The 44,654-nt window shown below is 70.7% G+C and carries 44 protein-coding genes and 2 pseudogenes (1 of these 46 only partly in view); 21 read left to right on the top strand and 25 right to left on the bottom strand.

The window, feature by feature from the left end; translation table 11 throughout:
• Positions 1-381 (top strand): electron transfer flavoprotein subunit alpha/FixB family protein (locus ACIRPT_RS21715; RefSeq protein WP_403829402.1); only part of this gene is annotated, 381 nt, incomplete at its 5' end.
• A 72-nt stretch (positions 382-453) separates the two neighbouring features.
• Here ACIRPT_RS21715 and ACIRPT_RS21710 read toward each other — a convergent pair.
• A complete protein-coding gene (locus ACIRPT_RS21710) occupies positions 454-975 on the bottom strand; it encodes a DinB family protein (protein ID WP_403829400.1) in 522 nt (173 codons plus the stop codon).
• Between the two features lie 199 nt (positions 976-1,174).
• Here ACIRPT_RS21710 and ACIRPT_RS21705 point away from each other — a divergent pair, with 199 nt between their 5' ends.
• Positions 1,175-2,458 (top strand): DUF6986 family protein, encoded by a 1,284-nt coding sequence (locus ACIRPT_RS21705; protein ID WP_403829397.1) that lies wholly within the window; start codon positions 1,175-1,177, stop codon positions 2,456-2,458.
• A gap of 574 nt (positions 2,459-3,032) precedes the next feature.
• On the opposite strand, the gene ACIRPT_RS21700 is transcribed toward ACIRPT_RS21705, so the two are convergent.
• Positions 3,033-4,073: a LacI family DNA-binding transcriptional regulator gene (locus ACIRPT_RS21700; RefSeq protein WP_403829395.1), complete on the bottom strand. Its 1,041-nt coding sequence runs from the start codon at positions 4,071-4,073 to the stop codon at positions 3,033-3,035.
• 155 nt (positions 4,074-4,228) lie between these two features.
• Between ACIRPT_RS21700 and ACIRPT_RS21695 the strand changes: the two genes are divergently transcribed.
• Positions 4,229-5,185: an ROK family protein gene (locus ACIRPT_RS21695; RefSeq protein ID WP_403829392.1), complete on the top strand. Its 957-nt coding sequence runs from the start codon at positions 4,229-4,231 to the stop codon at positions 5,183-5,185.
• A gap of 108 nt (positions 5,186-5,293) precedes the next feature.
• Complete coding sequence (locus ACIRPT_RS21690; protein WP_403829390.1) at positions 5,294-7,420, top strand: serine/threonine-protein kinase; 2,127 nt, start codon at positions 5,294-5,296, stop codon at positions 7,418-7,420.
• A gap of 39 nt (positions 7,421-7,459) precedes the next feature.
• Here the strand turns inward: ACIRPT_RS21690 and ACIRPT_RS21685 are convergent.
• Positions 7,460-8,704 (bottom strand): annotated as a pseudogene (locus tag ACIRPT_RS21685) (glycoside hydrolase family 27 protein); the annotation flags it as partial.
• A gap of 1,244 nt (positions 8,705-9,948) precedes the next feature.
• On the opposite strand from ACIRPT_RS21685, the gene ACIRPT_RS21680 reads away from it, so the two are divergent.
• Positions 9,949-10,983 (top strand): NUDIX domain-containing protein, encoded by a 1,035-nt coding sequence (locus tag ACIRPT_RS21680; RefSeq protein WP_403829388.1) that lies wholly within the window; start codon positions 9,949-9,951, stop codon positions 10,981-10,983.
• Positions 10,984-11,107: 124 nt separating this feature from the next.
• Here the strand turns inward: ACIRPT_RS21680 and ACIRPT_RS21675 are convergent, their stop codons facing one another.
• Positions 11,108-12,496, bottom strand: coding sequence for a dipeptidase (locus tag ACIRPT_RS21675; protein WP_403829386.1), 1,389 nt, complete (start codon positions 12,494-12,496; stop codon positions 11,108-11,110).
• 177 nt (positions 12,497-12,673) lie between these two features.
• On the opposite strand from ACIRPT_RS21675, the gene ACIRPT_RS21670 reads away from it, so the two are divergent.
• Positions 12,674-13,897 carry a geranylgeranyl reductase family protein gene (locus ACIRPT_RS21670; RefSeq protein ID WP_403829384.1) on the top strand — a complete coding sequence of 408 codons (1,224 nt, stop codon included), beginning with the start codon at positions 12,674-12,676 and terminating at the stop codon, positions 13,895-13,897.
• 229 nt (positions 13,898-14,126) lie between these two features.
• Here the strand turns inward: ACIRPT_RS21670 and ACIRPT_RS21665 are convergent, their stop codons facing one another.
• Positions 14,127-14,567 carry a nitroreductase family deazaflavin-dependent oxidoreductase gene (locus ACIRPT_RS21665; protein WP_403829381.1) on the bottom strand — a complete coding sequence of 147 codons (441 nt, stop codon included), beginning with the start codon at positions 14,565-14,567 and terminating at the stop codon, positions 14,127-14,129.
• A 259-nt stretch (positions 14,568-14,826) separates the two neighbouring features.
• Between ACIRPT_RS21665 and ACIRPT_RS21660 the strand changes: the two genes are divergently transcribed.
• From ACIRPT_RS21660 to ACIRPT_RS21650, 3 genes are all read left to right on the top strand, one after another.
• Positions 14,827-15,537 (top strand): TetR/AcrR family transcriptional regulator, encoded by a 711-nt coding sequence (locus ACIRPT_RS21660; protein ID WP_403829378.1) that lies wholly within the window; start codon positions 14,827-14,829, stop codon positions 15,535-15,537.
• Positions 15,538-15,617: 80 nt separating this feature from the next.
• Entirely contained in the window at positions 15,618-16,901 is a 1,284-nt protein-coding gene (locus tag ACIRPT_RS21655) for a sensor histidine kinase (RefSeq protein ID WP_403829376.1), read from the top strand.
• The gene (locus ACIRPT_RS21650; protein WP_403829374.1) at positions 16,898-17,563 is read left to right on the top strand and encodes a response regulator; all 666 of its coding nucleotides are present in this window, start codon (positions 16,898-16,900) and stop codon (positions 17,561-17,563) included. Before ACIRPT_RS21655 ends, ACIRPT_RS21650 begins: the two co-directional genes overlap by 4 nt.
• On the opposite strand, the gene ACIRPT_RS21645 is transcribed toward ACIRPT_RS21650, so the two are convergent.
• Complete coding sequence (locus ACIRPT_RS21645; RefSeq protein ID WP_403829372.1) at positions 17,524-17,787, bottom strand: DUF6332 family protein; 264 nt, start codon at positions 17,785-17,787, stop codon at positions 17,524-17,526. The two genes, ACIRPT_RS21650 and ACIRPT_RS21645, sit on opposite strands and share 40 nt — an antisense overlap.
• A gap of 70 nt (positions 17,788-17,857) precedes the next feature.
• On the opposite strand from ACIRPT_RS21645, the gene ACIRPT_RS21640 reads away from it, so the two are divergent.
• A complete protein-coding gene (locus ACIRPT_RS21640) occupies positions 17,858-18,343 on the top strand; it encodes a hypothetical protein (RefSeq protein ID WP_403829369.1) in 486 nt (161 codons plus the stop codon).
• Here ACIRPT_RS21640 and ACIRPT_RS21635 read toward each other — a convergent pair.
• The 3 genes from ACIRPT_RS21635 to ACIRPT_RS21625 form a co-directional block, all read right to left on the bottom strand.
• A complete protein-coding gene (locus tag ACIRPT_RS21635; protein WP_403829367.1) occupies positions 18,291-19,064 on the bottom strand; it encodes a maleylpyruvate isomerase family mycothiol-dependent enzyme in 774 nt (257 codons plus the stop codon). The two genes, ACIRPT_RS21640 and ACIRPT_RS21635, sit on opposite strands and share 53 nt — an antisense overlap.
• Positions 19,065-19,281: 217 nt before the next feature.
• Positions 19,282-19,494, bottom strand: a complete 213-nt coding sequence (locus tag ACIRPT_RS21630; protein ID WP_403829364.1) for an SCO4225 family membrane protein — start codon at positions 19,492-19,494, stop codon at positions 19,282-19,284.
• A 28-nt stretch (positions 19,495-19,522) separates the two neighbouring features.
• Entirely contained in the window at positions 19,523-20,764 is a 1,242-nt protein-coding gene (locus ACIRPT_RS21625; RefSeq protein WP_403829361.1) for an MFS transporter, read from the bottom strand.
• Positions 20,765-20,781: 17 nt separating this feature from the next.
• Between ACIRPT_RS21625 and ACIRPT_RS21620 the strand changes: the two genes are divergently transcribed.
• Both ACIRPT_RS21620 and ACIRPT_RS21615 read left to right on the top strand, forming a co-directional pair.
• The gene (locus ACIRPT_RS21620; protein WP_403508268.1) at positions 20,782-22,002 is read left to right on the top strand and encodes an ROK family protein; all 1,221 of its coding nucleotides are present in this window, start codon (positions 20,782-20,784) and stop codon (positions 22,000-22,002) included.
• A 196-nt stretch (positions 22,003-22,198) separates the two neighbouring features.
• A complete protein-coding gene (locus ACIRPT_RS21615) occupies positions 22,199-22,582 on the top strand; it encodes a PPOX class F420-dependent oxidoreductase (RefSeq protein ID WP_403829359.1) in 384 nt (127 codons plus the stop codon).
• Positions 22,583-22,623: 41 nt separating this feature from the next.
• Here ACIRPT_RS21615 and ACIRPT_RS21610 read toward each other — a convergent pair whose 3' ends face one another.
• The 5 genes from ACIRPT_RS21610 to ACIRPT_RS21590 all read right to left on the bottom strand — a co-directional run bounded on the left by ACIRPT_RS21610 (position 22,624) and on the right by ACIRPT_RS21590 (position 26,949).
• Complete coding sequence (locus ACIRPT_RS21610) at positions 22,624-23,583, bottom strand: phosphotriesterase (protein ID WP_403829356.1); 960 nt, start codon at positions 23,581-23,583, stop codon at positions 22,624-22,626.
• A complete protein-coding gene (locus ACIRPT_RS21605; RefSeq protein ID WP_403829430.1) occupies positions 23,580-24,164 on the bottom strand; it encodes a DUF4865 family protein in 585 nt (194 codons plus the stop codon). The genes ACIRPT_RS21610 and ACIRPT_RS21605 overlap by 4 nt, the downstream gene beginning before the upstream one ends.
• Positions 24,165-24,782: 618 nt before the next feature.
• Positions 24,783-26,054, bottom strand: a complete 1,272-nt coding sequence (locus tag ACIRPT_RS21600; RefSeq protein WP_403829354.1) for a tyrosine-type recombinase/integrase — start codon at positions 26,052-26,054, stop codon at positions 24,783-24,785.
• Positions 26,055-26,220: 166 nt separating this feature from the next.
• Positions 26,221-26,352 carry a hypothetical protein gene (locus tag ACIRPT_RS21595; protein ID WP_393126368.1) on the bottom strand — a complete coding sequence of 44 codons (132 nt, stop codon included), beginning with the start codon at positions 26,350-26,352 and terminating at the stop codon, positions 26,221-26,223.
• A 363-nt stretch (positions 26,353-26,715) separates the two neighbouring features.
• Complete coding sequence (locus tag ACIRPT_RS21590) at positions 26,716-26,949, bottom strand: hypothetical protein (RefSeq protein ID WP_403829351.1); 234 nt, start codon at positions 26,947-26,949, stop codon at positions 26,716-26,718.
• 234 nt (positions 26,950-27,183) lie between these two features.
• On the opposite strand from ACIRPT_RS21590, the gene ACIRPT_RS21585 reads away from it, so the two are divergent.
• Genes ACIRPT_RS21585 through ACIRPT_RS21575 form a run of 3 tightly spaced genes read left to right on the top strand, consistent with a single transcriptional unit; the run spans position 27,184 to position 29,829 of the window.
• The gene (locus tag ACIRPT_RS21585) at positions 27,184-27,852 is read left to right on the top strand and encodes an RNA polymerase sigma factor (RefSeq protein WP_393126372.1); all 669 of its coding nucleotides are present in this window, start codon (positions 27,184-27,186) and stop codon (positions 27,850-27,852) included.
• Entirely contained in the window at positions 27,836-28,225 is a 390-nt protein-coding gene (locus ACIRPT_RS21580) for a hypothetical protein (protein WP_403829348.1), read from the top strand. The genes ACIRPT_RS21585 and ACIRPT_RS21580 overlap by 17 nt, the downstream gene beginning before the upstream one ends.
• Positions 28,222-29,829, top strand: coding sequence for a hypothetical protein (locus ACIRPT_RS21575; protein WP_403829346.1), 1,608 nt, complete (start codon positions 28,222-28,224; stop codon positions 29,827-29,829). Before ACIRPT_RS21580 ends, ACIRPT_RS21575 begins: the two co-directional genes overlap by 4 nt.
• Before the next feature lie 65 nt (positions 29,830-29,894).
• Here ACIRPT_RS21575 and ACIRPT_RS21570 read toward each other — a convergent pair whose 3' ends face one another.
• From ACIRPT_RS21570 to ACIRPT_RS21550, 5 genes and pseudogenes are all read right to left on the bottom strand, one after another.
• Positions 29,895-30,146, bottom strand: a complete 252-nt coding sequence (locus ACIRPT_RS21570) for a hypothetical protein (protein ID WP_403829344.1) — start codon at positions 30,144-30,146, stop codon at positions 29,895-29,897.
• 200 nt (positions 30,147-30,346) lie between these two features.
• Positions 30,347-30,715 (bottom strand): annotated as a pseudogene (locus ACIRPT_RS21565) (single-stranded DNA-binding protein); the annotation flags it as partial.
• A gap of 64 nt (positions 30,716-30,779) precedes the next feature.
• Positions 30,780-31,700 carry a peptidoglycan-binding protein gene (locus ACIRPT_RS21560; protein ID WP_403829342.1) on the bottom strand — a complete coding sequence of 307 codons (921 nt, stop codon included), beginning with the start codon at positions 31,698-31,700 and terminating at the stop codon, positions 30,780-30,782.
• A gap of 109 nt (positions 31,701-31,809) precedes the next feature.
• On the bottom strand, positions 31,810-32,451 hold the full coding sequence (locus tag ACIRPT_RS21555) for a hypothetical protein (RefSeq protein ID WP_403829340.1): 642 nt from the start codon (positions 32,449-32,451) through the stop codon (positions 31,810-31,812).
• An 11-nt stretch (positions 32,452-32,462) separates the two neighbouring features.
• Positions 32,463-33,104 carry a ParB N-terminal domain-containing protein gene (locus ACIRPT_RS21550; RefSeq protein ID WP_403829338.1) on the bottom strand — a complete coding sequence of 214 codons (642 nt, stop codon included), beginning with the start codon at positions 33,102-33,104 and terminating at the stop codon, positions 32,463-32,465.
• A gap of 525 nt (positions 33,105-33,629) precedes the next feature.
• Here ACIRPT_RS21550 and ACIRPT_RS21545 point away from each other — a divergent pair.
• The 6 genes from ACIRPT_RS21545 to ACIRPT_RS21520 all read left to right on the top strand — a co-directional run bounded on the left by ACIRPT_RS21545 (position 33,630) and on the right by ACIRPT_RS21520 (position 39,365).
• Entirely contained in the window at positions 33,630-34,211 is a 582-nt protein-coding gene (locus ACIRPT_RS21545; protein ID WP_403829335.1) for a hypothetical protein, read from the top strand.
• A 71-nt stretch (positions 34,212-34,282) separates the two neighbouring features.
• Positions 34,283-34,570, top strand: coding sequence for a FaeA/PapI family transcriptional regulator (locus ACIRPT_RS21540; RefSeq protein ID WP_403829333.1), 288 nt, complete (start codon positions 34,283-34,285; stop codon positions 34,568-34,570).
• Positions 34,567-35,565 (top strand): hypothetical protein, encoded by a 999-nt coding sequence (locus ACIRPT_RS21535; RefSeq protein ID WP_403829330.1) that lies wholly within the window; start codon positions 34,567-34,569, stop codon positions 35,563-35,565. The genes ACIRPT_RS21540 and ACIRPT_RS21535 overlap by 4 nt, the downstream gene beginning before the upstream one ends.
• Before the next feature lie 19 nt (positions 35,566-35,584).
• Positions 35,585-36,382 carry a hypothetical protein gene (locus ACIRPT_RS21530; RefSeq protein WP_403829328.1) on the top strand — a complete coding sequence of 266 codons (798 nt, stop codon included), beginning with the start codon at positions 35,585-35,587 and terminating at the stop codon, positions 36,380-36,382.
• Between the two features lie 131 nt (positions 36,383-36,513).
• Positions 36,514-37,509 (top strand): hypothetical protein, encoded by a 996-nt coding sequence (locus ACIRPT_RS21525; protein WP_403829325.1) that lies wholly within the window; start codon positions 36,514-36,516, stop codon positions 37,507-37,509.
• Positions 37,510-37,760: 251 nt separating this feature from the next.
• Entirely contained in the window at positions 37,761-39,365 is a 1,605-nt protein-coding gene (locus ACIRPT_RS21520; protein WP_403829322.1) for a hypothetical protein, read from the top strand.
• A gap of 560 nt (positions 39,366-39,925) precedes the next feature.
• Here the strand turns inward: ACIRPT_RS21520 and ACIRPT_RS21515 are convergent.
• The 6 genes from ACIRPT_RS21515 to ACIRPT_RS21490 all read right to left on the bottom strand — a co-directional run.
• Positions 39,926-40,759, bottom strand: a complete 834-nt coding sequence (locus ACIRPT_RS21515) for a hypothetical protein (protein ID WP_403829320.1) — start codon at positions 40,757-40,759, stop codon at positions 39,926-39,928.
• Between the two features lie 319 nt (positions 40,760-41,078).
• Complete coding sequence (locus ACIRPT_RS21510) at positions 41,079-41,399, bottom strand: hypothetical protein (protein WP_403829317.1); 321 nt, start codon at positions 41,397-41,399, stop codon at positions 41,079-41,081.
• 76 nt (positions 41,400-41,475) lie between these two features.
• Positions 41,476-41,886: a hypothetical protein gene (locus ACIRPT_RS21505; RefSeq protein WP_403829314.1), complete on the bottom strand. Its 411-nt coding sequence runs from the start codon at positions 41,884-41,886 to the stop codon at positions 41,476-41,478.
• A 128-nt stretch (positions 41,887-42,014) separates the two neighbouring features.
• On the bottom strand, positions 42,015-42,215 hold the full coding sequence (locus tag ACIRPT_RS21500) for a hypothetical protein (protein WP_403829312.1): 201 nt from the start codon (positions 42,213-42,215) through the stop codon (positions 42,015-42,017).
• 1 nt (position 42,216) lies between these two features.
• Positions 42,217-43,716, bottom strand: coding sequence for a hypothetical protein (locus ACIRPT_RS21495; protein ID WP_403829309.1), 1,500 nt, complete (start codon positions 43,714-43,716; stop codon positions 42,217-42,219).
• 53 nt (positions 43,717-43,769) lie between these two features.
• Positions 43,770-44,654, bottom strand: partial view of a hypothetical protein gene (locus tag ACIRPT_RS21490; protein ID WP_403829306.1) — the 3' portion only. Its footprint extends 315 nt past the window's final position; 885 of the gene's 1,200 nt are visible here — the last part of the coding sequence; the start codon falls outside the window, past its right edge; it ends in the stop codon at positions 43,770-43,772.

Genomic DNA, 44,654 nt, shown 5'->3' with positions numbered 1-44,654 from the left:
CCGGAGCTGACCGAGGCCGCGATCGTGGTCTCCGGTGGCCGCGGCGTCAACGGCGCCGAGAACTTCCCGGTCATCGAGGCGCTCGCCGACTCCCTCGGCGCGGCCGTCGGCGCCTCCCGTGCCGCGGTGGACGCCGGCTGGTACCCGCACACCAACCAGGTCGGCCAGACCGGCAAGAGCGTGTCGCCGCAGCTGTACATCGCGGCGGGCATCTCCGGCGCGATCCAGCACCGCGCCGGTATGCAGACCTCGAAGACCATCGTCGCCATCAACAAGGACGCCGAGGCCCCGATCTTCGACCTCGTCGACTACGGCGTCGTCGGCGACCTCTTCGACGTCGTCCCGGCCCTCACCGAAGAGGTCAAGACCCGCAAGGGCTGAGGCTTCACCGGCACTCGCCGCAGCACCGCACAGGCCCCGTACGCACCGCGCGTACGGGGCCTCGGCGCGGTGTCAGTCGCCCGTCGCCCCGTCGATCCGCTCGCGCAGCAGGTCGGCGTGGCCGTTGTGGCGCGCGTACTCCTCGATCATGTGGACATAGACCCAGCGCAGGTTCAGCTCCTGGCCGCTGCGGTCATGGATGAAGGTCTCGTCCAGCCCGCGGCCCGCCATCGCGGCGTTGCAGGCCGCGATCTCGGCGACGAGCGTGGCGTGGTCCGCCTCGGCCCCGGACGCCTCGGCGTCGTCGAAGTCGGCGTCGATGTTCCGCTCGAGGTCGTAGAGATCCTCGACCTTTTCGCCGGCGAAGCGCTGGCGGAACCACGTGCGCTCGACCAGCGCCATATGGCGGACCAGCCCGAGCAGGGTGAGCGTGGAGGGCGGGGTGCTCGCCTCGACCAGCTGGTCCGGGGTGAGCCCGGTGCACTTGGCGAGGAGGGTTTCGCGGTGCCAGTCGAGCCAGCTCTGGAGCATCTCCCGTTCGCCGGCGGCGGCAGGCAGTTCGCGGCGGGTTATCTGTGGTGCTGTCCAAGTCATGGGGTGAGTCTGGCGGGGGCGGAGCCGCCGTGCCACGGAGTTACGGGAAGCGGGCGCGGGCGTGACGCGCGTCGCCTCGGGCCGGGGGGTGTTGACCTCGCTACCCGACACAGTTAACTTCGCTATACGGATTGTTGATTCCGTGAAGCGGAAAAAGAGCCCCGGCGTTGTCGGGCGCAAGAACCGGGAGGGTGCCGAAATGGGGCAGCAGGAGACCGTGGCGACGAGCCTTGCGGACACCGTACGCGAGGGAATCGGCGCCGCTCTCGCCGCGGTGGACGCCGATCTGGCGCGGCGCTACCCGGGCGACCCCGGTACCCGCCAGCCGGTCCACACGGTCTACGTCCCCGGCGACGCCTTCGCCGCCGACACCATCCGCTCCTGGGGCGACCAGGCGCTCGCCGCGCTCGATGAGCACGCCCCCGACGCCGCCGCGCTCGCCGCCGTCCTCGGCATCCCGGACGAGCTCGCCGGGCCGGTGTACGACCGGGTCCGCGCCAAGCTGGAGCGCGAGCCCGTCGAGGACCTGCGCATCGACTTCGAGGACGGCTACGGCATCCGCCCGGACGCCGAGGAGGACGCGCACGCCGCCCGCGCCGCCGCCCTCGTCGCCGCCGCCTACCGGGACGGCACCGCCGCCCCGTACATGGGCATCCGCATGAAGTGCATGGAAGCCGCCGTCCGCGACCGCGGCATCCGCACCCTGGACATCTTCCTCACCGGCCTGATGGAGGCCGGCGGCCTGCCCGACGGCCTGGTGCTGACGCTGCCCAAGGTGACCTACGCCGAGCAGGTCACCGCCATGGTCCGGCTGCTGGAGGCCTTCGAGAAGGCCCGCGGCCTGGAACGCGGCCGGATCGGCTTCGAGATCCAGGTGGAGACCACCCAGTCGATCATGGGCCCCGACGGCCGCGCCACCGTCGCCCGCATGATCGAGGCTGCCAAGGGCCGCGCCACCTCCCTGCACTACGGCACCTACGACTACAGCGCCTCCTGCGGCATCAGTGCCGCCCACCAGTCGCTGGACCACCCCGCCGCCGACTACGCCAAGACCGTGATGCAGGTCGCCGCCGCGGGCACCGGTGTCCGGCTCTCCGACGGCTCGACGAACATCCTGCCGGTCGGCACCACGGACCGGGTCCACGAGGTCTGGCGGCTGCACCACGGCCTCGTCCGCCGCTCGCTGGCCCGCGCCTACTACCAGGGCTGGGACATGCACCCCGGCCACCTGCCGACCCGTTACGCCGCGGTCTACGCCTTCTACCTCGAGGGCCTCGAGCAGGCCGCGGCCCGGCTCACGGCGTACGTCTCGAAGGCCGGCGGCGATGTCGCGGACGAGCCCGCCACGGCCAAGGCCCTCGCCGGCTACCTGCTGCGCGGTCTGGACTGCGGTGCGGTCGACACCGGCGAGGTCGCCCGGCTCACCGGTCTGACCCGCGCCGACCTCGACGCGCTCGCGGGGCGCACGGTGCGCTCGGCCTGAGCCGCTCCGCTGCGCTTTGCCTGGGCCGATGTGTTCGGCTTGCCCGCCGTGGGGGTTTGCCGCCGTGGCGCCTGCGGCGGGCCGGTTCGCTGCGCTTTGCTTGAGCCGATGTTTTGGCTTGCCCGCCGTGGGGGTTGTTCGCCGTGGCGCCTGCGGCGGGCCGGTTCGCTGCGCTTTGCCTGAGCCGTTGTTTTTGACTGTCCCGCCGTGGGGGTTTGCCGCCGTTGCGCCTGCGGCGGGCTGGTGCCGCTTGCGCGGGGCTGTTCGGCTGCGGGACCGGGCCTCCGGACTCCGTCCTGCGGCCCGCCCCCTCCCCGTTGAGAGTGGGAGAAAACCAGTGGGGCGTACGTCAGCGGTCAGATGCCTGTTGTGGACACAATCAGCGGTACCGGACACACAACGCTCGCCCCCACGAGAATCCCCCCACCCACGGGAGGGGGCGGACCGTAGCGGCGGAGCCGTGTAGGGCCGTCACCGCACCCGACAACACCACGCCCGCCGCAGGCGCCACGGCGACAAACCACCCACGGCGGGCAAGCCAAAACATCGGCCCAGGCAAAGCGCAGCGGACCGGCTACCCCTCGGAAGGGGGAATCTCCCCCGAGCCCCGAGCGATCAGGCGGGTCGGTAGGACGAGCCGCCGCGGCGGCTCGGCGGCCCCCTCCAGGCGGCGGAACAGCAGTCCGGCCGCCGTCCGGCCCAGCCGCGCCGCGTCCTGGGCGACGACCGTGATCGCGGGCCGGACGAGGTCGGCCAGCTCGAAGTCGTCGAAGCCCACCAGGGCGGTGGGGCGCGGCCGTTCGCCCAGGACGCGTACGGCCGTGACGGTGACGCGGTTGTTGCCCGCGAACAGTGCGGTGACCGGCTCGGGGGCGTCCAGCATGGCGGTGGCCGCGGCCCGGACCCGCTCGGGGGCGGTGGAGCCCAGCGCCACCCAGGACTCGTCGACCGGCAGCCCGGCGTCGGCCATCGCGGTGCGGTAGCCGCGCAGCCGCTCCTTCGCGGTGTGGATGCGTGGCTGGTCACCGATGAAGCCGATCCGGCGGTGGCCGTGCGCGATGAGGTGAGCGACCGCGTCCCGGGAGCCGCCGAAGCTGTCGGAGAGCACGACATCGGCGTCGATCTTGCCGGCCGGCCGGTCCACGAAGACGGTCGCGATGCCCGCCGCGATCTCCGGCTCCAGATAGCGGTGGTCGTCACCGGCCGGGATGACGACCAGCCCGTCCACCCGCCGTGCGCACAGCGCGAGCACCAACTCCTGTTCCCGGCCCGGGTCCTCGGCGCTGGAGCCGTTGATCAGCAGCGCGCCGTGGTCGCGCGCGACCTCCTCGACGGCGCGGTTGAGGGGGCCGTAGAAGGGGTCGGCGAGGTCTTCCAGGACCAGGCCGATGCTGGCCGTACGGCCCTTGCGCAGGATGCGGGCGGAGTCGTTGCGGCGGAATCCCAGGGCCGTGATGGCCTCCTGGACCCGTCGCTCCGTGTCCGGCGTGACGCCCGCCTCGCCGTTGACCACGCGGGACACCGTCTTGAGGCCGACCCCGGCGCGCGCCGCGACATCCTTCATCGTGGGCCGGGTGCCGTAGCGACGAGAGGTGCCCTGCGCGGTGTCCGTCACGGTGTGCGGTCCTGATTCTTTAGGAGGCTGCTGGAGGTGTCGGGGGGTGCCGTCGAGCATAGCCCCTGGACAACGTTGTCAACTGCGGTAAGACTGGCGTTCTCGCGCCGGTACGATCCACCCCGGCCCCGGGCCCACCAGGAGATTCCACACCGATGCAGACGGACCTCAGCGCAGCGCTCGACATTGGCGGCACCAAGATCGCCGGTGCTCTGGTGGACGGTCGCGGCAGGCTGATCGTACGGGCCGCCCGGCCCACCCCCGCCGACGAGGACGGGGCGAGCGTGATGCGCGCGGTGGCCGAGGTGGTCCAGGAGCTGGCCGCGGGGCCCGACTGGGCGCGGGTGGCGGCCGTGGGGATCGGCAGCGCCGGACCGGTGGACGCCTCGGCCGGCACCGTCAGCCCCGTCAACATCCCCGGCTGGCGCGACTTCCCGCTGGTCGCCGGCGTACAGGCGCTGGTCGGCGAGCGGCCGGTGGTGCTGGTCGGCGACGGCGTCGCGATGACCGCGGCCGAACACTGGCAGGGCGCGGCCCGCGGCCGGGCCAACGCCCTGTGCATGGTGGTCTCCACCGGGGTCGGCGGCGGACTCGTCCTGAACGGCCGGCTGCATCCGGGTCCCACCGGCAATGCCGGCCACATCGGCCACATCAGCGTCGACCTCGACGGCGACCCCTGCCCCTGCGGCGGCCGCGGCTGCGTCGAGGGGATCGCCAGCGGCCCCAACATCGCCCGCCGGGCCCTGGCGAACGGCTGGCGGCCGGGTCCCGACGGCGACGCCGGCGCGGCCGCCGTCGCCGCCTCGGCACACGCCGGTGACGACGTCGCGCTGCGCTCCTTCGAACGCGCCGCCCAGGCGCTGGCCGCCGGGATCGCGGCCACCGCGACGCTGGTCGAGATCGACATCGCGGTCATCGGCGGGGGAGTGGCGGGCGCCGGGGACGTCCTCTTCGTCCCGCTGCGCAAGGCCCTACGCGACTACGCGACCCTGTCGTTCGTAGCGGACCTCAAGGTCGTACCCGCCCAGATGGGGACGGATGCCGGTCTGGTGGGCGCCGCCGCGGCCGCCGCGCAACAGTCCCGTCTCGATGCCTTCGTCCCCATGCCCTGAAGCCACCACCCGCCCCCGTGCGCCCCTTAGTCTGTTGCCGACCGCGACGTACACCGTGAGCTACGCGGCGTACCGGCAGACACACGGGTATCGAGGGGATCGGCGACGATGACATCGGGGGAGCCTGAGCTGCGCGGACCGGACGAGCCGGAGGAGGCCGGCGGGGCGGGCGACGGGGTGGCCGCCCCACCGCCCGGCGACGGCGCGCCCGTTGCGGCTGCCAAGAGCGGACCCCGGCGCGGCACGGACGCCGATCTGACCGGCCGGGTGCTCGGCGGCCGCTACCGCGTCACCGGCCGGCTCGGCCGCGGCGGAATGGGCGTGGTCTGCCGCGCCGTCGACGAGGTGCTGGGCCGCGAGGTCGCCGTCAAGGTCCTGCGCGCCTATACCGACGCCTCCGCCCCGGAGCTCGCCGATCTGCGCACCCGGATGCAGCGCGAGGCGCGCGCCGCCGCCCGTATCCGGCACTCCGGCGTGGTCACCGTCCACGACGTCATCGACGAGGACGGCCGCCCCGTCATCGTCATGGAACTGGTCGACGGACCTTCGCTGGACGACGCCATCCAGCAGCAAGGGTCCCTCGAACCCCGGGAGATCGCCCGGATCGGCGCCCAGGTGATGGACGCGCTGGACGCCGCCCACCAGGTCGGCGTGCTGCACCGTGACGTCAAGCCCGGCAATGTGCTGCTGGACCGCACCGGACGCGTGGTGCTCACCGACTTCGGTATCGCCAGCATCGAGGCCCCGGGCGACGGCGCCACCACCAACATCACCCGCAGCGGCGAACTCGTCGGCTCCCTCGACTACCTGCCGCCCGAGCGGGCTCAGGGCCAGGACCCCACCCCCGCCTCGGACATCTGGTCGCTGGGGATGACGCTGTACGCGGCCGTCGAAGGCGGCGGAGCGCCGTTCCGCCGTACGTCGGTGTGGTCCACGCTCACCGCGATCGTCACCGAGGCGCTGCCGGAGCCGCGGCGGGCCGGGCCGCTGACGCCCGTGCTGCATGCGCTGATGGCCAAGAACCCGGCCGACCGGCCGTCCGCCGCCCAGGCGCGGAGCATGCTGACGGCGGTGGCCGAGGGAAGCGAACCGGCGGCGGTGCCGATGCCCGGCGCGCCGCACCTGCCGACCGCGACGAACATCCGGCCGGTTGCGCCGCCGCCCCCGCCGCAGGAGTTCGGGCCGGGGTCGGCGGGCCAGGGCCAGGGTGGGGCCGCGGCCGACGGCGCCGCGCCCGCCGGTCCGGTCAACTCGGCCGCTCCGCCCGCCAGTTGGCTGTCCGGCGGCCCCGGTGCCGCGGGCGCGGCCGCGCACTCCGCCGTGCCCGACGCACCCACTCCCGACTCCGCCATCAGCCCCGGCTTCGACCCGCCCGGCGTGGTGAGTGGCCCGGCCGTCGGCAGCACGGGCACCCACCCGCAGCTGCGGAACCCGTCCGAGGGTGACACCGAGCGGCTGCCCGCCCGCCGTCGCCGTCGGACGCTGCTCGCCGCGGCGGCCGTGCTCGCCGTCCTCGCCACCGGTGGCGGAGTGACGTACGCGCTGGTCGGCGGCGGGCCGAGCGACACCGTCGCGGATGGCGGACGGCAGTCGGCGCCGCCGGCCGGAAAGCCGACGCCGGCCGCCGACCCGAGCCCGGACGGCAGCAAGAAGCCGGGCAAGGGGGACGACAAGGGCGGCGACAAGGGCCAGGAGAACGGCGCCGGTGCATCGCCCTCCGCATCCCTGGGCCCCTCCGGCGACCCGACCGGAAAGAACCCCAAGCCCGGTTCTCCCGGCGGGAGTTCGGGCGGCAAGGGCGATGGCGGGAGTGCGGACGGCGGCGCCGCCGGCGGCTTGTTCGGCGGCGCCTCCGGTACGTCCGGCGGGAACAGCGGCGGCGGCAGCGGCAGTGGCAGTGGTGGCAGCGGCAGCGGCAGTGGTGGCAGCGGTGGCGGTGAGCCCACGCCGAAGACCTCGTGCGTGTCCATCGGCGGCGGCAAGACCAACTGCGACGTCTGGCGTACGGCGACCTCGTACACCTCGTCCTTCCAGCAGGCCGGCACCGTCAACGCGGGCACCAACTACTTCTACTGCCAGGCGAAGCTGGGCCGCCGCGAGACGTACGGGAAGTGGACGAACGTCTGGTGGGCCAAGACCGATGACGACAGCGGCAACACCGGTGTCTACATCAGCGTCGTCTACCTCACGGGCGGGGAGAACGATCAGCCGGTGCCGGGGCTGCCCACCTGCTGACGGCCGGCGGCCCCGGGTCCGGGCTCAGTGTCGCTGGACGGAGACGCGGTAGACGGTGGTGCCGTGTGCCGGGACGGTCGCGGAGATGGTGCCCGTGGTGGCCGAGTCACGGTGCTGCCACAGGTCGCGCAGCCGGTAACGGTCCGCCGGCGGCAGCCCCGCGTCCTGGGCGGTGGTGGTGATCGTCTGCTGCTGGTCGGTCTCGTTGAAGAGCGCGACGGCGCGGTCTCCGTTCGCCAGCGTTTTGACGAGCGTCCAGCGGCCGGACTCGGACTGCAGCACGGTGGCCTGCTTGCCCAACGGGTCCTGGTCGAGGGCGATGACGTCCTTGTTGTCCAGGATCGTGAAGGTCTCCGGCGTCGCCTTGCGCAGGTCGGAACCGATCAGCAGCGGAGCGGACATCATCGACCAGAGGGAGAAGTGGGTGCGGTATTCGGTGTCCGTCATGCCGCCGTTGCCGACTTCCAGCATGTCGGGATCGTTCCAGTGGCCGGGGCCCGCGTACGGGGCCAGCGGCAGGTTCGCCTTGGCGATCCCGAGCATGCTCGTCCAGTCGTCGCTGATGTCACCCGTGGTCCGCCACAGATGCCCTACGTCCGACGCCCACTCCCAGGGCTTGTTCTCGCCCCATTCGCAGATGCTGTAGACGATGGGGCGACCGGTGGCCTTCAGTGCGTCCCGCATCGCGCGGTAGCGCTGCTTGGCGTCCACACCCTGGTTGTTGCAGTTGTCGTACTTGAGGTAGTCCACGCCCCAATCGGCGAACTGCCGGGCGTCGGACGTCTCATGGCCGAGCCCGCCGGGGAACCCGTTCTCGTTGCAGGTCTTGGTGCCGGCGCTCGTGTAGATGCCGAACTTGAGGCCCTTGGCGTGGACGTAGTCGGCGACGGCCTTGATGCCCTGGGGGAAGCGCTCGGGGTCCGGCACCAGCTTGCCGTTCGCGTCCCGTGCGGGCAGCGCCCAGCAGTCGTCGAGATTGACGTACCGGTAGCCGGCGTCCTTGAGGCCCTTGGTGAGGAAGAGGTCGGCGATGCCCTTGACCATCTTCTCGTTGAACTCCGCCCGGCAATGGGTGGAGTTCCAGTTGTTGAAGCCCATCGGCGGCGTCTTGACGAGCCCGCCGGGGAGGCGGGGCGCGGGCGTGCCGGCCGCGGCCTGCGGGGCGCTCAGCCCCGCCGTACACAGCAGCGCGGCGGACAGTGCTCCGATGATTCTTCCGCGGCCCTGCCTGCGGATGGTGCGGATGGTGCGGATGGTGCGGATGGTGCGGATGTGAACGCGCATGCTTCGCGTCCTCCGTCTTCGCAAGGGATGTGGGGAGTCGTGTGAGGTGCTGCGAGCCGGGACGGGGCATGCCCAGACATGACGAGCCGCGACGAACAGCGGCGAGTCATGTACCCGTCACTGGCGAGTGTTTACGGTAGGGCTTGTTGGAGTCTGTTGGAAGAGGGGCGGTTGCGGTGAAGCTCCGACCCGTCAACGCCCGTGTCCGACCGCGCTGTTCGGAGCAACCCCGCTACTCGCGTTCGGTTCTGTTTGTTTCTCTCCCGTTCCGTCTCCGTGGAGGGGGTATGGCGGGCCGGTCGACGCCCGGTGGCGCGCGCCCATCAGGGAGGGGAGGGAACATCGGATGTCCCACCGGGTGCCGTCATGGGGCGCGCGGCGCTCGGCACGGCGGTGAATTCATGTGCCGCGCCGGAAGTCGTCCGCACTACTTCACCGATTCACCGATTCACCGATTCACCGATTCACCGATTCACCGATTCACCGAATCTCCGAATCTCCGAATCACCGATGCGCCGAAAAGGAATCAACTAGCCCGGACCGCAGCGGAATTCGGTGTCCCGTCATTCCGTTGGAACCGAAGAGCGGACCGACGTCTTCCGTATTCCGCGAGCGGGACGGCCGGCCGCCGCTGGGCGCTTTCGACCGCCCCGGTAGGTGATCGTCACCCCGCTCTATGTCCAGTTCAGCGGGATTCCACTGCCATAGCGGAGGGGAGGGATCCCCGCTGCCGGGAAATCCGCGAGGCCGTAAGCGTCGAAGGCGCCGGCGCCCGGACCCGGTAACCGGCGCGCCCCCATTTCCCTGTTCGGCACCGCTCCCGGCGCCCCCCATTCGCCTGGAGGTACAGCGACTTCCTGCGGCCCTGATGCCCCGCCACCGGCGATAAACCCCGGTCACTTCCGTGAGCAAACCTCCTGCGCGGCCAGTTCTTCACCGACTGCCACCTCCTCGCGACAGGTTCCGTGGGCAGGGAAGAGCGAAAGCAAGGGGTGGCGAAGAGGACGGGCAAGGGGCGCGGGGGTAAGTGCCGCAGAACTGGCAGTTGTTCCCTCGATGCTCCGCCGTCATATGCGGCAGACGCCGGTATGCGGATGGGGGTTTCGGTACAGGAGAGGCGGGGGAGCGCTTGTTTGCCGGGGGCTTCGCGGCGGGGGATGCACTGACCGGCATCCGTCTTCCCGAGCGTTTCCGTGGCAGGGTGTTGCGGGCAACTCACCTGGGTCTAGGGAAGAGGGGAAACCGTGATCGTCTGGCTGAACGGCACGTTCGGTGCGGGCAAGACCACTGCGGCGCATGAAGTGCTCGACCTGCTTCCCGGAAGCACGCTCTACGACCCCGAACTCCTCGGCAGCGGACTGCGGTTGATGCTGCCGGCGAAGCGGTTCGAGGAGATCGACGACTATCAGGACCTGCCGGCCTGGCGGCGCATGGTCGTGGACACCGCCGCGGCGCTGCTCACCGAGGTGCCGGGCCCCTTGGTGACACCAATGACGCTGCTGCGCCAGGAATACCGCGATGAGATCTTCGGCTCCCTCGCGGCCCGCCGGATTCCCGTACGGCATGTTCTGCTGCATGCGGAGGAAACGATCCTGCGGGAGCGGATAGCCCGGCGTACGGAGCCCCAGGGGGATCCCGAGGCCGATGCGTCCGTACGCCGGTGGTGTCTGGAGCACCTGGGCCCGTACGCCCGCGCGCTGGAGTGGATCAGGGACGACGCGCATGTCGTCGACACCACCCGGCTCACGCCCCGCCAGACCGCCGAACAGGTCGCCGAGGCCGTCCGTACCGGAGCCGGCGCCTGCGAGATCGTGCAGACCCCCGAGCCGACCGCGGAGACCCTGGCGGCCGGTGTACTGCTCTTCGACGACCAGGACCGGGTGCTGCTCGTCGACCCGACCTACAAGCCCGGCTGGGAGTTTCCCGGCGGCATCGTGGAACCGGGCGAGGCACCCGCGCACGCCGGAGTGCGCGAGGTCGCCGAGGAACTGGGCATCCAGCTGCCCCGTGCACCCCGGCTGCTCGTGCTGGACTGGGAAGCGCCCAAACCGCCCGGCTTCGGCGGTCTGCGGCTGCTCTTCGACGGCGGCACGCTCACCAGCGAACGGATACGGGAGGTGCTGCTGCCCGGAGCGGAGCTGCGCGACTGGCGCTTTGTGACCGAGGCCGAGGCCGAGACGATGCTGCCGCCGGTGCGCTGGAACCGGCTGCGGTGGGCGCTGCGCGCCCGCGAGCGCGGCTGCCCGCTCCATCTGGAGGCGGGAGTTCCGTTGGGCTGAGGTCCAACGCCTGACGCCAACGCCCAACGCCAAGGGCAAAGGGCCAAGGGCAAAGGGCAAGAGCCAAGGGCCGCGGCCCAGGGAACAAGGGCGGGGCGCCGCCGGCACGCGGCGCCCCGTCGCCTCAGGCCCGGCTCTCCGCGTACTGCCGCAGGAACAGCGCCTCCGCGAGCGACAGCCGCTCCAGCTCCTGCGGCGAGACGCTCTCGTCGACCGCGTGGATCTGTGCCTCCGGCTCGCTCAGCCCGATCAGCAGGATCTCCGCGTCCGGGTAGAGCCCGGCAAGCGTGTTGCACAGCGGGATCGAGCCGCCCAGACCGGACGTCTGCATCTCCTGGCCGTCGTACGCCTCCCGCATCGCCGTCGCCATCGAGGCGTACGCCGGGCTGCTGGTGTCCGCCCGGAAGGGCTGCCCCTGCCCGATCTGCTCCACCGCGACCCGCGCGCCCCACGGAGCGGCGCTCTCGAGGTGGGCGGACAGCAGCTTCGTCGCCTGTGCCGCGTCCGTGCCCGGCGGCACCCGCAGGCTCACCAGCGCCCGCGCGCCCGCGTGAACGGACGGGGTGGCGCCGATGACCGGCGGGCAGTCGATGCCGAGCACGGTGACCGCGGGGCGCGCCCAGATCCGGTCCGCGACGGTGCCGTTGCCGATCAGCCCGACGCCGTCCAGGACCTTGGCGTCCTTACGGAAGTCCTCCTCCGGGTACTGCAGGCCCTCCCAGCGCGCGTCCGCGGCCAGCCCCCGCACGGTCGTCGAACCGTCCTCGGCCCGCAGCGAGTCCAGGATCCGGATCAGCGCGGCCAGCGCGTCGGGCGCCGCGCCGCCGAACTGGCCGGAGTGCAGATTGCCCTCCAGCGCATCGACCTGCACCCGCACCAGCGTCATCCCGCGCAGCGTCGCCGTCACCGTCGGCACCCCGACCCGGAAGTTGCCGGTGTCGCCGATGACGATCGCGTCGGCCGTCAGCAGCTCCGGGTGCGCCTCGGCGTACCGCTCCAGCCCGCCCGTGCCCTGCTCCTCGGAACCCTCCACGATCACCTTGACGTTGACCGGAATGCCGCCGTGCTCCTTCAGCGCGCGCAGCGCCGTCAGATGCATGATCAGGCCGCCCTTGCAGTCGGCGGCGCCGCGCCCGTACCAGCGGCCGTCGCGCTCGGTCAGCTCGAACGGCGGTGAGGCCCACGCGGCCTCGTCCAGCGGCGGCTGCACGTCGTAGTGCGCGTACAGCAGCACGGTCGGGGCGCCCGCCGGGCCCGGCAGGAAGCCGTACACGGACTGGGTGCCGTCCGGGGTGTCCAGCAGCGCCACGTCCTGGAACCCGTCCGCGCGCAGCGCATCGACGATCCAGTTGGCGGCCGCCTCGCACTCGCTCTTCGGGAACTGCGCCGGGTCCGCGACCGACTTGAAGGCCACCAGCTCGGTGAGCTCGGCCAGGGCGCGGGGCTGCAGCGCGGCGACGGTCTGGGCGAGCGGGCTGCCGGGTATGCCGGGGCTGCCGGACCTGTCAGACATGGAACGCTCCTTGTGGGCGCGACGTTGTGTACGTAGGCCGTCCGTCCTGGTGAGCCGTACGGGCCGGACGTACGGGGATGAGTGCCCCCGATCTTCCCACAGGCGGCTGGAGAAACAGCGGCCCGTAGGATGCGGGCGGGACGCGCAGCCAGGCATTGAATGGGAGCGAACGCACAGGTGAGCAGCGAGCACGCAGCCGAGGACAACCAGCAGGTGTGGGACGTCGTGGTGGTGGGCGCGGGGCCCGCGGGCGCCTCGGCCGCGCACGCCGCGGCCTGTACGGGACGCCGGGTGCTGCTCCTGGAGAAGGCGGAACTGCCCCGCTACAAAACCTGCGGCGGCGGCATCATCGGCCCCTCGCGGGACTCCCTGCCGCCCGGCTTCGAACTGCCGCTGCGCGACCGCGTGCATGCGGTGACGTTCTCGATGAACGGCAAGCTGACCCGCACCCGCCGCTCCAAGCACATGCTCTTCGGGCTCATCAACCGCCCCGAGTTCGACGCCGGACTGGTCGAGTGCGCCAAGGACGCCGGCGCCCGGGTCCGTACGGGCGTCACGGTCGCGCGGGTGGAACAGCACGGCGCCGAGGTGCCCGACCGCCGGACCGTCGCGGTGGTGCTCAGCAGCGGCGAGGTGCTGCTGGCACGGGCCGTGGTCGGCGCCGACGGCAGCGCGGGCCGGATAGGGGCGCATGTCGGGGTCAAGACGGAGCAGGTCGATCTCGGCCTGGAGTCGGAGATCCCGGTGCCCGAGACGGTCGCCGAGGACTGGGCGGGCCGGGTGCTCATCGACTGGGGCCCGATCCCCGGAAGCTACGGCTGGGTCTTCCCCAAGGGGGACACCCTCACCGTCGGCGTGATCTCCGAGCGCGGCGAGGGCGCGGCGACCAAGCGTTATCTGGAGGACTTCATCGGCCGGCTGGGCCTGGCGGGCTTCGAGCCGAGCATCTCGTCCGGGCATCTGACGCGCTGCCGCTCCGATGACTCGCCGCTGTCCCGCGGCCGGGTGCTGGTGTGCGGTGACGCGGCGGGGCTGCTGGAGCCGTGGACCCGGGAGGGCATCTCCTTCGCGCTGCGCTCGGGCCGGCTCGCGGGGGAGTGGGCGGTACGGGTCTCCGAGGCCCACGACGCCGTGGACGCCCGCCGGCAGGCGCTCAACTACGCCTTCGCCATCAAGGCGGGGCTGGGTGTGGAGATGGGCGTGGGGCGGCGGATGCTCGGCGCGTTCTCGCGGCGCCCGGGCATGTTCCATGCGGCGATCACGGGGTTCCGGCCGGCCTGGAACGCCTTCGCGAAGATCACTCGCGGGACGACGACGCTGGGGGAGCTGGTCCGTACGCACCCGATGGCGCGCCGGGCGCTGGACGCGTTCGACCGCTCCGAGGCGCGCCGGGGGGAGTGACCGCCGGGCCGGGGCAGTGACCGCCGGGGGCCGCTGGGCGGGGTGGACGGGCGGTGGCCTGACGGTCGGGCTTGCCGCCGGTCGGCCGTTGGCGGTCCGGTTGCCCGCCGACCGTCGGCCGGTTGACTGCCGTTCGGTGCCTGGCGTCCGGTGCCTGCCGTCCGGTGCCTGGCGTCTGGCGTCGCTCTGCCGCCTGCCGTTCGCCCTCTGCCGCGCCTGCCGTTCGCGCTCAGGACTCGGTGATACGGAAGACGGGGTGGCGGGGGGCCGCGGCGAGCAGCTCCTCGTCGCTGGAGTCGGCGGTGATCTCCCCGAAGTACGACTTCACCTCCCAGCCCCAGCGCCGGAGATAGGCGCGCAGCAGCGCCGGGGTCTCGGCGGGCGGCAGCTCGACGGCGGTGAACGGGCGGGTACGGCGGCCGACGCGCAGTTCGCCGCCGCCCGCCGCGCGCATATTGCGCACCCACTCGGAGTGGCCGCGAGCCGAGACGAGATAGCGGCCGTCCTCGTACGTCATCGGGTTCACGGGGACGCGCCGCCATTCGCCGCTCTTGCGGCCGCGGACGGCGAGGTCCGCCGAACCCGCGAGGCTGATGCCGCGCCGGGCGAGCCAGCCGATGATGCCGTTGAGGCGGGTGGCGAAGCGGTTGGGCTTGAGGTAGTGGGACATGGCTGGGCCTCCGGTGACTTCGGTGGCGCGGTCTGTTCGGCTCGTGGGCCGGCTCGTCGCGTACTGCCTGCGGCGTGCCTGCCGGTCGCTCCGTGAGCGCCACTCCAATTCGAGAGCAGTGCTCTCGCTTACGACCAGCAGTGTGCACGAGAGCGTCGCCCGAAAGCAAGAGCAGTGCTCTCGAATATCTCCACCGCTCTCTTTCCTGTCTGATGCTCTGACTTTGGTGCACCGCTCCGCGTCGTGCCAGACTGCTCCCATGACTGCGATCCGAGGGGCCAGGGAACGGGCCCGTAGCGAAATCACCGCGGCCATCAAGGACGAGGCCCGCAGACAGCTCGCCGCCGAAGGCGCGGCGAAGCTCTCGCTGCGCGCCGTGGCCCGCGAACTGGGCATGGTCTCCTCGGCGCTCTACCGCTACTTCCCCAGCCGCGACGACCTGCTGACCGCGCTGATCGTCGACGCCTACAACGCCGTCGGCGAGGCCGCGGAGGGCGCCCGCGACGCCCTGACCGGCCCCGATGCCAAGCGCCCCGTCGCCCGCTGGAGCGCCGTCTGCGCCGCCGTACGCACCTGGGCGCTGGCCCATCCGCACGAGTACGCGCTGATCTACGGCTCCCCGGTGCCCGGCTACACCGCCCCCCGCACCACCGCCGAGCCCGCCGCCCGGGTCGGCCTCGCGCTGATCGGCGTGGTCCGCGAGGCGCACGCCACCGGCGCGCTGAAGGAGCCCGCCGAGCCGCTGCCCGACGCGGTGGTGGGCGATGCGCTCGCCCTCGGCGCGGAGCTGGGCGTCGAGCTGCCGGGCACGGTGCTGGCGCGGCTCGTCGGCGCCTGGGCGCAGCTGTTCGGGCTGGTGAGCTTCGAGGTCTTCGGCCAGTTCAACCGAGTGATCGAGGCCCGTACCGCGTTCTTCGAGCAGGCGGTCCTCCAGCTGGCCCGCAGCGTCGGCCTGACCACCCCACGCTAGCCGCTACTCCCCGGGGAGTACGGCCGGTCACTGCGCCGGGCGGACGCCGCCGGGTCGGGCCGCGGTCTAGCGTTACGGGCATGGAGAACGCACGGCCGCCGTGGGCGCGGCGCTGCCTCGGGCCGGTGTGGGAGCGGTGGTCGCCGGTGCGCGCGGAACCGAAGAGCTGGGCCGGCGCCCGGCTGCCGTGGGTGTCGACGGTCGTGGTGACGGCTTTTGTCACGGTCGGCTCCGGCTTTGCCGCACACAACCAGCCCGATCGTGTCCCGCTCGATGCCTTCGTGCGGGCGCTGCTGGTCGCCGGCGGCGCCCTGCTGCTCTTCCGGCACCGTTATCCGCGGGCGGTCGCCGTCGGCACCGCCGCCTCCGCCGCGGTCTACTTCGCGGCCGGATACCCGTACGGACCGGTCTTCGTCACCGTCGCGCTGGGTGCCTTCGGCGCGATCCTCGCCGGGCACCGCGTCGTCGCCTGGTGCGCGCTCGGCGGCCTGTGGGCCGGCCATCTCCTCGTCGGCCACTGGCTCTACCGGTGGCTGCCACCGCGGGACGGTGCCGCCCCGTGGGGGGACGAACTGTTCGTCGCCGTCCTGATGGTGGCGGTGGTGGCCGTATCGGAGCTGGTACGGGTGCGCCGCGATCAGCTCGCCAGGGTCCGCGCCGAGCGGGCCGCAGCCGAGCGGCGCAGGGCCGACGAGGAACGGCTGCGGATCGCCCGCGAGCTGCATGACGTCCTCGCGCACAGCATCTCCGTCATCAATGTGCAGGCGGGCGTGGGCCTGGCGCTGCTGGACAGCGACCCCGAGCAGGCCCGTACGGCGCTGACCACCATCAAGGCCGCGAGCAAGGAAGCGCTCGGCGAGGTGCGGCAGGTGCTGGACACCCTGCGCACCCGCGGCGACGCACCGCGCTCCCCGGCCCCCGGCCTGGACCGGCTGCCCGAACTCACCGAACAGGCCCGGGGCGCGGGGCTCGCCGTGGACGTCACCACCGAGGGCACCCGCGCCGCGCTGCCGCCGGGCACCGACCTCGCCGCCTTCCGCATCGTCCAGGAGGCGCTCACCAACATCGTCCGCCACTCCGGCTCGCGCACCGCCCGGGTTCTGCTCCGGCAGGCACCGGCCGCGCTGGAGATCCAGGTCGACGACGACGGCCCGGCGACCGCCGTCTCGGGGGAGCCGGCCGGTGGCGGCAACGGCCTGGTCGGGATGCGGGAGCGGGCCGCGGCCTTCGGCGGCACGGTCGAGGCGGGCCCCCGCGCGGACGGCGGCTTCCGGGTCCGGGCCCGTATTCCGCTGGCCGGGCCGAAGGGGCCGGCCGCCGGTACGGATACGGTGATCCCGGCCGATACCGAGGAGGAGTCGTGATCCGGGTACTGCTGGCCGACGATCAGCTGCTGGTCCGGGCCGGTTTCAAGGCGCTGCTGGACGCCCAGTCCGACATCGAGGTGGTCGCCGAGGCGTCCGACGGACAGGAGGCGCTGGCCGCGGTCCGCGAAAGACGCCCGGACATCGTGCTGATGGACATCCGGATGCCCGTCCTGGACGGTCTGGTGGCCACGCGCCGGATCACCGAGGACCCGCGGCTGTCGGATGTCAGGGTCGTCATGCTGACCACCTTCGAGCTGGACGAGTACGTCTTCGAGGCGATCCGTTCCGGGGCCTCCGGTTTCCTCGTCAAGGACACCGAACCGCAGGAGCTGCTACGGGCGGTGCGCGCGGTCGTCGACGGCGACGCGCTGCTCTCGCCCGGCGTCACCCGCCGCCTCATCGCCGAATTCGCGGCCCGCTCCAAGGAACCGGCCGCGGCCGACGCGCTCTCCGCGCTGACCGAGCGGGAGCGTGAGGTGATGGCTCTGGTGGGCATCGGCCTGTCCAACGAGGAGATCGCCCGCCGCCTGGTCGTCAGCCCCCTGACCGCCAAGACCCACGTCAGCCGCACCATGGTCAAACTCGGCGCCCGGGACCGCGCCCAACTGGTCGTGCTGGCCTATGAGTCGGGGTTGGTGCGGCCCGGCTGGCTGGGCTGAGCGCGTCGCAGTACCCGCACCACCCGGACCGCGAAGAGCGCCGCCCCGATGGCACCGCTCGCCCTCAGCCAAGGGCCTGCCCAGGAGCTGGGCAGGGGCGCCCACACGGCCGCGCTGCCGATCGCCAGAAAACCGATGCCGCCGATGAAGAGGCCGGTGACCAGCGCGAAGGCGATCTCGACGGTGAGGGTGTCGCGTTCGGCGAGGGTGCGGGTGGGGGACATACCGCAAGTCTGCCAGGAGTGGCCGCACTTGGCGCCGCAGGCGTGCCGCGGCGGCATATAGGCTCGCCGGATGGCGGTGCTGCGGTGGGGAGCATGGCGCGGGCGGCCGCGGTGGGCGCGGTGGGTGGGTGCGGGGTATGTGCTCGGCTTTCTCGAGGGGACCGGGGCGCATCTGCTGGATCTGGTCCGGGGCGGGCTGCATGCGTATGCGTCGTTCGGGCCCGTGCCGCTGCAGGCGTTCTTCGTCGCCCTCGTGCTGCTCGACCCGCTCGTGGCCGTACTGGTGGCGCTCGCACGGCCGCTGGGCGTCCGGCTGGCGGTGGGCGTGATGACGCTGGACGTCCTCGCGAACTGGACCGTCAACTGGCCGGAGCTGCAACAGCATCCGGGGATGCTGCTGCGGCCCGTCGGCCTGCTGCCCATCACGCTCTTCGGGCTCTTCGTCGTCGGCTGCGCGCGCCCCTTGACCGGGGCGCTGCGGCCCCTCCCAGGGGCGGCGGAGCTCAGATGCCGCCGCGCTCCCGCCACAGCGCTATCAGCGCGTCGTCGCCGGTGACCTTCAGCCCGTCCCACGGCAGGCGGTTCCAGAGCGCGAGATAGATCTCCTCGGCCGGGCCCTCGATCGTGCAGTCCACCGGGGCCGCCGGCTCCGGCCGCGGGGCCTCGGGCGCCGGTCCGGCCGTACGGACGGTCGCCGGCACCCCGTCGGAGAGCGACACCGTCCACTCCGCGTCGGCGGTGTCCGTGGCGCGCACCCGTAGCGTCTTCGGCGTGTCCGTGCGCAGCCGGCTGCGGTCCATGGAATGGATGCCGGCCAGGAGCTCGTCGATGCCGTCGGCGGCGAAGGCGGACGGGAGGGGCGTGAGCGCGCTGCCCGCGGCCTGCTGGGCATCCACGCGGTGCACGGACGTCTCATGGGCCTGCCGCCGCGCCCAGAACGCGAGCGGGGACGGCGCGGGCAGGAAGGCCCAGGTCTCCAGGTCCTGCGGGGCGGTGTGCAGCGCCACCACCAGGCGGTGGTGGCCGTCCCGCAGCCAGGGCACGAGCTCGTCGTCGGCCATGTCCGGGGCCTCGGCGGGGCCGCCGGTCCGGTGGTCCACGGGCTGTGTCACGAACTCCGCGGCCCAGCGGTGCACCCGCCCGACATGAGTGACCAGATCCCGTATGCGCCACTCGGGGCAGGAAGGAATCGGGGCGTCGGGCCCGGCCTGCTCCGCGGCGTCGGCCAGGAGTCCTCCGTCCAGCCGCAGCGTTTCGACGAACTCAGTGATCTCCATGCCGACGAGTGTGCCAGCCGCCACTGACAACGCCTCGCCGCGGGCCCCCTCGACCGCGGCCCGGGGCACGGTGGACGAGCCCCAGGAGCAGGGCGTTCACGAGGGCCGCCACCGCGGTCGCGGCCATCAAGTAGCCCTCCGGCGCACCGGATTCACCCCAGAGCGCATCTCCCGCGAACCACAGTGGAACGACCGTCGGGGCGGTGAGCAGCAGCGCTCAGACACCGGAGAACGAGGCGTCGGGGTGGTGCACGGCCAGTTCGTCGACGACCGCGAAGGCCACCGCGGCGATCACCAGCGCCAGATAGCCGAGCGATACGGGATTGCCGAAGGCCAGCCGTACGAGCCCGCGCAACCGGTCCGGCCGGTGCGGCTGCGCTGGTCTGTCCGGCTGCGGTGGCCGGTCCGGCCGGCCGTTGTCAGCGTCCACGACCACCGCGTACCCGGGCCCCCGCGCCTCACGCCCGCCCGGTGCGGTGCGCCCCGCGCGTCCCGTACGCGATGAGCACCGCGGCCGCCGAGAGCAGGGCGACCGTGGTCAGCGCGAGGGGCAGGGTGAACGCCTCGGCCAGGAACCCGATGGCGGGCGGGCCCAGCAGCATGCCGCCGTAGCCGATGGTGGAGGCCGCGGCGACGCCGCCCGCGCCACCGGCCTCGCCGGCGCGGGCGATGGCGATGGGGAAGATGTTGGCGAGCCCGAGGCCCGCGACCGCGAAGCCGAGGCAGGCCGCCCAGGGGCTGGGCGCCAGCGCACCGAGCAGCATCCCGGCGCTCGCCGTCGTCCCGCCCGCGATCAGCGCGCGGGCAGGTCCGAAGCGCTGCACCACGGCGGTGCCCGACAGCCGCCCGGCGGTCATCGCCAGCGCGAACACCGCGTATCCGGCGGCGGCGAGGCCGGGCCCGGCGCCCAGGTCCTGGGAGAGGTGCAGCGCGCCCCAGTCGGCCATCGCGCCCTCCCCGTAGGCGGTGCAGAGCGCGATGAGGCCGAAGACACACACGAGGCGGCCGGGGCGGCGCCTGGCGGTACGGTCCTCGGCCGCGGGGAGCCGCTCCGGTACGGCGGGCGCCGGATGCGCGAGCAGCGCGCGCCCCGCGCCGGCCGCCACCAGGAGGCCGATCAGGGCGAGCAGCAGCAGATGGACGGTGGGGGACAGGCCACCGGCGATCAGCCCGCCGAGTCCCGCGCCGAGCATGCCGCCCAGGCTGAAGGCGGCATGGAACGCGGGCATGACGGGCCGCCGCAGTGCGCCGATCAGGTCGACGGCGGCGCTGTTCATGGCGACGTTGAGCGAGCCGTACGCCGCGCCGAAGACCAGCAGGACCAGGCCCAGAGCGGTGGCCGAGTGGGTGAGCGGCGGCAGCGCGAGGCTCAGCGCCATGGCGATACCGGAGGCGACCGTGACGGCACGGCTGCCGAACCGGCGGCACAGCCGTCCGGTGATCATCATGAACGCGACGGCGCCCGCCGAAACGCCGAGCAGGGCGAGCCCGAGCGCGCCCGCGCCGGCGCCGGTCTGCGCCTTGATCGCGGGGATGCGGACGACCCATCCGGCGAAGAGGAAGCCGTCGATGGCGAAGAATGCGGTGAGCGCCAGGCGGAGCCGGGTCAGCCGCGGGTCGGTGGATTGGTGGGGTGTGGAGCGCGTCTTGCGGGTCACGATTCCCGAAAGGGTGATCCGTATTTTGTTTAGCGTCGGCACAAAGTCAGAATAGGGGTGTGACCCAGACTCGGACAACCAGGTTGGAGCGGGGCCGTGGCGCCCTCGGACCCGCACTGGAGCTCGTACACACCGGCCGCGCGCCCACCCGCGCCGTTTTGACCTCGGAACTCGGCGTGACCCGCGCGACCGCCGGCGCGGTGGCCGCCGAGCTCGAGGCGCTCGGCCTGATCACCGTCGACTCCCGGCCCACCGCCTCCGCCGGATCCCAAGGGCGGCCCTCCCACCGGCTGTTCGTCAACGAGCGCGGCCCCGTCGTGTTCGCCGCGCAGATCCACGCCGACGGCTTCCGGGTCGCCCTGGTCGGCCTCGGCGGCCGCATCGCGGCGACCGCCGCCGGCTGCGGCACCATCCCCGCCGACCCGGCCCATGTCCTCGCCGAGGCCGTCGAGGCCGGATCCGCCCTGCTGCGCGAGACCGGCCTCCGCTGCCTGGGCGCGGGCCTGGCAGTGCCCTCCGCCGTCGCGGAACCGGACGGCGAGGCCCTCAACCCGCTGCACCTCGCCTGGCCTTCCGGCGCCCCCGTACGCCAGCTCTTCCTCCGCGCGCTCGCCGACGCCGGCATCCCCGGAGTCACCGAAGCGATCGGCTTCACCGGCAACGATGTCAATCTCGGGGCGCTCGCCGAACACCGGCACGGCGCCGGCCGCGGCGCCCGCGACCTGCTCTGCGTGGCCTCCGGCCACCGGGGCGTCGGCGGGGCCCTGGTGCTCGACGGCCGCCTGCACAGCGGCAGTTCGGGCCTGGCCCTGGAGGTCGGCCATCTGACCGTCAACCCCGAAGGCGCGCCCTGCCACTGCGGCAGCCGCGGCTGCCTGGACGTCGAGGCGGACCCGCTCGCCTTCCTCGGCGCCGCCGGCCGCCAACCGGGCCCCGAGGGCTCCCTCCTCCACCAGGCCGCCGACCTCCTGCGGAACGACTACGCCGACCCGGGCGTCCGGGGCGCGGCCGACCTCCTCATCGACCGGCTCGGCCTGGGCATCGCCGGCCTGGTCAACATCCTCAACCCCGACCGCGTCATCCTCGGCGGTCTGCACCGCGCCCTCCTGGAGGCCGACCCGGAGCGGCTGCGGGCGGTGGTCGCCGACCGCAGCCTGTGGGGCCGCAGCGGCAGCGTGCCGATCCTGCCGTGCAGCCTCGACCACAACAGCCTCGTCGGCGCGGCGGAACTGGCCTGGCAGCCGGTGCTGGACGACCCCCTGGTGGTCGTCGAGCGTTAGGGCCCGGCCATGATCCCCGCGTCAGAACCCATCCATCCCCCGGCGGACCGCAGGGCCTGTCCAGGGGGCGTCGCCCCGAGGGGCGGCACCGGGCGCGGGATCCCCTCTCCGGGCCCGGGCTTGCCCACCGCGGTGGGAAACGACCGGGCACCACCTTCGGCGCAGGATCACCCGGCCGATCGGAGACACTGCCTCCATGGTTCCCGAAGCGCTCGCCCGCAGCCCGTACGTCAGCCTGGTCACCTACCGCAGGAACGGCAACCCGGTGGCCACCCCCGTATGGGCGGTGGCTGACGGGGACGAACTCCTGGTGTGGACGCGGGACGACAGCTGGAAGGTGAAGCGGCTGCGCAACGATCCGCGGGTGACCGTCACCCCGTGCGATGTCCGCGGCCGCCTCGCCGCGGACGCGGCGGCCGAGGAGGGCACCGCCCGGCTCCTGGAGGGGTCCGGTGAACTCCTGCGGGTGCGCAAGGCGATGGCGGGCAAATACGGCCTGCGGTTCCGCTTGCTGGACACCGGTGGCGCGCTGCTCCGCCGGGGCAAGCGGCCGCATGTCGGCATCGCCGTCAGCCTGTGACGCGGCCCGGCGGCCCGTTAGCCGGTTGGTCTGTCGGCCCGTTAGCCGGTGGTGTGCCCGTCGCGCCCCCAGTGCGCCGCGAAGGCCCGCGCGGGGTTCTGCGTCAGAAACCGGGTCACCAGGTCTTCCCCCAGGGCCAGTTCGAGCCGCGCCCGGTGCCGGCGCAGCAGATACGGCATGCCGGGGCCGCCGTTCACGGACCGGGCTCCGGCCGTCGTGGTGTCGCCGCCGAGCAGAATCCGGTCACCGAAGCCCGCATCGGCCAGCGCGGCCAGTGCCTCGGGCAGCCGCCAGTCCGTCGCGTGATGGGCCCGCGAGGGGCCGTCGAACGCCAGATAGGCCCCGGCCTCGGCGGCCGTCCGGTGCGCGACGAGGTCGGGCGCGCGGTTGAGGTGGCCGAGGATGACCCGGTCCGGCGCGACCCCCAGCTCACCGCAGAGCAGATCGAGTACGTCCGGCGCGCCGGTGCCCAGCTCCAGGTGGACGCCGATGGCCGCCCCGGTGGCGTGCTGGGCCTCGGCGGCCGCGGCCATGGTGTACCGGGCGTGCCGGTCCAGGCCGTGGAAGCCCCCGGCGACCTTGATCATCCCGGCCCGCACCCCCGTCCCGCCGATCCCCTCGGTCAGCTCGGCGACGAACACCCCGGCAAGATCGGCGCGGACCCGCTCCAGCACCTCGGGCGCGTAGTGCACCGCCTGGTGCAGCCCGGTGGCGGCGACGATCCGCACCCCCGACTCCCTTGCCAGCCGGGGCAGTTCGGCGGCGCACCGGCCCATGCCGTACGGCGTCCACTGGATCACCGATGCGCCGCCGGCCGCACGGAAGGCGGCCAGTTCCGCCGCGGCGGCCGCGGCGTCGGCCAGCTCCTGGCCCGCCAGCTGCGGGCTGCGCAGGAAGAGATGGTCATGGGCGTCGCAGACGCCGAGGTCGGCGGGGGCGATATCGCCGAGGACGGTACGGACGGCGGGACCTGTCGGCCGGTCCACGGCGGCCGCGCTCACCACTGCCGCCCCGCGCCCAGCCGGCCGAGGCCCGGCGCGGACAGATGCAGCGCCTGATAGCGGTCGCCCGCGCCCTGGGGGACGGCGTCGGCCCAGAGGGTGAAGTGGACCAGTTCCCAGCGGCGGGGGTCGAGCGCCAGAGAGGTGGTGTGCACGCCCTCGGTGGCGGCCAGTTCCTCGTGGCGGGTCACGGCGTTCGCGATGACGGTGGCCGGATCGGCGCCCTCGGGCACGTACTCGGTGCGCCGCGAGTAGGCGCCTGGCGCGCGGCCGGCGGCCGGGCCGGGACGGTGGAACAGCCCCTGCCAGTGCTTGACGGCCGGCCGGCCGAAGTCGCGGATCACCCCACGGAACCCGTCGCCCAGGAGGAAACCGTTCATGGCCTCCGCATCGGCCCAGAGATAGAACGGCGCGTACTGATTGACCGGCGAGCCGTCGACCCCGCGCTCCCGTATGCCGTACGCCTTCAGGCCGAGGCCGGCGAAGTCGTCCAGCAGGTGGCCTTTGGTTCGCACCCGATGTCGAATGATCTCCATGTCGTAGTCGGCGGGCAGGGTGACGCTGTACTGCATGGCGTGCATGGGGAGCTCCTGGGTGCCTGTGACCAGGCATTTTTCCTGGGTGGCTGGCGATGGTTTCCGCGTGCTGCTCATGATCGCATCGTACATACTAGTAGTTACAGAAGTAAGTTCCGGTGACCCGCATACCGGGCTGACGCGTGGCCCCCGCGTCGTACACCCCTCCCGCCCTGCGTACAGGCCGACTCGAGTGTCGACCTTTTCTCGCGGATCAGGGGGCTGCAGACCCCGTTCCAAACCCTTTCAAACCGGACCGTGCGGCTACGTAAGTAGCCATGAGGGTAGCCATCAGAGACGAGGCCGGAGACGGGCGGCATTGGGGCCGGGCCGAGACCAGACGGCCGCTGTCCGGGGGCGTTCGGTTGCTCCTGCCGCGGTGTCCAAGCACCCACTGAAGCCTCTTCCGGCTTGTACCCACCCGATAGTCGGTTGGGCGGGGAGCCCTTCTCCGCTGATCGTCAGTGGCCTGGTCGCTGCTTAGTGAGATCCGTCGGGGAGCGAGGAGGCCGGCGGCGCGGCCGCGGCGCAAACCACGGAGCCAGGCCAGACGGCTGAGAGATGCGGCAGCGGGGCTGAGGCCGTTGCCGGCCTCAGCCCCGCTGAGGTTCGCCTGTTTGCCGCTTATGAAGTAGCAGCGCGGAAGGGTTGTGGGGTGTCACGCCGCGATCTCAACACGGGAGGAGTCGGCCGCGCTGTCAGGCTGGCGGCTAGTGCCCCGTGCGTGTCGGCGTGGTCCTTCAGAAGGTGGCTGTACGTGCGTCGAAGCTCCTCGACAGAGTCGCCCACCCACGCGGCCACGGTGTGCTCAGGGATCCCGTTCTGGAGGCACGTGGAGATGAAGGTATGTCGGAGGTCATGGAACGTCGGGAGGTTGCCCTCCTCGTCCTTGATACCCAGCTTCCGCAGCGTGGGCTTCCACAAGCGTTCGTTGAAGTAGTTCCGGCACAGAAGGTTGTTGTGCGGCGTCACGAAGAGGGCGCGCGTTGATCCACGCTTGCACGTGTCGATCTTCTTCTTGTGCTCCCATAGGACGGTCTTCATGACCTGTGGCGGGTAGCGCTCCATGTGCTCCGCCAGGGCTTCCGTGAGGTACGGAGGCATCGGCGCGTCCTTCGAGTTGAGGCGTGGGCTCGTCTTGAGGCGGTCTACGAGGAGGGGCTTGTAGCCAGTCTCGTTGGTTTTGAGCACCTGCCGACGTACGGTGAGCAGCCCTCTGCGCGGGTCGATCACGTCATCGCACACGCCGAACGCCTCTCCCTGCCGGGCACCACAGCCGAAGCCGATCATGGGTATGAGACGGTAGCGCTCAGGGAAGGCGTCGTAGAGCGCCCAGCACTCGTCGGGGCTGAAGACGTATGACGTCGACTCGCCTACGTAGGGCCCTTCGACCTCGTAGATGGGGTTGGCGTTGATCTTCCCGTTCTGAAGGGCGTCCTTGATGACCATCTGGAAGACCTTCCAGTGGCCCTCAGCGGTGGAGTTGGCGAGGTGCTCGTTGGCCTCCATCTCCTGGACCCAGGCTTCAACCTGGGCCTTCCTGATGGCGCTGATGCGATGGTTGCCCCATCGTGGATTGAGGTGTAGCCGGATGGCTATCTCGTACTGCGCAACGCTGGTGCCCTTTGCCCGACGCCTGCTGAGCCAGTCAGCCGCCCACTGCCGGAAGGTGAGGTTCACTTCGATGGGTTCGGTGGCTGCGCCGGGGGTCATTCCGTCCAGAACAGCTTGCGCCTGGGCCTGGGTGATGCCGACGGAATCGGGGATCGAGGCACGGGTTCGCCTGCCCTCGCTGTTCGTAAGGTTGTAGCTCCAGCTGTGGTTACAGCCGGCCTTTTTGGGCCTGTTCTGGTCGGGGCAGTCGCACCGCTTGTAGACAGTGGGCTTGCGTGCCACGGCATGCCTCTCGCGATCTCGGTCGATTCTCAGGTGACTCCCTGGCCAGGGGAGTTGGACTCTACGTAGGCGCAGCCATGGCTGGTCAAGCCGTCGAGTGAGGGGCGGAGCGGTCGGTTTTACGCCCTCTATTCGCGGCTATAACGCCCGTGCCGGTGCGTGGAATTCACTCCGTACGCGCGTCGAGCCATGCCTCGAAATCGCGCTCCCGGACGCGAAGAATGCGATCGCTGATGCGCACGACGGGGATTTGCCAGCTCCTGTAGTTGTCGAGAACGGTGCGCTTTGTGAGTTCCATCCGTTCGGCAATCGTCTCGAAACTCAGCAATGTATTTGAACCACCGCGAGGCATGGTCTTCCCTGTTCGTGCGTAGGTGTCCCCCGGCGGACCGTTCCAGCCGGATGGGGCCGGTTGCGTTCAGTCCGGCACCGACAAGTACGTGGATCAGCGGAATCTGTTACACCCGCGAGAAACCCAACGTGCCTGCCTGCACGATGGAGTGGCTTCGAGGTGGCGGCGGAAGCGTGCGAGGGCATCGGTCGAGCTGGCAGTGGAGACCTTGGATGCTGTGGGGTTCGACATCGGCCGTGGGCCAGTTCAGTGCTCGGTGATGGGGTCGGCGCCGGGCGGCGGTTCTCGTGTGCGGAGCCGTGCTGGTCGCTACTTCTGCGACCCCATCGGGCGGCGCGGGCCGGGGTGGATGCGCATGACCTGCTGGGCCGCTCCCTTGCCGCGCGTGCACAGAACACCGCGTCGTCGGCCCGCCCGCACCACACTGATGGCGGTGTCCTTGTCGATCATGGCGCGCCTGGCGGCCACTCTGATGGAGATCCACTGCTCGTACGGCAGGAGCATCAGGGTGTGGTCGGTGGCGTTCATGGGCGGAGGCAGCATGGTCGCGGTCCCTTCGCTTCGGGTCTGGGTCGGCGCCGGGTTGCTCTCCCAGCGCCTGTCCGAACCATATAGCACAGCGCGCGTCGCGAGGATCGCTGACCTGTTCGGGACATGCCGCAAATGGCCGGTTATGCTGCCTCAGCGCCGCCTCGGAACCTGATCCTCCTTCTGTGGGGAATCGGTGGAGGTATCCCGAGGGCTGCGCAGCACTGGCTCTTGGGGGGACATCACGCCGTGACGGACATTCTGGAAGCCCTGGTCGCACGCGCCGCAAACGGCGGGGAGGGTGGGGCCGACGCCATCGCGGCGTTGTACGACGAGCTCAACGACACTGTGTACCACTGGGTGCGGTTCTACATCCGGGACGGGCACGTCGCGGAGGACCTGAGCCAGGAAGTGTGGCTGAAGGTCGCCCAAAATATCGGTAAGTACCGGACAGGGACGAACTTCCTGGCCTGGCTGCGCACGATCACGAAGAACACCGCGCTCGACTACCTGCGCTCCGTGCAACGGCGCCCTTCAGAGGTGCTGTACGCCGACCATCTCGAACTCGACCGGCCGCGCGTGGACCAGAGCCCGGAGGAGTACGCCGAGAAGCGAGCACTGGCGGAAGCTGTCGCCTCCCATTTGCATAAACTGCGGCCCGAGCAGCAGCAGGTCCTGATCCTGCGGTTCTTCGACGGACAGAGTCCGGGGCGTACCGCGGAGATCATGGGGAAGACGGACGGCGCTGTCCGTACCTTGACGGTACGGTCATTGCGCAAGCTCGCTGAGGTCATGCCGGCCGGGGAGTCGTCTTCCCAGTTGGTCGAGGAGCTGCTGACGGCGGCAGTGGCCAGAAACAGAGTTGTCGGTACACGGGTTGAGACACGAGAGGCGAGGGCGCATGTCGCGACGCGCTGACCAGAGCGAGCGCCTGGAGCGGGCGCTGGACGGCGGGCCCACCCCTCACGATGAGGAGACCCGCCAGATGCTGGCCGCCGCGGGCGCGCTCCGGCCCGGCTACCAGCGCAGCCCTGCGAGGGTTCGCGCCACCAGGGACGCGATGCTTCGCGAGTACGAGCGTGCTCAGAATCCGCAAGAGACCCGCGAGGATGCCGGAACGGGCGACGGCCTGGACGAGCCGGAGATCCACCGTGAGGAGATAGAGCTGCCCGGCGGCGGCCACTTGGTCCTCACTGACATCGAGGCCATCACCCCCGAGCGTGCCGAGAAGACGGCCGCCCACATCGCGCGCATCCTGCAGAGCACCGAGGAAAGAGACCGGCAGAGTTGAGCAGCGAAATACCCGAGGGCCTGCCGCCTCTGCAGATCCACGTCCTCAGCCCGGACGAGCACGACGGTGAGCACGGCGATGTGCCGCTCACCGACGTGGGTGTGGTCAACCTCAACGGTGAGCGTCACCTGTTTTTGAGCCCGCAGTCCTTCGGCTCCGCCGTACGCCAGGTTAGCTCCGCCATGCCGGACCTGCCGCTGGAACAGGTCGAGCGCCTGGTGCGCGAGCACTGCGCCGAGTTCAAGGACTTCGATGAGCTGCTGGGGCCCGTCGAGCCTGCTCCGCCGGTCGACCTGCTGCCGCCTCCGGCGGAGCCTCCTGCGTCTGCTCGTCCTCGCGGCCGCGCGAAGAGGTGGGCTATTGCGGCGGCGCTGCTTCCCGCGCTTGCCGGAAGCTGGGCGGTGGGCCACTTCACCGGGCATGACGTGGCCGAGACGAGGGCGAGCGCCCCTGACGTGAGCCCGAACTCCACCGAGGCGTCCGACAGGATGCGCTCGGCGGCGCAGCCGTTCAACGATCCGATGTTCATGGACTTCTCTGACGCCGGGCAGATTGACTGCCAGACGCTCGGCACGCTTCAGGCGGAGTGCACCGACTCGGACGGCATGGTGATGTCGTCGAAGGCTGCACTCGGCCCGGACAGCACGATCTTCACGTTCTCGTACGGGGCGGAACAGATCGGGTTGCGCATCTTTGGCGATCCCGACTACGCGAAGACATGGACCCAGCAGGACGGGACCACGAAGCTGTACCCCAACCTCGTCCGTTCCGGCCGGTACGTGCTGTGGGGCACGGATAAAGACCGCCTGCAGGAATACCTGAAACTGCTGCACACCTCGTCGTCGAAGAAGTTGCCCGCCGGCGCGCACGCCATGGGCAACGCCACCCCGCTCCCGCCTCGTCTGGCCGCGCTCACGCTGGGCACGCTGGGGCTCAACGAGCACGACGTGCACACCATCCTGTTCTCGCCGCCGGACGCCACAGCCGACACGCCTGTCTTCCTGGCCGCGCGGGCGGTGCTTGGAGTCCGGGAAGATGTTCCGTCGCGCGTGAAGGATGGTGACGACGACATCGTGGCGCTCGCGGCCGGGATCGAGCCGCAGCCGGTCGCGACCACTCCGGACCAGAAGCCGAGTACGAAGCCTCCGGTGGTGCAGGTCACCGACTCTGGCTCCGGTTCGACATCGGCGGGCAGCTCCGGGGCATCGCAGGCGACTTCGACGGCGCCCGCGCCCGACCCTGCGCCGGAGCCGAAGCCGACCGAGGAAGAGCAGAAGCCGGTCGAGGAGAAGCCCAAGGATTCAGAGCAGCCCGTGACGGACCCGACGCCCAGCACGGACACGCAGTCGGAACCCGCGCAACCAGAGCAGCGGGAGCAGCCGACCGAGCCTCCGGCCGGTACGGTCGTCCCGGCTCCGTCGTCGGAGACGAGGCCAGCACCGCCGAAGGAGCCGGGCCCGGCCGATCCGCAGGTTCCCGCCGAGGGCGCTGGTGGCACCCACGAGCTGGGCCTCCCGGGGCCTGGCAACGCCACTCCCGTCGAGGACGGAGACGAGGATGGGGATCTGATGGCGTTGCCGCAAGCCTGGATCGCTGCCGCGTAGGCTGAGCGCAGCGCGGCGGCCGTACGCTGCGCAACGCTCCCTGGTGATCCTGCTGCCAGCAGGTCTCACCCTCCGACGTGTTGCTTGTTCCCCTGCCGAGCCATCACCTCGGCGACCGTGCTTGTGATGCTCTCGGCGAGTTCCGTTCTGCCTCCCCGCTGTACAAGCCATGCCTGTAGAGCCGCAGGTCCTTCAGCGGTGAACACCTCGATCATCTTGTGCAGGCTGTTGAAGTACCGCTCACGTTCCGCAGGCGACCAGTGTGGGAACTGTTCGGCGAGGTAGAGCGGTACGGATCCGTTGTTCGCGTAGGTCATGCCAGGGATCAACGGGAACCGTGCCAGGCCGTCACGTCTGTGCTCGGGAAGTTCGGCCAGTCGGAGCAAGCACCGGCCGTACCGGGATGGATGCTCTTTCCGCCTGGCCGTTCGCCGCGCGGTGTAAGACGTTAGAACGGGGGCTGCGGCACCGCCCAATGGTCGTCAGTCACCGGATGCCCTGTGGTGGTGGCCGCGCGCTGAGCACCGGTCTTGGCGATCTTCGCAGCGGCATTCTTCAGGCTCACACCGACGTCCTCGACATCGAGTTCGTACACGGTGCGCTTGACGCCCTCGCGGTCCTCGTATGAGCGCTGTTTGAGGCGGCCTTGCACGATGACGCGGGTGCCGCGCGTCAGGGACTCGGCGACGTTCTCCGCGGCCTGTCGCCACACGGCGCAGGTCAGGAACAGGCTCTCGCCGTCCTTCCACTCGTTGGTCTGCCGGTCGAAGGTGCGCGGGGTCGAGGCGACGCGGAACTTCGCCACCGCGGCGCCGGATGGGGTGAAGCGGAGTTCGGGGTCGTCGACCAGGTTGCCGATCAGGGTGATGACGGTCTCGCCTGCCACAGGAGAGGGCCCTTCAAATTCGGCGGTCGGCCCGCCGCAAGTCGGGCCGACCGGAGGGACAAGGTCAGGAGAACAGCAGGCGCCAGGTGAGCGAGCCGGGGATGCCGTCAGGGTCGCCGCGCAGCTCCTTACGGGAGCGCTGGAAGTCGGCCACGTTCTGGCGGTCCGCGTCTGACCACTTCGGGCCGGGCCCGGAGGTGTAGTGCCGGCCGAAGCCCTTCTTCACGAGCTGCTTGCCGAGCAGCGTGATGTGCGAATTGTTCTTGCCAGGGCCGAAGTACGAGGCGCCGGGGAAGGGTGGCATGGGCTTCGGCTTGCTCGTGCCGCCGGAACTGGACCCGTCGGAGGAGCCGCCGGGCACCTTGGCCTTCGCCTTAGCCAGGGAGATCAACTTGGCGAAGTCGAGGCCACCGGGATCCCCATGGACGTTCTCCGGGACATGGGAGTGGCCGCACCAGCCGTTGAAGTTGATCCACTCCGAGGACGACATCCGGGCCTTCGTCTTGCCATACGACGACGGGTAGGCGAGCCAGGTGTTCGGGCCGGAGAGGGGGATGCCGTTGTTCTTGTACTGCCACGCCAGGAACGCGGCGAGATCGTCCAGTGCCCACTCCGGCGCGTCCGGCCAGTAGATGTAGTCCGTGCCAGCCTTGGCGCCGTTCCAGATCTTCGCGTGCGTGGGGTCGCACGTGCCAACCAGCTCGATCTGGATGCAGTTGAGGGTATTGGTCTCGACGCCGCCGGCCAGGTTGACCAGGGCGCGGGCGGAGCGGTTGAACGCGTAGTGCTGGTAGAAGTCCAGCCGCTTCTTTGCGAAGTTGGGCTTTGCGGTGATGTTCGGGGCCTCGGCACCGCTGCCGTACGACGGCAGGGACGTGCCCTCGGTGGTGTGGAGTACGCCGCAGTTCGGCTTGACCACGTCGCCCTCATAGCGGGACGAGTAGTCGTACGCGCGGCTGGCGCCGGGGTAGTAGTTGACGGTCACGATGTGCTTCCTCCGGTGCTGGTGAGCAAGGAGGGAGCACCGTGGCTGCCAGTGCGCATTAGTGTCGCGCGCTGGCTCGTGCGGTCGACATGGCACCACCGTGCGGCGCTCAGCCGTCGACCACCTCCGCGTCCACGACGCTGCCGTCCTCCAGCTCCGGCGGGTCGGGGTACTGCACGGCGAACAGCGTCTGGTTCAGACGCTCGGCGAGCGCGCCCAGATCGACGCGTTCCTCTTGGGCCGGCTCGTTGCTGTCCAGGCCCGTGATCTCGATTGCGAGCGCTGCGTCCTTGCCGTAGTGATTTCGGTGCTGCCGTTCCAAATACCAGGCGTCCGCGCGCCAGTCCGGCGCCGTCCGGTCCTCGGTGACCTCCTCGACGATCTGGCCGGTCTCCGGGTCGCGGAACTTCCTCGTCGTGACCTTGGTGACGATCCCGCCGTCCGCGACGCGCCTGATGTTGGCCATGGCGCGGGCCGCTGCCATGGCGCGGGCAGTGCGCACCTTCTCGAACAGCTCGACGTACGGGTCCTCGTCCCGGTTCGCGGTCTGCCCGTCCTCGCGCGCGGCGACTTCGGCGCGGCCGCGGGCCATCCACCGGTGATAGGTGGCGCTCGAGATGCCGGCCGCCTCGGCGGCGAGTTCTACAGCGATGCCGGTGCGGGAGGCGGCGATGATGCGCCCTTCGACCTCTTCAGATAGCAGGGTGGGGCGTCCGGCGCCGGAGCGGCGGGGCTTTCGGCGGTTGGTCATGGCGCTATTCCTCAGCGTCCGGGCGTGAACGCGTGGCCGCAGGCCGGGCAGGTGGCAAGGCGGGCGCGTCCCTCGTCGTCTGGGCTGAGGCCATCGCCGTCCAAGCCGTGATGACTGGCGTCCGGCAGGTGCAGCACGGGTGCCTGGCCGTCGTTGATGGCGCCCGGCAGGGTCTCTGGGTCAACCTGGCGCAGCAGACTTTCCAGTTCGTCCTCGGGGATGGCGAGGGAGTCGAACAGCTCGGCGTCGGCGGTCACGATGTCTTCGAGGTAGGCGGCGAGGGAGCGCGGCTGCCATCCACCGTCAGCCCCGATCTTGTTGAGCTTGATGTTCAGGGCCTTGGCCTCGGCATCGGAGCGGGAGGCCCAGCCCCGCTGGACGGGGACGAGCCACCCGCCGTCGTTGTCCAGGAGTAGCCCGCCGGGGAGCCGTTCACCCCGCGCCTGCATTTCGATCAGTGCCTCGCGGCGGCCGTGGCCGCCCAGGATGGTGCCCGTTCGCTCGTCGCCGATGGGTTGGTCGACGAAACCGTGTCTGCGGATGCTCTCGATGATGCGCTCGACCTCGTGCTTCTTCGGGTTTCCGGGCGCGGGGGCAAGATCTTCCAGCGGCACGTAGGTGGTGTAGCGGGGCGCGGGCACGGTCTCGGTCACGGATGTCCTTCCGGCGGTTCGTGGTGCCGGCGGCGGGCGTGGTCTGCGAGCCCGCGGACTTCAACCGCGGCGCCCCGCCTCGCAAGCGGGACATGCCGTCATGGCCGGGCCGCGCCCGCCGCCGGGCCGGTGCCGTCCTCGTTCCGGATGGGGCGGCGCCGGAGCCCGCCAGCCTCTGGCGACGTCACCAGGGCAGGAGAGCCGGGCGGAAGGTATGGCGCGCGGACCGTTTGTGTCGCGGCGGCGGCCACACTCTTCTCGGGAGCCAACGGAAGGCGCGGTGGAGCCGGTTCGGTCTTCGCTGGGCCGGTTGGCGTCGTACGGATCCGATGGGGAGCGGCGCCCGCTACACACCAGGCGACGCGTGCTGTACTATTTGCCATGGCTGGGAGAGCGACCCAGCTACCTGGGCCTAGGTGTAACAGATTTCGCCGGTTGTCGTACTTGCTGGCGAAGCCCTCTACGCCCCGCCCAGGACAGACCCGAAAAGCCCTGGGCCAAGCCGAGGGTGAGAAAGGACCCACCATGTCGTACGACGACGCCTTCCAGGCGCCGGAGCCCGCCCTGTCCCTGGGCGACGCCGCCCTGCTCTCGGTCTTCGCCAAGCTGTTCAAGGACCACGTCGTGCCCGCGATCGACGAGAAAATCGCCGCCGTAAAGGGTCCGCTCCTTGACGCGTACGAGAACCCCGAGAGCAGCACCAAGTCTGTCGATGCCAAGGTCAACGGCGTCGCCGTCGCCACGCACACGGTGGCCATCTCCAAGGACAAGTACGTCGTTGGCGATGAGGACACGTTCAACGAGTTCGCCGAGGAGAAGGGCGAGGCGGAGGTCATCATCCAGGCACGCCCCGCCTTCCGAGACGCGATGATCAAGCGCGCCATCTACGACAAGGCGACGGGTGTCATCGTCGACAAGCTCACCGGCGAAGAGATCCCCGGCCTGACCCGTATTCCCGGTGGCAAGCCGACCGGTTCCGTAGCCCTCCGCTGGAAGGAGGGCGGCCAGGAAGCCGTGATGGAGGCTTTCCGCGAAGGGCAGCTCGACGGGCTGCTGCGCGGCGTGCCCATGCTCCCCGCCGCGCCCGACCGCGGCTCGCGACAGTAGCCCGCGCGCACAGTCGAACGACGCCCGGCCGCACCCTCCGTGGGGCCGGGCCCTTCCCCGAAGGATCACCCTTGTCCACCCACACCGACATCGGTCCGGCGCGCGCCGGGGGCATATCCGACCGTGCGTTCCGCCTGTACTGCTACCTCGCCCTTGAGAGCGACGGCGGATGGGTCGGCGTCCAAGACGTCGCCGACGCATGCAACCTGACCAACCACCAGGCGCGCGAACCCCTTTCCGAACTCCGCAAAGAGGGCATGGTCGAGTCGCAGCGCGTGTACGAGATGGGTGCCCACGGCCGCAAGACGTGGCACACCTACTTCCGGCTGCCGCTGGAGACGAGCGAGGCAGCAGCGTGACCAACCGCAGCGCGGTGCGAAGGAACCGGCGCACCTACTTCGTCCAAGTCGAGTCCCAGACCGCTCGTGACGACCGCATCAGCTTCCGCGCCCTCGGCCTGCTGACGTACTGCCTCGACCAGCACGAGAGTTGGAACGTCCGCTCCGAGCAACTCGCCCGGGGCGAGGGGCGCGAGGGGCGTGACGCCGTCCGCAAGGCGCTGCACGAGCTGGCCGCGCATGGCTACTACCGTCTGGAGCGGCGGCGCTTCCTCGACGGCAAGACGGCCATGGGGGCGGCGGTCAGCGAGTACCCCGTGGAGCAGTGGGCCCAGGACTACGTCACCTTCGGCGGAAAGCTGGACGTCCCCGTCGTCGAGCAGGAAGACGGTTCGTTCCGCGTCCGCTACGCCGATAGCACCCTCGGCCCGGACGGCTTCTCGCTCGACCCCGAGTCGACCGTGCCGGCCGACGCCGACACCGTCCCAGAGCCGGACCCGGAGTCGGACCCGGAACCGGAGGCGAAGCCGAAGAAGAAGCCGCGTACCGCCCCGCCGGCCGCCGCTCGCTCCGCCGCGCAGAAGAAGGCCCAGCAGCCGGAGAAACAGGAGGAGTCGACCGGGGAGGCCAAAGGGAAGACGCCCGCCCAAGAAGTTGCCACCTGGTACTACGAGCACGCCACGCAGTACCTGGGCCCCTACGCGGGCAAGCAGAAATCCGGGTGGTACTTCGGGCTCGTCAAGCTCAGCCAGCAGGCCCTGGAGGCCGAGTACACGCAGAAGCAGGTGGCCAAGGCGTTCCAGCGCACCGGAGTTCACTTCCCGACGGCGCACCAGTTCCAGCGCGCACTGAGCGACGAGCGGAACAACAAGCCGATGCCCGCCCAGTACGGGGGCAGACCCGCCCCCTACAGCGATGCCGCGACCTGGGGAACGCACGGCACCGGCGGGCCGCCCGCCCCGGGCGCCCCCAACGACCTCGACGACGGCGCCATGTTCGGCATCGTCCCCGCCTAATGCGAAAGGAGAACGAGCAGTGAGCACCCTGGCAGCCGAACGCGTCGTCCCCGAGCGTGAGCCGAAGCGATTGTTCGAGATCACGGACCGTATGGTCGCGGCCCTTCGGCGCGGCGGGGCCGACCTCTCGCAGCTCGGTGTGCCCGCGCCGACCGAGGCGGATGACCTTGAGCTGTGGGAGGACGTCTCGGTCCCGCAGGCCCGCGCCCGCGCTCTAGCCTGGTCCAACAGCATGAAGGCGGCCGACCACGACGATTACCTGAAGTGGCGGTTCTGCGACCTGGACGACAACCAGCGGCCCCAGGCGCTGAGCGGCTGGCTCGACTCGGTCGTCGAGGCCAAGCGGAAGAAGGCGCGTCCCAATGTGATGCACTTCATCCTGTCCGGGAACATCGGCTCGGGGAAAACCACCGCGGTGGCCGCGCTCGGCAACGAGGCCAGCGACCGGGGGCTCCTCGTACGGTTCGTGCAGCACTCCACGTACCTCACCTGGCGCCGTCCCGACGGGGGGCCCGACGACATGAGCCGGTACCAGGTCCGCAAGCGCCACGTCGAAGACCCGGACGTACTGATCCTCGACGAGCTGTGCGGCGAAATGGACGGCGTGCAGACGGAGTTCGTCCGTCGAGAGACCACCGATCTGGTCGGCTCCCGACTGGCGTCGGGTAGACCGACGGTGTTCTCCACGAACCTGCGACGCGACGGCATCAAGGCCGTCCTCGGCGAGCGACTGCTCTCTCGCATCGAGGACCGGGCGTACCTGGCCAAGGTTGTCGGACCCGACCGGCGCACGCCCCGCAAGCCCTTGGAGTGGTGAACAGCAGTCTACGTACCGGCTGGTGATGGGACATAGGGAAGTACGCCGGGCGCAGGACGCTATATCGTTTGGGCAACTCGAGGGCCGACGAGCATAGGTCCCCGGGAAGACCCGAACGAAAGGGACGTGTCTTGCCCAAGCTGCCCACCATACGTGCCATCACCCAGGGTGAGCGGGAGCTGCGGGATTGGCACCGCAACCTCCGTATCGGAGCCGCCGCCGCTGGCTTCGGGATGATGCTCGCCTCCCTGTACCAGCTCCACTGGGCGGGAACGCTCATCGGCTTCCCCACCTTCGCCGCCGGGGCGATGGCCGGGTCCCTGGAACTCCTCTTGGCCTTCAACGCCGGCGCCGTCACCAGCATCCGCAAGCGGAAGCCCGACGGCAAAGACGGCCGTTACTACTGGTCGCTGTGGGGAATCTTCGCGTTCCTGCTCCTCATCTCGATCGCCGCGAACGTCGGCCACGCCATAGTGGCGCTGTCGGAGTGGTTCAGCGCCGGTAGCGCCCCAACTGTCATGGCCCAGAACAAGGTCGCCGTTTACGTCGTCGGCAGTGCAGTCGCCGCGATGGTGCCCCTTGGGGGCTCCTTCGGTCTGCACATCTCGGGGTTCGTCCGCGCACGCGGCGCCGGATCGGACTGGGTCGACGAGGACGGGACCGGCGCGCTGCTGAGCACCGGGGCACCCGTGCCCGCGGCACCCCGAAAGACGCCGGCCATTCCGAGGCCCGTCGGGAAGATACCCACCGAGAAGCCGACCCCCGCGTCCGAGCAGGCAGAGTCGTCTGCGCCAGGTCCGAAGGGCGAGGCACCGGAGCAGACCGAGCAGGAGCAGGAGCAGGAGGCGGCACCGGAGGTCGAGCCGGTGAAGGTGCTGCCCGAGGAGGGGCTGTACGCCATCTACAAAGCAGCCAGGGACGCTGATGAGCACCACCGGTTCGGCCCTCGCGGTGACCTGAATCCCACCCAGCTCGGCCGCCGCTTGGGGCAGAGCCCGCAGAACGGACGGAAGAATGTTGGTCCTCGCTTCGACTCCCGCTACCGCGCGGAGAAGCAGGAGGAGCGCGGTGACGGTGTGAACATGGACGGTCTTGCGGCCGATAGCGAGGCCACTCAGGCATCCTGACGTCCGCCCTGCACGACTTCGCGGCGGGTGCTCCCGATTCTGGGGCGCCCGCCGCTGGCGTGCCGGAGGCGCTTTGAGGACGCTGATCCAGCCGTGGAAGGTCCGGCCTCTTGGTCTGCTGAAAGCAGATTGATTCTCCGCCCAAAGGCGCTAGAATAATACAGCGCGCGTCAGGACGGGAAGCTAAGGCCGTCCGCGCCGCAGCATCCGGGAGAGCAACCCGGAAGACCCGAAGCGAAAGGCCCCGTTCCGTGGCTGGAATCACCGCGCCCCAGCGCACCCGCAAGAGCCGGACGCCCACCGGCAAGCCGAACCCGCCGATCATCCTCCTCACCGGCCCGGAGAAGACCGGCAAGAGCTATGAGGCCGCGCGAGGCTCCGGCTCTGACCTGATCGGCATGACGTACTGGATCGAGATCGGCGGCACTGAGGGGACCGCCGACTACTACGGCCGCGTGCCCGGCGCAGCCTACGAGATCGTGCCGCACGACGGCTCATACCAAGACATCCTCGACGCCATCCGCTGGGTGAACCACCAGCCCCGCGTCGACGGGAAGCCCAACATGCTGGTCATCGACTCAATGACCTCGCTGTGGGACATGCTCAGCGACGAGATCGCCATGTACGCGCGCAACCGTGCGATCCGCAAGGCGCAGCGCAACCGTTCTCGCGTGCCTACCCTCGATGACCCGGTGGTCATCGACTCCGACCTGTGGAACCGGGCCAAGGACCGCTGGGGCGAGGTGTTGTGGCTCTTGCGCCGCCACCAGGGCCCGTGCCTGCTGCTCGCCCGCGCGGAGATCGTCACCGCCTTCGAGAACGACAAGCCGACCCGGAACACCACCCGGAAGGTGAAGGCGGAGAAGAACCTTCCCGCGGCCGTCGACGCGATCGTGGACCTTCACGCCATCGGCGAAGCCTGGCTCACCGGCGTGCGCACCCTCCACATGGAGATCCAGCCCGGCGAGACCCAGCGGTTCCACGACTTCACCGTGGATGCGCTGCTGCGCCGCCTCGGCTTGCAGGATGCCGCTGAGACCCGCTCCGTCTCCGAACTGCGCCCAGACGCCGATTTGCAGGAGTACGGCCAGCAGCCCCAGCAGCCCGCACCCCACCAGGCGCCCGTCCGGCAGGCCCCGGGCTTGACCGGCGAACAGGCGGCCAAGCTGATCCGCGACGCCCTGATGCACCCCACCGACCCGGAGGCCGCCCTGCGCGAGCTGCGCGAGGAGCACGGCCGCCGCACGCTCAAGGCCGTGAAGACGGACACCGGGTGGGGCCTGATGAGCGCCGACGACCTGATCACCAAGTCGCTCGACCACCTCAAGGCGAAGGCCGAGCAGGCGCAGGCAGGAATGGAGGGCGGCGAGCAGAAGGATTCGCCCAGCCACGCTGCCAAGCAGAACGTGCCCACGGAGGCGGGCGAGACCGAGCCGGTCGGCGAGGGGACGCCGCCGCCCCCGGACCCGGCCGAGGAGCCGCCCGTCCCCGAGCGGCCCGAGGAGGTGAGCGAGGCCGAGGAGCCGCAGGACCTCCCCCGTCCGCGGCCCGCCCAGGTGAACAAGGCGAACAAGGTGATGGCTGTGCTGCTCACTGAGGCGGAGATTCAGGCCCGCATCCTGGGCATGACGATGCAGGATCACCTGGAGCCGATCTCTGGCCCGGACGAGGGGGCGCCGCCGCCGATGACGAAGCTGCGGACGCACGTGATCGAACACCGCCCCATGGTGATCGGCTTGTTGGAGGAGCGTGGCGAGCGGGAAATCGCCAACGCCTATCGTCTCGCGGGCAGGCCGGAGCTGAAGATCGCCGAGATGTTCGCCCCGCTCTACACCGACCTCGCCACGGTCGGATGAGGTGACGTGAGGTGACGCGCTCCGGCCGCGCCTGAACCTCCCCGGCCGGGATGAGGCGCGCCCCGCCGCATCACGTCACGTCACCTGCCGAAGGCGCGCCCGCGCGGCTCCAGCCACCGTGCGGGCGCGTGTTCGGCTTCTTCAGGGCGCGCGCCATCCGCCTTCGCAGGCGCGCCCTTGGCGCAACAACGGTGCGCCACAGTCAGCCGGGGAAGGTGCGCGCCGCGCCACCGAGGAGGATCGCGCCACCGCTACCGCGCGCTTCCGGTGGCGCGCGCCCGTCTCCGGCGCGCGCCGCTGTGGCGCGCCGGCACTACGGTGGCGCGCCACCCACATGGCGCGCCACGCCCCTGGGCGCGCCCGCTACCGGGTGGCGCGCCATGGTCTGACCTGCGAATTCGCCCGGCGCGCCAGGCTCGGGCGCGCCCGGCTCTCCTGCCACCGCAGCAGGCGAGAGCGGCCGCGGCACGGCCTGACAGAGGCGCGCCGCGGTGGTGCGGGTGCGCGGGCACGAAGAAGGGCGCGCCCGTATCGGGCGCGCCCAAGGTGCGGGTGCGCGGTCAGTTTGCGGGGCGCGCCTGTGCTCGCCGCTCGGCGCGCCGTTGTCGCCGCACCTCCTCGCGCGCCTTCCGCGCGTCCTCCCGAACTGCGTTGCGCAAGCGGGAGAACTCCTCCGGATACCTCTCAGCGAGGAGCCGCATCGCCTGGAGCCGGTAGTTCGGCGCGGTCGGCATCCGCCCCCACCGCGCCACCGAGTAGTTCAGCGTGTACTGAAGGAACCGGAGCTCGGCCTCCAGCCGCGAGCGGAGCTGCGTGACGCGAGCGTGGTGGGCCTTGCGGGTCTCGCCCTCGACCGGGGGCAGAAACTCCTCCGGGGCCCGCATCATCCGCACGGCGAGGGCCTGTGTGCGTTGGGCCACCTCTGGCGAGCGGAACGCCAGTCCCTGGACGTAGTCACGGCCGGACCGCGAGCTGCCGGCCGCTGCTTGGACGAACGTCGACCACTCCTGGGCGAACGCCTCGTCGTCGAGCTGTGCCAGGTACTCGGCCTCGTCTGCGGCGAGATCTTCCACGGCGGCCACGATGGGCTGCCGCGCCTCCTGGAGCTGTTTGCGGAAGACGCTGATGCGGGCCTGGTGCTCTCGCTTCGACTCGCCATCCTGGCGGGCGACGACCGTCTTGAACTCGCGGGCGGCGCGATCAGCTGCGGCGAGTGTACGGCTGGCCACCTCCGACGAGCGGAACGCCGCCGCCTGCACCTCGCGCGGGGCCCGCCTGTCGGTGCCGCCTTGTACGTACGTGATCCACGCCTCGAAGAACGCCTGGTGCGACATCTCCTTCAGGCGCTGGGCCTCTGCCGTGACCTTCTCGGCAGGCGGCTGCGCGTCGGCCATCCCCGCGGTTCCTCCTGGTCGCTGCTCTCAAGCCGTGGCGCCGCGCGCGGCGGCCGGCGTGTAGTAGGCGATGGCCGCCTCACAACCGAACCCACTCCGTGTGCCGGGTCATCGCAGGAGCAACCACTCTCCGGCCCCGGGCACGTTTGCACGCGCGCAGTGGTCTCGGGCTGGTATCTGCTGGCCAGACCCAGGAGGAAAGGTTGACCCAAACTCCCTGGAACCAGCAGCAACCCTCAACGCAGTGGGTTCGGCGGCGAGGCGGCCACCTTCGTGCGGATGATACCCGCCAGCATCCCGGCGGGTTCCATCCGCCGGTCTACCCGGCCTGTTCCGAGCCCTTCGGGCTGGTAACCGACTCGATCGCCGGGGCGACCTTGCTGGGCTTCCAGATCAGGTCGTACGTGGCCTGCGAGGCGGCAAGGACGGCGGTGAGCGTCGCGAAGGTGAGCGTGCCGTGCTGGAACTGCTCCCAGCCGCCGGACGCCGCCACGGTGATGACGCCCGCGACCAGGGCCAGGGCGACGGCCACCACCTTCTTCACCTCCGTCGACCAGGCCGGACGCTGGACCATCGCGGTGAGCAGCGGGAGGAGGGCGCCGACCTGGGCGCCGGTGGTAAGGGAATCGAGGGTCGACATGGGAGTTCTGCCCTTCCGGTAGGTGATGTGGAGGGCAGAGCGTGCGGTGGCGGGTGGGCTTGTGTCGTGCGCTGGGCTACGCGGAGTCGCGCTGCTCGACGTCGGCGGTGATCTCGTCGGGCGGCTCGGGCGCCGGGCGGTGCACCGCGTCGCGGACCAGGTCGCGCAGGTCGTGGATGTACTCGATCGCGGCGGCCTTCCAGCGGCGCCACTGCCGCTGTTCCTCCTGCAAGTGCTCGACTCGACGCTCAAGGTCGCTGTACTTCGCTTCGAGGGACGCCATCCGCTCCTGGGTCTGGGTCGCGGCCGCGCGCTGCTGTTCCAGGAGGCTGGTGAATCCGTCGGTGACGGTCTTGATCGCGGCCACCTGGGCGTCGCTGTCGTTCTTGCGTCTGGTCTGCCGGTACACCAGCCACGCGCCGCCCAACGCTCCGATCATCCCGAAGAGGGGAGTCAGTACGGGCGCCAGCGAGACGAGTCCACCCACTGGCGCTCCCTCGGTCGATCGGTCATGGGTGCGCGGGAGCCGGGACAGTGGAGGCCCGCGGCTCCCCGCAGAGCGCACCCTTCAGGACCAGAAGGCTTGTGTCGCTTCGTGGCCTTTCTCCGGGCGGCCTATGAGGCCGAGGGGACCTCGGTGAGCTCGGTAATGATCTCGCCGCACTGGCCGCAGACAGCGATGTACTTCGGCTCGCCGACGTTCTCGTACAGCACGACTTCGCACGGCTCGGCTGCTGCGGCTGGGCAGCCCTCGGTGTGGCACTGGGCCATCCGTCGAATCGACGGGGGGCGCGTCTCCACGTCTTCAGTTCCCATCTCAGCTCCCGATGATCAACCAGTCCACTGTCGTGCGGACCTTGGTGTCGCTTCGTGTCAGCCAGATCGTCATGCCCTGACTCGTGACATCCGTGGAGGTACAGGCGACGAAGCCCGTACCAGGGACCGAGCTGTGCGGACCGACGAAGCCTCGGTGCGTACCGCCGGCGACGTTGAGACCGGTAATGCTGACCGCCTGAGGGACGTTGGCGGCCGCCGGCGTGATGTAGACGGTGCCGGTGATGATGTTCCTTGAGGTCACCATGCCGCTGACCAAGAGGTCGCAGCGGCTGTCCATGGCGTTGGAGGCCATTTCGACGCGCGGCAGAGAGGATCCGTCCGGTGGCGCGCCGATGAGCCACATGGCTGCCATGACGCCGCTGGTGGTGCCCACGGACCCTGAGAACAGCCGGACGTTGCTGATGTTTCCCCCGGCGACCAGGTGGTCGATGCCGGGCAGCCCTGCGTACGGGATCCCCTCTTTGCCGAAGCGGACGTAGCCGCGGCTGAGCAGTGAGTAATAGCGGCCCAGGCCCGAGGTGTTGTAGGCGGCGAAGCCGACGTCCGTGGTGGAGTCGGCGAGTTTCGCTTCGGCTGCCAGCTGCCCGTTGGCGTCGTAGAGGCGCATGGCTTTGTCGAGCACGATGCGTGCTCCGGCCGTTCCGGTCTGGACCGTGGAACCGGTGATGACCTTGCCGTTCAGCGCGTCGGCCGCGATGAGTTCGGCGACGATGCTGCCGGCCTTGATGTGCGTGGCGTCCAGCGTGCCGGCCTTGATGTGGAGCCCTTCGAGGGACTGGGCCTTGACCTCCCGGCCGGTTATCGAGTCTGCGGCGATCTTCCCGGCGACGACCGAATTGGCGGCCAGGAGGTCGGCGCCAATCGTCTCGCGCACGAGCTTGGAGCCCGGCAGGCTTTCGTCCTTGAGCCACACCGCCAGGTCGATGAGTTGCGAGAGGTCCGGACCGTCGACCTGGCGGGGCGTGCCCTGGACTGCGGTCGATGGGGGCCCGGCGACTTGGGCGGCGTTCACGGCGACCAGGCGCACCCACACGCTCGCGTACTCGGCGGTGGCGACGGTGATGGTTCCGCCGGCGACGTTGGTGATCGTCGCGGCGAGCGTGGATAGGTCAGGGGTGAACTCGGCGCTCGGGCCGATGTGGACCTGGACGAGGGAGAAGTCGCTGGGGGTAGCGTACGAGTCGTCCCACAGGCCGTCCCAGCCGACCAGTAGCCCGGCGAGGACCGGCTCGATGGTGGGCGGTGTGGGCGTGGGTGGCGGGTCGGTGTTGACCGGCACTAGGGCCACGCCGCCGTCGGGCTGGACACCGACGGACCCCTTGAGGGTGCCGTCGCAATCGTAGATGTCCATGGCGCCGCCCTCGATGGAGGTGTGGGCGGCCTGAGTGGAGCGTTCGAGGGCCTTGAGGCGACGGTCGTACTGGTCCAGGAGTGCAGCGAAGCGCCGGGCGTCTGACTGCGTGTCTAGGAAGTTGACCATGGCGCGGGATGCTGCGCGGTCGCGGTGCTTTGTGTCGTGCGCTGCGCCTGTGGTCAGTAGTGGAAGCTGTCAGAGCGTTTCAGGGTGAGGATCACGGTGCCGTCGGCGCTGATCTCGTCCGAGACGATCCGATGCCACACGTCGACGTCGCCGACCCAGGGGACGTGGACTTGGACGCGGATGTCGTCGCCGAGCTGCCAGGCGCCGAGCTGGGCGTTGGGGTGGTCGACGATCTGGATGGCCGGGATCTGCAGGGCCTGCGTGCGACCGGCGAGTTCCTGCTCGCCGCGGGTGCGCAGTGACTTGTCCGCGGAGAGCGTCTTGTCGGTGACGGTCGCGACGCGGCGCAGCCGTCCGTCGTACCGGTGGACTTGCGCCCGCTTCATCTTGCGGCCCTCACCTTTGCCGAGGATGACGACTTCGTTCGCGTAGTCGTCTCCCATGCCCTCCGGTTTGGCGATGGCGGCGATGTTTTCACCATCGGCGAATCGCAGGTCGGTGCGCTTGCGGCCGAGACGCGGGGTGCCGAGCCGGATGCGGTGCTCGATGGTGTGGCCGTTTCCGACCCAGGCGTGTGTCTCGATCCAGTCGAACGGCGTGGTGCTGGTCAGCGTGTCGAGGGTCTGCCCGCAGTCGGGGTTGTCCCACCACGCCAGCTCCCACGGATCGCTGCCGTCCTTCGCGCCGAGCAGTTCGCCGAGCTTGTGTGGGTCGATCTCCAGGCCGATGTTGCCGTACGGCCGGCTCTGGACGTGAGCCCAGATTTTCCGGAAGGCGTCGTAGACATCGATTCGGGGGCCGCCGTAGGGCTTGGGCGGCGGGGGGACGCGCTGCTTGCCCTTCTGGCCGTCCACCCATCCGTCGTGATTTTTGTCTTTGCCGGCATACGGATCTTTTGGCGTTATGAGGGCGCCGGAGATCATGTAGTCCTCGAACGG

This window comes from Streptomyces sp. NPDC101227 (assembly GCF_044767545.1).
Lineage (GTDB): Bacteria > Actinomycetota > Actinomycetes > Streptomycetales > Streptomycetaceae > Streptomyces.
This window is presented reverse-complemented; position numbering and strand designations above follow the sequence as displayed.

What these genes read in the sequence shown, in the direction of transcription:
- ACIRPT_RS21710 (WP_403829400.1), bottom strand. Translation starts at nt 975, where the DNA reads ATGACTTGGACAGCACCACAGATAACCCGCCGCGAACTGCCTGCCGCC.
- ACIRPT_RS21705 (WP_403829397.1), top strand. Translation starts at nt 1,175, where the DNA reads ATGGGGCAGCAGGAGACCGTGGCGACGAGCCTTGCGGACACCGTACGC.
- ACIRPT_RS21695 (WP_403829392.1), top strand. Translation starts at nt 4,229, where the DNA reads ATGCAGACGGACCTCAGCGCAGCGCTCGACATTGGCGGCACCAAGATC.
- ACIRPT_RS21690 (WP_403829390.1), top strand. Translation starts at nt 5,294, where the DNA reads ATGACATCGGGGGAGCCTGAGCTGCGCGGACCGGACGAGCCGGAGGAG.
- ACIRPT_RS21675 (WP_403829386.1), bottom strand. Translation starts at nt 12,496, where the DNA reads ATGTCTGACAGGTCCGGCAGCCCCGGCATACCCGGCAGCCCGCTCGCC.
- ACIRPT_RS21665 (WP_403829381.1), bottom strand. Translation starts at nt 14,567, where the DNA reads ATGTCCCACTACCTCAAGCCCAACCGCTTCGCCACCCGCCTCAACGGC.
- ACIRPT_RS21660 (WP_403829378.1), top strand. Translation starts at nt 14,827, where the DNA reads ATGACTGCGATCCGAGGGGCCAGGGAACGGGCCCGTAGCGAAATCACC.
- ACIRPT_RS21655 (WP_403829376.1), top strand. Translation starts at nt 15,618, where the DNA reads ATGGAGAACGCACGGCCGCCGTGGGCGCGGCGCTGCCTCGGGCCGGTG.
- ACIRPT_RS21645 (WP_403829372.1), bottom strand. Translation starts at nt 17,787, where the DNA reads ATGTCCCCCACCCGCACCCTCGCCGAACGCGACACCCTCACCGTCGAG.
- ACIRPT_RS21640 (WP_403829369.1), top strand. Translation starts at nt 17,858, where the DNA reads ATGGCGGTGCTGCGGTGGGGAGCATGGCGCGGGCGGCCGCGGTGGGCG.
- ACIRPT_RS21635 (WP_403829367.1), bottom strand. Translation starts at nt 19,064, where the DNA reads ATGGAGATCACTGAGTTCGTCGAAACGCTGCGGCTGGACGGAGGACTC.
- ACIRPT_RS21615 (WP_403829359.1), top strand. Translation starts at nt 22,199, where the DNA reads ATGGTTCCCGAAGCGCTCGCCCGCAGCCCGTACGTCAGCCTGGTCACC.
- ACIRPT_RS21605 (WP_403829430.1), bottom strand. Translation starts at nt 24,164, where the DNA reads ATGCACGCCATGCAGTACAGCGTCACCCTGCCCGCCGACTACGACATG.
- ACIRPT_RS21595 (WP_393126368.1), bottom strand. Translation starts at nt 26,352, where the DNA reads ATGGAACTCACAAAGCGCACCGTTCTCGACAACTACAGGAGCTGGCAA.
- ACIRPT_RS21590 (WP_403829351.1), bottom strand. Translation starts at nt 26,949, where the DNA reads ATGCTGCCTCCGCCCATGAACGCCACCGACCACACCCTGATGCTCCTG.
- ACIRPT_RS21580 (WP_403829348.1), top strand. Translation starts at nt 27,836, where the DNA reads ATGTCGCGACGCGCTGACCAGAGCGAGCGCCTGGAGCGGGCGCTGGAC.
- ACIRPT_RS21570 (WP_403829344.1), bottom strand. Translation starts at nt 30,146, where the DNA reads ATGACCTACGCGAACAACGGATCCGTACCGCTCTACCTCGCCGAACAG.
- ACIRPT_RS21555 (WP_403829340.1), bottom strand. Translation starts at nt 32,451, where the DNA reads ATGACCAACCGCCGAAAGCCCCGCCGCTCCGGCGCCGGACGCCCCACC.
- ACIRPT_RS21545 (WP_403829335.1), top strand. Translation starts at nt 33,630, where the DNA reads ATGTCGTACGACGACGCCTTCCAGGCGCCGGAGCCCGCCCTGTCCCTG.
- ACIRPT_RS21515 (WP_403829320.1), bottom strand. Translation starts at nt 40,759, where the DNA reads ATGGCCGACGCGCAGCCGCCTGCCGAGAAGGTCACGGCAGAGGCCCAG.
- ACIRPT_RS21510 (WP_403829317.1), bottom strand. Translation starts at nt 41,399, where the DNA reads ATGTCGACCCTCGATTCCCTTACCACCGGCGCCCAGGTCGGCGCCCTC.
- ACIRPT_RS21500 (WP_403829312.1), bottom strand. Translation starts at nt 42,215, where the DNA reads ATGGGAACTGAAGACGTGGAGACGCGCCCCCCGTCGATTCGACGGATG.
- ACIRPT_RS21495 (WP_403829309.1), bottom strand. Translation starts at nt 43,716, where the DNA reads ATGGTCAACTTCCTAGACACGCAGTCAGACGCCCGGCGCTTCGCTGCA.